We start from the raw sequence: 55,793 nt of genomic DNA, 5'->3' as shown, positions 1-55,793 counted from the left end.
GCAGTCGAATCTGTCCTCAGTGCCGCGGTGATAACGGGATTGTCGCGAGCAACAACAGCACTGTCGTCGCGAACAGCCCCGTTGCGAGGCCGTAACTCGTTGTCGCGGGCTGGAGTGCGCTCGCTGCCCCGCCGAATATACCAACCACCGCACCGATAACCGGCAGGACACAGCCAACACAGGTGAACAGCCCGACTGTCCCCGCAAGCGCGCCCCGAGAACCGGCCGCGACTGCACAGCCGACCGCATACGACAGCGTCGCGTAGCCGATAACCTCGAATGGCAGCAGGGTTCCGCCAACTGGGCCGACGCTGTACATCACAATCGGTCCCCAGCCCGGCGTCGCCTGCATAATCATGACCGTATTCGTCTCACCACCGAATCCAAACGGCGTTCCAATCGCGGCCAGCACGGCGAAATAGCCAACTGCGACTGCAACTCCAATCTTCGACTCCGACAGCGTCGGGCCGCGACGGACCAGCGTGGCAACCACATAGCAACTGAGGACAATCCAGACGACCGGATACAGCGTGTACCGGACAGACTGCACGACGGTGCCGGTCACGGCAACGTACGCGAAGATGGCCACAATGTTGGCGACCAGCGCCGCGAGCGCCAGCGTCGTCTCCGGACTCGCCAGTACCGAGACGGCTCGTGCCGCGCCGCGTCGTCTGGCTGTCCCCGACATCCTATGCTTTACTCGTGTTCGTCTGGTCGTCGTCTTCGTCGTTTGGCAGTGCGTACAGCCCGATTAGGAGGGCTCCCACAACGATGGCTGAGGCGGCGTAGTACAGCCGCGACGCAGGGTCGAATCCAACCATCGCGAGCACGGTCCGGAATTCGATGACCGCGACGACGGCAAAGGCGAGCAGGATGGTCAGTCCGGTAATACCCGGCCGTTTCATACGAGCACCTCCGCGCTCGCGACGAGCGAATTGTAGAGGATGGTGCCGTAGGTGCCGAAGAAGCCACCGCCATCGATGATCGCTGCCAGCGGCAGAACGTAGGTGAGCACGATGAGCGTGAGTGCAACGCCCGTCCAGAGCTTCAGGTTCGAGAGCACGTCAGGCGCGTGTTCCGGGCCGGACAGCGCTGGCGGAATCACGTCGGCTTCCGTCCGTTTCTCGCGGGTGCCGACAATCGAGCCGAGTCGGGTTCCCGACAGTAGCAGGTGGATGAAGAACAACACCAGCGACAGCGTCAGCAAGACGCCGCCGAGTGCAATCTGGAGCTTTAGTTCGCTGATCGCGCCGAAGGCCGTCTCGAAGGTCACCTGTTCGTAGGTCGGGTCGGCCGTTCGGCGGGGAATCCCTGCTAGCCCAGCGCGGTGCATCGCGTTGCCCATCAGCACCATGCCGAGGAACCACAGCAACACCTGCGCCATGCCGAGCCGTCGGCTGAAGATCTCTCGGCCGGTGATAATCGGCAGGAACCAGTAGGTTGCTGCCATAAAGGAGAGCGCAACGGCGGTGCCGACAGTCATGTGGAAGTGACCGACGACCCACAGCGTGTTGTGGATGAGGTAGTTGATGTTCATTCCGGCGTTGATCATTCCGGAGAAGCCGGCAGCGGCGAACATCAGCCCCGCAAGCGCCATGCCGGTGAAGGCGGGCTTGTTCCAGGGCAGCGCACGGAGCCAGCCGAGATAGCCCTCACCACCGCGCTGGCGAGCGCCGTGTTCCAGACTCGCCACGACGGTGAAGGCGGTCAGCAGGCTTGGCAACAGCAGGAACATCGTGTTCGTCATCGCGAGGAACTTGAATCCTTCTGCAATTCCGGGGTCGACGTACTGGTGGTGAATCCCGGTCGGGACCGACAGCACCAGAAAGAGCACGAAGACAATCCGTGCGAGGGTGTCACTGAACAGTCGGCCACCGCCGAGTTTCGGCAGGATGACGTACCACATCATGTACACTGGCATGAGCCAGAAGTAGACGACTGGGTGGCCGAAGAACCAGAACAGCGTCCGGGTGAGCAGCGAGTTCACGCCGCCGACCAGTCCAAGGGACCACGGGATAATGAAGAAAATCAGCGAGATAGCAACACCGGCACTCGCCAGATACCACATCAGCATCGTCGTCAGCACCATGAACGTCCGCAGCGGCGTCTTCTGGTCGGGGTTGTTGCGCTTCCAGGCGAACCACGAACGGAACCAGTCCACGCCGGCGAACCAGCTGCCGACGACGAAAAAGACCAGCCCGAAGTAGAACACGGGGTGGGCTTCGAGCGGCGCGTAGAACGTGTACAGCACCGTCGCCTGCAGGTTGCCAATCTCGACGGTGGAGAAACCACCGATGATTGCAATTGCGCCCATCGCCGAGCCAAGCACCATCAGCCCGTACCAGAATCTGGTGAACCAGATGTTCTCTGAACTGCGGTCGAGGCTATCGGTCACCGCCCACTGGAAGAAGCCGACGAGGAAGAAAATCGTAAAGAGCAGCGCCATCGCAACGCCGTGTAGCGTCAACACGGTGTAGTAGTCGGCATTCGTGACGAAGCCAGTGTAGTAGCCAGTGCGGTGTAGCGTCTGGATGAACCCCATCAATCCGCCGATGGCGAGCGCGATGAACGAACTCGTCAGTGCTGCTCGCACAATCAGGGCTTCGTCGGGATGTCTGTCAGCAAAGACCTCCATTATTGGTCACCTCCCCACTGGTCTTCGGGAACAACCCTGATTGTCCCGGCCATCTCCTCGTGGCCCGGACCACAGAATTCGTGACAGATGACGCCGAGGTCCGTTGGTTCGTCGTATTCGCCGAACTCGACGGTGATTTCTGACATCTGGCCGGGGATGACCATCGTGTTCACGTTCGTCCCGGCGATGCTGAATCCGTGCGTCACGTCCGTGGAACTGATGTAGAAAGTCACTTCACTGTTTTCAGGCACGCGAATCGGTTGACCAGTGCCGGGGAGATACGCGAACTGCAGTGCTTGCACTGCAACTGCGTACTCGCCGTCACCGGTCTGTGTCGCGTTTGGCTGCTGGTATTTCTCGAACTCTTCGCTGCTGGTGACGTTCTCCGGCGAGACCGTCCCGCCGTCGTCGGAAATCATCTCGACGCCAGCGCCGACTGTCCCGTAGGTAATCGTCCCGATGAACGCGACAATCAAAAGCAAGGACAGCCCAAACCAGAGTTTTTCGTAGTTGTGAATCTCCATACCTTACACCACCGTTGGGCCGTTTCCGAGGAACTCAACGAAGTACATGAACGCCCACATGAGGCTGATAATTACAAAATAAATCAATACGAGCACGAGTGTTCCGACCGGGTCGAACTCGTCATGTCCGATCTCTCGTTCGATCGGATCACCCTGTGCGTCTGTCGGTTGGTCAGTCGCCGAACTCATACTCCGCGCTTTTGCCCCCGTGTAAAATAAGGTTCGGGCCCTTCCAACAACCTGGGAATCAGGGGTACTTATATATTTGATTGCGATGTTATCAGCATTATATGGACTTCTCGCCACGACGTATCGCGATACTCGCACTGCTTGCGTACATTCCCGTTGGCGTCTACACACTGGCTGCAGGAGAGATGACGGTCCCGACAACCGCCATTGCTGTCGTGAATCTCGTCCTGATCTGTGGCTCAATTCTGCTTCTGTTTGGTCCGTCCCCCGGCCAGCCTGATACCCCCGCCACACACTGACCGATGGCAACCTGCTCGCTCTGTGACCTCCCTGCCGACCCGCCCGTAACCAGCGACGACGCCGACGGCGAGTTCTGTTGCCGTGGCTGTCTCGAAATCTCCCGTTCGCTCGGTGACGTTGACCCGGATAACATCGACAACTTGCCGGACCGGGAAGAACCGGACCACCCCGAGGACGCCGAGACGAGTTATCTGGCCGTCGACGGGATGCACTGCTCGACCTGCGAACTGTTTCTCGAAGACCTCGCCTGTCGCGAATCTGGCGTCTACGACGCCGAAGCCAGTTACGCCGCCGAAACGGTGAAACTCACCTACGACCCAGACGAGCGAACACAGTCGGAGTTGGCCGGGGCAGTCTCTGGCCTCGGCTACAGCGCACGGGCCCGCGACGAGACTGGCGATGGCGGGACAGACCTGGCGAGTCGCCTGCTCGTCGGCGGATTGTTCTCGATGATGGCGATGACGTGGTACGCCATCTTTCTCTATCCCACCTACTTTGGCTTCGACGCCATCGTGGACCTCGGAACCTTCGACGGCGCGTACGTCTACGGCCAACTCGCCGTCGTGACGGCGATTGTGCTGCTGTACACCGGTCGGCCGATGCTCCGGGGTGCCTACGTCAGCCTCCGAACCGGTCGGCCGAACGTCGACCTGCTGGTCTCTGTCGCCGCCGTTGCTGCCTACACGTACAGCACCGCGCAACTCGCACTCGGCGGGACCGACCTCTACTACGACGTGACCATCGTTGTCGTCATGGCCGTCACTATCGGCAACTACTACGAAACCCGAATCAAGCGCAAGACTGCCGGCCTGCTCTCAGACCTGACGGAACTTCGTGTCGAGGAAGCGACCCGAGAAGATGGCGAAACAGTTCCAGTCGAGGAGATTGCGCCCGGCGACCGCCTGCTGGTGCGACCGGGTGAACGCGTCCCTGTCGACGGCACCATCGCCGAGGGCACCGCCGCCGTCGACGAGGCGCTGGTGACCGGCGAATCTGTCCCGGAGACGAAAACGCCCGGCGACAGCGTCCGCGGCGGGACTGTCGTCACTGACGACCCGCTGGTTATCGAGGCCGACACCGACACCGAGAGCACGCTCGACCGACTGGTTGGGACGCTCTGGGATATTCAGGCCACCCGGCCGGGCGCACAGCGGATCGCCGACCGGATTGCGACTGTCTTCGTTCCGCTCGTCCTCGCGCTTGCGGTGGTCGCCGCAGCGGCCGGTGTCGTTCTCGGCGCCACAGTACAAGAAGCGATGCTCGTCGGCCTCACTGTGGTCATCGTCTCCTGTCCCTGTGCGCTCGGGCTGGCAACGCCCCTTGCGGTTGCGACCGGATTGCAGGCCGCGGCTGACCGAGGAATTGTTGTCGCAACGGCGGAGCTGTTCGAGCAGGCCCCAGACATCGAGACGGTTGTCTTCGACAAAACTGGAACACTGACCACCGGCGAGATGACTGTCACCTCCGTCAAGGGGAGCGCTTCCCGTGCAACGCTGCTCGAACGTGCTGGTGCTGTCGAGCGGTACTCAACACATCCAATCGCGGCGGCAATCACCGAGGCCGCGGACACCCCCGACACGACTGCCGAAGCTGTCTCCGAGCATACCCGTGGTGTCTCCGGAACCATCGCGGGCGAGGAAACGCTCGTTGGCCATCCTGACCTGTTTGCGGAACGGGGCTGGTCGGTCCCCACAGCAGTCTCCAGGAAGGCAGACACCATTCGTGACCGCGGTAACGTCGCAGTCGTTGTCGGCTGGTCGGGAGCGGCCCACGGCGTGATTGGTGTTGGTGACCGCCTCCGCGAAGAGACGCCAGCAGTGCTGGAGACGCTCGGCTCGGACCGGCGTATCGTCGTCCTCACTGGCGACGACCGGCCCGGCACAGATAGCCTCGCGTCCCACAACGCGGTCGACACCGTCTATACTGGCGTGCCACCGGATGGCAAAACCGAGACAGTTCGACGCCTCGCAGCCGAGGGTCCGGTCGCGATGGTCGGCGACGGAAGTAACGACGCACCTGCGCTGGCGGCGGCCGACGTGGGTATCGCTCTCGACGGTGGCACAGAACTGGCGACAGACGCCGCCGACGCGGTCATTCTCGACAACAAACTCACGAACGTCCCGGTGGTCTTCGAGACGGCAGCCCGAACGAATCGCCGGATCAAACAGAACATCGCGTGGGCGTTCTGTTACAACGGCGTCGCGATTCCGCTGGCCATCACCGGCGTGTTGAACCCGCTGCTGGCGGCCGTTGCGATGGCATCGAGCAGTCTGTTCGTCGTCGCCAACTCGGCCCGCGGGTACGGTGACGGAGAGCCAGACGCCGAGGAGACCGACCGACCAAGCGGACTGGTCGGTCAGCCTCACGGTGCCTGACCACGTGTTCCCGTCTGGGTCGGGTTGACGCGTTCACACACAAGGCGAACGCTTTTTGCTTGCCTCGGCAGATATACGCGTATTCAATGACACGCGAATCTGCTGATGGTGACCCGCCCCGAGGTCGAGATGTAGCCACAGACGGCGGCGTCGAAGACGTTGCACTCGACCCGTGGGGGTCGGCTGCCGTGTCCGATTACCGGAAACTCTTCGAGCAGTTTGGTATCGAGGAATTCGAGGAAATTCTCGGCGATGTCCCTGCACCACACTACCTGATGCGCCGCAGCGTCATCTTCGGCCACCGCGATTACCGCCGAGTGCTCGACGCGATGGCCAACGACGACCCCTTCGCGGTGCTGTCGGGATTCATGCCGACGGGCGACCCACACATCGGCCACAAACTCGTCTTCGACGAAATCATCTGGCACCAGCAGCAGGGCGGCGACGCGTACGGGCTGATTGCCGACCTTGAGGCTCACAGTGCGCGCGGTCTCTCTTGGAGTGAGATCGACGAACACGCCCGCAACTACATCCTCTCGCTACTGGCGCTTGGCTTCGACCCCGAGGAGGGGACGCTGTACCGCCAATCGACCAACCGCGAGGTACAGGACCTGGCCTTCGAACTCGGCATCGAGGCGAACTTCTCCGAACTCGAAGCTATCTACGACTTCGACGGTGAGACTGACGTGAGCCACATGCAGTCGGTCGTCACCCAGATGGCCGATATCCTCTACCCACAACTGGACGAACCGAAACCAACGGTTATCCCAGTTGGCCCGGACCAGGACCCGCACGTCCGCCTTGCCCGGGACCTGGCTGCTCGGGTCCGCTATTTCGGCGTCACCGAAGCGTACGCGAGTTTCGGACTCGACCCCGACGAGCGTCCGGTCCTCGCCGAGGCCTACGAGACGCTGACCGAGCGCCACCCCGACGACACGATTCGCTGCTCGGACGCCGGAACCTACCTCGAAAACCAGCGCGAGGCCGGCGCAACTGACGTGACGGCAACCACGCTCGATGGCCTGATTACGATGTGTAACGAGGCGGGCAAGGAGCCACTCCGGCCCCGGATTCGCTTCATTGACCGCAACGCCACCGAAGCGGCCTTCGAGGGTCTCATCGAGGCTATCGACGGCGAGAAGCGCGTGTACGACGAACACATCGACGCCTTCGAGCTCGACCACGAGGAGGCAGAAGCACTGGCCCGCGAGGTCGAACTCGAACACGATGGCTACGGCTTCCTGCCGCCGTCGTCTATCTATCACCGCTTCATGACCGGCCTGACCGGCGGCAAGATGTCCTCCTCGATTCCCGCCAGCCACATCAGTCTGCTCGATGACCCCGAGGACGGCTACGACAAGGTCAAATCCGCGACCACAGGTGGCCGCGAGACTGCCGAGGAACAGCGCGAACTCGGCGGCAAACCCGATGAGTGCCCGGTTTACGAACTGTATACCTACCTGCTGGCCGGCGACGACGACGAGTTCGCGGCCGAGGTGTACGAGGAGTGCGCCAACGGTGAGCGCCTCTGTGGTGGCTGCAAGGAACAGGCTGCCGAACTCATCGAGGACTTTCTCGAAGACCACCAAGAGAAACGCGAGGAGTGGGAAGAGAAACTCGACGAACTCGATATCTCCTTCGACACTGGCCGCTAACCCGCCACGCCCGCTCTGCTAGTCTGTTGACTGCTTGTCCATTTTTGGCCGTGATGGGTTGTTGTTTCTGAATTATTTGAACCAAAATTTGGCTGAGAACAATCGAAGGGAGCAAGATTTACACGAATAGACAGATGGGTACGTATATAGCTAGAGTATCCCACAATGATGTGCCTCTCCAGCCAAACCCACTGTGATTGTTTTTCCACCAGCGGTTCTAAACCAGACTTTGACAGTTTTCAGTCCGTTCGCACCCCAGAGCGACAGCCCTCACCCAGAGGTGACCGACCGTGACTGAATGGGTTCCGACGACCTGTATGCGCTGTGCAGTCGGGTGTGGCCATCTCCACCAGTCGCCGGATTTGGGCGTCGGTATCGATGTTGCCCGCGGCGACGTGAGCCACCCGGTCAACCGCGGGTTGGCCTGCTCGCGCGGGATCGAGGAGAGTCAGGACCCCGACGGCGACTGGTTAACCAAGCCGATGGTCCGTCGCGACGGTGAACTCGTCCGGACGACGTGGGACGTTGCGCTCAACACGGCCGCCGAGGCGTTGGGTGACGCCCACGAGTCAGACCCCGACGCCGTCGGTGTCCTCGGTAGTGGCCAGCAGACCAACGAAGCCGCCTACATGCTCGGCAAACTCGCCCGCGGCGGCTTCGGCACGCGGTATTACGACGCCAACACCACGCTGTGTATGTCGAGCGCCGTCACGGCCTACTACCAGGCCTTCGGCAGTGACGCCCCGCCGTGTTCCTACGACGACATCGAAGAGACCGAACGCCACGTCGTCTGGGGCGCGAACCCGGCAGTCGCCCACCCGGTGATGTTCCGCTGGCTCAAACAGGCTGGCGACGAAGACGGTGTCGAACTCATCACGGTCGACCCGGTGCGCTCCGAGACCGCAGAGAACTCCGACAGCCACGTCTCGCTGGCGCCGGGCAAGGACCTCGCACTGGCGCGGGCAGTGCTGGCTCGACTCGTCGAGACTGACCGCATCGACGAGCCATTTATCGAGCAAGCGACCGACGGCTTCGACGCACTGGTTGACTCACTCCCCGACGCTGACAGCGCCCGCGAGGAAGCCGAAGTCTCTGAAGCTGACCTCGAACTGCTCGCGAGTGCGTTCGAGATGGACGCGCTCGTCTACTGGGGCATGGGTATCAACCAGCACGTTCAGGGGACCGATACCGCCCGCGGGCTGATCGACCTCTGTCTGGCGACCGGCAACCTCGAACCCGGCAGCGGGCCGTTCTCGCTGACTGGACAGGCGAACTCGATGGGGACCCGCGTCTGCTCGTCGAAAGGGAGTTGGCCCGGCCATCGGCCCTTCCAGGACCCAGACGAGCGCTCGTTCATCGCCGACCAGTGGGGCGTTCCCGTCGAGCGACTCCCCGACGACACCGGCCCCGGCCCCGTGGGGATGTTCGAGGAAGTGGGTGAGGACATCGACGTGCTCTGGAATGTTGCCACAAACCCCGCCGCGGGGATGCCCGATGCCGACCCAGTGGTGGAGGCACTTGACGACGCCTTCGTTATTGCCCAGGATGCCTTCCACACGGAGACGACAGCACAGGCCGATGTGGTCCTCCCAGCGGCGACGTGGGGCGAATCTGAAGGGACGGCGATCAATATGGAGCGAACAGTCTCTCGCGTCCGGGCAGCGACCGACGCACCAAGCGGCGTTCGCTCGGACTTAGAGATAATCGCAACTCTCGGGCGGCGGCTGTTTCCCGACTTGATCGGGACTGCTCGGCCAGACCCGGCTGCTGTGTTCGAGGAGTTCACCGCACTCACAGCCGGGACGCCAGCTGATTGCTCGGGCATCACCTACGAGCGACTCGAAGACGACCTGGCTGTCAGGTGGCCAGCGCCGGATGAGGACAGTGGCGGTGGCTACCGCTATTACGAGGCTACTAACCCGAGCACGGCTGAGGACGGCACCGACAGCGCAGTCATCGACGGCGGCCAATCGTGGTCGTTCCCAACCGCGACGGGTAACGCACAGTTCTCGACCGCGACCCAGACTGACCTCCCGGAACCGACCGACGACGAGTACCCACTCACCCTGACGACTGCCCGCGAAGAGGACGGTTACAACACCGGTATTCGCTCGCGGTCTGTGCCGGAGACTGCCAACCCCGTCGCACGGATCAATCCGGAGACAGTCGCGGCTCACGAAGACATCGTTGCCGACGGCACCGTCGGTGTCGTCTCCCGGCGTGGCCGAGTGACAGTCGATATCGACCCAGACGAAGGTGTTCCTGATGGCATGGTCTGGCTTCCAATCCACCACCCTGCGACGAACCGCCTGACGCTCTCAGAAGTCGACCCACAGTCTGCCGAACCACATTTCAAACAGTGTGCAATCCGTCTCGGAGCGCCTGAAACCCCGAACTGAGTCCACTGTTTACCGCTCTCTATCGTGGCCGATTTTCTGAAACTGTCAGAATTGGACAGTACCGGCACTCTCCGAGGCGTCTGGCACGCGACTCTGACTGGGCTGACGTGGCTCCTTCTCTGTTTGGTGACCTTTTGTCCAGCAATTATTGGACGTTCAGGTGGTAATTGGCGTGATAATGAAACGCTGTATGTCCTTAAGGATTCTATATCTGACTTGATATTGTCCTTCTCCACAGCTTCAGACTCCAATATTGAAAGTTCGTAAACGAGAACAGTTTTATGAATGGATAGAAGCCATTCGGATGTAATGCAAACGATCGTATTCCAGAATGGCATAATACTGCTTGATTGTGGGTCGGAAATCGAAATATATGAACGTGGTCATTACGGTTACAACACCGAAACGGTGGTGAGCCAGTCATGATTCCGGGCAAGTGGAAGAACCTTATATTTGCGACGGTGATGTTTTTCCTCGGATTTACGATTTGGTTCTCGTTCGCTCCGTACACCGAGGGCATTGCCAGCGAGTTTGGGCTCTCAGTTGCAGAACTCGGTATCGTTGCGAGCGCGGCCATCATCGCAGTGCCACTCGGCCGAATCGTTATCGGGCCGCTGACCGACAAGTACGGCGCACCCACGACGGTTTTCTGGACAATGATGATTGTCGGCGGTGCAGCGGTCGTCTCGGCGTTCTCCCAGTCCTACGAGGTGTTCATCGCGGCCCGAATCGTCGCGTCGCTGGCCGGGATTACGTTCGTAATCGGCATCGCACACGTGTCGGAGTGGTTCGAGGAAGAAAATATCGGCCTGGCGGAGGGAATCTACGCTGGTGTTGGTAACGCTGGTGCTGGGCTGGGTTCGCTGTTGATCCTGCCGACGCTGTTCGGGGCGGGATACAGTGGGCCACTGTTCGATACGAACTGGCGGGCTGCGTTCTTCTACACGGGCGCGGCCGCAATCGTGACTGGCTTCCTCTATTATTTCTTTGCCGAAGCCGCCAAAAGCACCGAGAAACGCCAGGCGACCAAAGAGGGCGTCACGTTCAAGCAGTGGCTCTGGGTCGCGACCCGGTACGGCGCAGTCGTGCTCGCGGTCGCATACGTGATGACGTTTGGACTGGAACTGGCGATGAACGGCTGGCTCTCGACGTATTACCGCGAGGCGTTCGGTGAAGGGAGACTCCAGATTGCCGCGGCCTTCGCGGCGACGTTCTCGATTGCTGCGGGTCTGCTCCGACCATTCGGCGGTTACATGAGCGATGTGTTCAAACGCAACGAATGGGACGTCATCTCCCGGTTCGAGGGCCAATACCGCAACCAGTGGACGTTCATTGCGCTCACGTACGTCGTTATCTCGATGTTTGTGATGACGCTTGCCGGACTCTCCGGGAACATCCTGCTGGCTGTCGTCGCCGCCTTCGGCGTCGGTATGGGCTGTGCGTTCGCAGAGGGCGCAATCTTCGCGATGGTCCCGTCGATGTTCCCCGACGACTCCGGAAGTGTCGCCGGTATTGTCGGTGGGATTGGCTCCTCAGGAGGTATCTTCTACCCGCTGATTTTCTCCTCGGCGTTCCTGCCGAACCTCCATCTCGGCTACGCCGTTGCTGCGGTGACGATGATTCCGATTCTGCTGCTGTCAGCATGGGTCTTCCAGCCACACATCTCCGAGGTTGCGACGGAGAAGGGCTGGGTCGTTGCTGACGAGGAACCGTCCTCGACGCCGGTTGCGGCCGCCGACGACTAATCGCTCGGCACGAACCACGGGTCACTTATTTCTCCTCGTCGCACCTCTCCGTGTGAGACGTGACGTCGGGACGAGCCTGTATGCGGGGTTGTTGTTCGCGCTGCTCGGGACCATCGCGTGGGTGAGCGGCCAGCCGTTCATCTTCCCGAGTCTCGGACCCTCTGCATTCGTTCTCGCTTTCGAGCGCCAGGGCGAACGGACTGCCGCTGTTCGCATTGTGGGCAGCCACATCATCGGCGGAGTGGCGGGTTTTCTGGCGTGGACGCTGTTCGCGCCCGACGTCGCTATCACGGTTACACCGCCGGCATACTCACTCGATGGGCTCAGGCTGGCCGCCAGCGCAACGGCATCGGTTATGATGACCAGCGGAGCGATGATTGGCACTGACACAGTCCACGCGCCAGCCTGCGCAACGACGCTCATCGTCTCGCTTGGTCTGCTTTCGACGCCCGGCCAGGTCGGCGTCATCGTCGCCAGCGTTATCATTCTCGTCGAGTTCCACGCCGCGGTCCTGGCTGTGACCCGCCAGTTTGTCGGTGACGGTCACCCAGAAATTCGGCCGCCTGACCGGTGACAACGCAATCTTTCACTGGCTCGCGCGCGCTGCCGTGTTTAGTTTGACACTCGCTTACACTCGGCAATTTCAACACTCTGACAAAAAATTGGACGATAGTCGGATTTCACCCCTGAAAATTCGAGAGAGAATCCCCTAATATTCATTGGACACATCCTTATATCGGACAGTCGTCGTCTGAACTGGCCATAATGTCCAGTATTTAAAGAGTCAGTGTTTTATAGTTATGATACACGATAATCAGACGTGAATTACGGTCAGATGTGCAAACGAGTCGAGCTAAAATTGGACATCTACTGAGCAGGTGAGTATTTATGCCACACAAGAAAGAGCAGATCAAAGACGAACTGTACGGTGACGAGGTCAGAGCGAAAATTGAGGAGTTTGCCGAGCGTGGCTGGGACTCCATCCCCGAAGACGAACGCGACGAGTGGTTCTCTCGGTTCAAGTTCTGGGGGGTGTTCCACCAGCGCTCCGGTCAGGAGTCGTATTTTATGATGCGACTGACCAACTGTGGCGGCGTGTTGAAACCGGACCAACTCCGAGCAATCGGCGAAGTTGCCCGTGAGTACGCGACAGGTCCGGCAGAAAACCCTGAGTGGGGCAACGGCTGGATTGACCTCACGACACGGCAGTCAATCCAACTCCACTGGCTGAACCTCGAAGATATCCCAGAAATCTGGGAGAAACTCGAAGCCGTCGGCGTGAGTTCGCGCTCGGCAGGTGGAGACACGATGCGAAATATTTCGGGCTGTCCCGTCGCGGGCAAGGCCGAGGAGTTCGTCCAGTCCCGACCGATTCTCGACGAGATTCAGGAGACTATCCGTGAAGATAACGCCCTCGCCAACATGCCCCGAAAATTCAACATCTCGGTGTCGGGCTGCAAACAGGGTTGTGCGCAGGATTCGATCAACGACATTGGGCTCGAACCGGCCTACAAAGAGGAAGACGGCGACGTTCGCAAGGGGTTCAATGTCTGTGTCGGCGGCGGCCTCGGCGGCCGTGAACCCCGCAAGGCACGCTCGCTCGACCTGTTCATCCCACCGGAGAAAGCTGTCGAGACGGTCCGAGCCTTTGTCGAGTACTACCACGAACACGGCAACCGACAGAACCGCTCGAAAAACCGCGCTCGCTTCTTCGTCGACGAGCACGGGACCGAGACGATTCGCGACGACCTCGACGACCGCTTGGATTTCGAGTTCGAGCCAGCGGGCACGGACTTCCGCGACGAGTACACCTACAACGCTGGCAAATCCGCCGACGAGGGCCCACACGACCACGTTGGCGTCTACGAACAGCGTGATGGCCTCAATTACGTCGGGCTGAGCGTTCCGGTTGGTCGCCTGACTGCCAAGGAGACCATCGCACTCGCAAACCTCGCGAGTGAGTACGGCTCCGGTGAGGTTCGGTTGACTCGCCGCCAGAATCCCATCATCATGGACGTTCCCGACAACGACATTGCGCCGCTGCTCTCTGAGCCACTGCTCGAAGAGCACACCCCAGAGCCAAGTCCGTTCGTTCGCGGCGCACAGGCCTGTACGGGCACGGAGTTCTGTTCGCTCGCACTCACCGAAACGAAAGTTCGGATGGCTCGCACGCTGCGCTGGCTGCGGGCGAACACCGAACTCCCAGATGACGTGAGCCAACTCAAAATCCACTACTCGGGCTGTACGGCCGACTGTGGACAGGCGATGACTGCTGACATCGGACTGCAGGGAATGCGCGCCCGGAAAGACGGCGAGATGGTCGAAGCGCTTGACGTCGGTGTCGGCGGTGGCATCGGTGCCGACCCCTCCTTCATCGAGTGGGTCCACCAGCGCGTGCCTGCCGATGAGGTGCCGGTGCTCATCAAGCAAATCGTCGAAGCCTTCGCCGCCCACCGTGAGGAGGGCGAGAGCTTCCGGGAGTGGGTCGAAGGCTTCGGCACTGAGGCACTGACCGACCTCACAGAGCCAGCAGAGAGCGACTACGAGGACGCCTGTCTGACCGACGGCAAGCAGGCATGGTATCCATTCGAGAACGGCGATAGCCCGGCCCCGACCAACCCCGACGGCACGCCACTCTCGGCGGATGACTGACCATGAGTCACAGAGTGCTGGACGTAACGGCGTATACGACCTTCGATTACCTGCAGGGCGGTGCGTCGGGCATCGACTGGGACGAAGAGGGAGTTGTCGTCCTCGATGTCGAAAGCGACGAAGACGACGGCGTGGTGCGACTGTCGACAGAACTCGACCCAACGGACGTACAGCGACTCGACCAGCACGCCGACCACGTGGAGTTGTTCCCCGAGGAGGCACGCACGCTTGCCTCGACGCTACGGGAGGCAGCCGACCGTGCCGAGGAGGAGGACACCGATGAGTGACGCCGAAGCCGGAACGGTCTATCTCGTCGGCGCAGGACCGGGTGACCCCGACTTGCTGACCGTCCGCGCCCGCAAACTGCTCGACAGTGCCGATGTGGTGGCCCACGACTCGCTGGTCCACGACGACCTCATCGAGTCCATTCCGGAGTCGACCAGACAGGTTGATGTCGGCAAGCGACCCGGTCCGGACGGCGAGCGCACCACCCAAGCAGAAATTCACGACCTGCTCGTCGAGACGGCGAGGGAACCAGCCAGTGTTGTCCGCCTCAAGTGTGGCGACCCAACGGTATTCGCTCGCGGCGGGGAGGAAGCCGAAGCGCTCGATGAGGCCGGCGTCGACTGTGAAATTGTACCCGGCGTGACCAGCGCTATCGCCGCCCCGGGCGTGGCAGGCATTCCGGTTACCCACCGCGAACACGCCTCCGCGCTGACGGTCGTCGCCGGCCACGAAGACCCGAGCAAAGCCGAGAGCGCACTCGACTGGGACGCACTCGCCGCGACAGTCGCCGCCGGCGGGACGCTCTCGATTCTGATGGGCGTCGGACAACTACCCGACAACATGGCCGCCCTCGAAGCCGCCGGACTAGACCCCGAGACGCCGGTCGCGATGGTCGAACGAGCGACCTACGACGACGAGACGGTCGTGACGGGCACGGTCGCGACAATTGCCGAGCGCGCACAGCGGGCCGATATCGCCCCACCTGCGGTGACGTTGGTCGGTGACGTTGTCGAGGTTCGTGAGGCTGTCGACGACTGCCTTCGCTCGCTCCAGCGACAGACCGGCCGCGTCAGTTCCGCACGACTCCGGGGCGACTGAGTCTCAGCAATCGACTCTTTTATAGTCCGACGGGTCGTTAACCCGAGTGCACGATTCAACTGTGGCAGAAGGACTTTTAATCCCGCTCGTCGCGGGAATCATCGCAATTGGTGTTCTCGCGCAACTCGTCGCCGCGCGACTTCAGGTCCCCAGTATCATCTTCTTTCTCTTTGCAGGCGTCATCATCGGTCGACCGGGGCTGGGGCTGGTAACCAGCGAGAGTTTCGGCTCTGCGCTGCCGGCAATCGTCGGCATCGCCGTCGCCATCATCGTCTTCGAGGGTGCCTTCCACCTGGAGTTCGACCGCATCCGGGAGGCGCCCGGGGCAGCGCTCAGACTGGTTACGGTCGGCGCCGCAATCGCGTTTGTCGGCACGGCCGTCGCCGTCCGGTACTTCGTCGGGTTACCATGGGAACTGTCGTTCACCGTGGGCGCGCTGCTCGTCGCTACCGGTCCGACCGTCGTCACTCCCATCCTCGATGTCGTTCCGGTTCGTGACCGCGTCGCGGCCGTCCTCGAAACTGAAGGCATCGTCAACGACGTGACCGCCGCAATCACGGCGGTCGTTATTTTCGAGGCCTACAACCCGACGGCCTCCGGCGACGGAATCATCCAGGGCTTTGCGCTCCGTCTCGGTGAGGGATTGCTCGTTGGGGCGATTGTCGCTGGCATCCTCTACTATCTGCTGCGGTACGTCGACCTCTCACCCGGCGCAGCCCCCCGGAACGCACGGCTACTCGTTCTCGCCGGGGCGCTGGTTTCGTTTGCCGCCGCAAACGAGCTCGCGAGCGAGGCTGGCGTCGCAGCGGCCGCAACCGCGGGCATCATCCTCGGAAATCTGGATGTGCCGTACAAATCGGAGATTACCAACTTCAAGGGCGACATCACGCTGCTCGTGCTGTCGTTCGTCTTTATCGCGCTGGCAGCGCAGCTGCCGCCGCAGGCGATCCGTGAAGTCGGCCTCGGCGGCGTCGCCGTCGTCCTCGCCGTCGCGGTGGTCCTTCGGCCGCTTCTGGTGTTCATCTCGACGGTCGGTGACCGGTTCACCTTCCAGGAGCGACTGTTCGTCAGCGCCGTCGGGCCACGCGGAATCATCCCGGCGTCGGTCGCGACGCTGTTTGCAATCGAACTCCGGACCGCCGCGGAGGAACTTGGCAATCCGGCGCTGGCACACCAGGCCGACCTGCTGCTCGGAACGGTCTTTCTGGTTATTTTCGCCACCGCCATCGTCGAGGGCGGACTGGCGCGATACATCGCAGAATATCTGAACGTGATACCAATGAGAGTAATCATCGTCGGAGGCGGCCAGGTGGGCCAAGCGCTCGCCGAACGCCTCGAAGACCGCGGCGAAAACGTCGTGATAATCGAAGAAGACGAACAGGCACTCGAAGAGGTGCGAAACAAGGGCTACGCCGCCATCAGCGGTGACGGCACCGATACAGAGATATTACGTGAGGCGGGTGCCTCGAACGCGAAAATTGTCGTCGCTGCGACCGGTGACGACGACGTGAATCTGCTCGTCGCACAGCTCGCCAAGTCGAAATTTGACGCGGGGACCGTCATCGCACGGGCGAACAACTCCGACAACGTCGACGCCTTCGAGGAACTGGACGTGCGCACCATCTCCTCGGCGATGGCCGCGGCGTGGGCCATCGACAACCAGATCGAACGGCCGGCAATCGCCCACTGGATGACAGACATCGGCCGGGACGGCGACATTCAGGAAATCGAGGTGACCAACGACGAGTTGTTCGGCAAGACCATCCGCGAACTCGGCCCGATGCTCCCCGACGCCTGTCTGGTTGCCCTGCTCAGCAAAGGAGACCACGACTCTGCGGAAGTCCCGACCGCAGATACCGTCGTCGAGGAGGGTGACCACATCACACTGCTCGGTCGTCGGAAAGGTGTCCGCGACGGAATGAAGTTCATCGACCCCTGAGCGCCACCGATTCAACGCTCTGCGCTCACGGCGTCGAGCGAGTACAGACCAGCCACTCGACATCCTCGCCAACGAGCGCGAACTGCATTTTCTTGCGAACGCCGTGAGCGAGGCGGACGTCGAGTGCCAGATCTCGTGGTGCGAACTCGTGGCCGTCAGGCAACACTCGAACGAGATACTCGGAGTGACCCAGATCATCGACAGAAGACACGTCAGCGTAGGTCCGGAAGTCTGCGCCGAATTTGAATCCGGTCTTGGGGACGATTCCCTGCTCCCGGAGCAATTCGTAGACGCGAAGCCGGCGGTCGAATCGTTCGCCCTCGACGGAGCGCCCGCGCTCGACGATTGCCTCACGGCCGCCGTCGATTCCCGTGAGCACTCCCTCACCGGCAAGATAGGCGGCCTCGATCAGTGAGAGTTGCACAGCACTGCCAGGACCGTCCAGCGGTTGGCCGTAGAACGCGTGCTGGTACAGTGCCGTTGGCGGTTCGGCAACGAGAACGCGGTCGGCGAGCAAATCGCCGCTCGCTTCTGGCAGTTCGTGGTCGGTCGCGCCTTCGGGTGATGGCTCTCCCACCTGGAAGTAACTCACCTCACTCTCTTCGTCGACAACCGCCAAGACCCCTGTTTCCGGTCCCGCAGCGAGTTCTTGCAGCGTCTCGGCGGGCACGTCGGTCCGCTCGCTCCGGGCCTGAACGCGATATGCAATCTCGCCGTCCCACGGTCCTTTCCCCCGTGGGTAGACGACGAATCCGTCTTCCTCGACGGAGAGATAAAAGCCCCTGTCCCGGAGGTCTTTGTAGACGAAAAAGCCAACCTCGGGGACACTGTCCAGTCTGAGAAACGCCTCGAAGCCGAGTCGCTTCCCGTCCCGCTGGTCACGGACCGTGTCGACATCGCCGCGATAGAGGAGGTGCGCGGCTTCCACCGCAGCGAGTTCCAGGTCACCGTCCACTGGTCGACCGTAGCCCCGCGAGTCGTAGAACTGCTCGCGAGCACCCCGGCCGGCCTGCGCTCGGTCGCCGTCGAACTGGACATCCATAAGCGTCGATTTGCGGCCGCGGGCAAAGCGTCTGTGGTCTCAACTTCGACTGCTTGTGGGACGAACTGTTTCGACCGTTGTGTGACCAAGAATTGTCTGGTTGCACCGAGCCCAACCGACAGCCCAAAGATTCTGCCGTCCAACTAGCTGGCAGTGCGATTGCCTGCGCTCGCTGCGCTGCTGGCCCGGGCTGGAATCATCGACGAGCAGCGCTTCGACCGAACGCTCGACCTCTCGTGGCCGCGGATTGTCACCGGCTTCGCAATCATGTCCAAACAGACGGTCGACCTGGCGCTGGTCGGATGGGCCGTCGGCTCCGCCGCCGTCGCGGGACTGGCCTACGCGTACGCCTACTGGACCATCTCGAAGTACGTCGGCATCGGCGTCGCTGGCGGAACGGTCGCGCTCGTCTCACAGAACTACGGCGGCGACCGGACGGACCGCGCCTCGCTGGTCGTCAAACAGGGCGTCTGGATTGCTTTACTGATTGTCCTCCCGACAGTCGCCTGCTATCTGCTGTTCACTGACTCCTTGATTGGAGTCCTCGGCTCGGACCCCGGACCGATCGGCCACGGCAGCACCTATCTCGCCATCGTCGCGCCGGCACTCGCCTTCGAGTACCTGAATCTGTTGATGAGCCGAACCTACGCCGGCGTGAGCGATACGTTCACGCCGATGGTCGTCCGCGCTGGCGGCGGCCTGCTCAACATCATCCTGAGCGTTGGGTTCGTCCTCGCCGGACTGGGCGTCGCCGGTGTTGCGCTGGGCACACTCATCTCTACCGCGGCCGCAATGTTCGTCCTCGGCTGGGGTGTCCTCGGCCGGTCCTATCCCGTCCCTGGAATGCAGGCCTCCCCCGTGGTCTTCAGCCTCGGCGGGCCACAGTTTGACCGCGAACTCGGCGGCCAACTGCTCTCCGTCTCTGCGCCGCTGATTGCCCGCCAGACTGCCAAGATGGCCGTCGTCTTCCCGCTTTTGTGGATTGCCGGCACGTTTGGTGCAGTCGTCGTTGCAGCCTTCGAGGTGGGCCGACGCATCCGTGACCTGCTCGTGAGCTTTAGCTGGGGCTTCTCGACTGCATCGAGCACGCTCGTGGGTCAGGAACTCGGCGCTGGCGACGAACTGGAGGCCGGGGCCTACGGCGATTCTATCCTCAGACTCTCGTTTGTCGTCCACCTCGCTGCTGCCCTGCTTGTCATTCTGACCGCGCCGTGGCTCGCCAGGTTGTTCGTCTCCGGCCCTGAAAACCTCGCACAGACGGCCATCTTCATCCGAGTGAGTGCTGCCACCGCCGTCTTGCTGGGGGTCAACGGCGCGGCCGTCGGCGCGCTCCGCGGGGCTGGCGATACCCGCTGGCCGTTCGTGGCGACGCTGCTCGGACAGTACGGTGTGGCCTTGCCCGTTGCCGCGGCTGGCTTTCTCACTCCCCTCGGTGTGTTTGGCCTCTATGGCGCACTGCTGTTCGGGGCTGGCGTCCCGCTGGTCGTCAACCTCTGGCGGTACCGCAGCGGCAAGTGGAAGGCTGTTAGTCGGGAGTACCGTCCGACCAGTGGCTAGCCCAGCGTCGGATTCTTACTCGCGCGAGCCCTTGCATCCCTGTGCCAGCGATACTCTCCGACCGCGACCGACAGGAACTCGACGACGGTGACGACCGCGCGTTTTATGGCTCACCGCGGTTTGTCACGCACGCCGACGACGGCTTTCTCGACCGACTCACCGACCTGTACGCCGAGCTATCCGAACCGGGCGACCGCGTCTTCGACGCGATGAGTAGCTGGGTCTCGTTCCTGCCAGCGTACGACTACGAGCATGTCGTCGGCCACGGACTCAACGAGGAGGAACTCGCCGCCAACGACCGACTGGACGAGTACTTTGTCCAGAATTTCAACCACGACCAGTCGCTCCCTCTGGCGACTGACAAATTCGACGTGCTCTGCTGTGCGCTATCGGTCCAGTACCTCCAGTATCCAGCCGACGCGTTCGAGGAATTTGGCCGTGTGCTCGCACCCGACGGAACGGCGGTCGTGAGCTTCACGAACCGAATGTTTCCGACGAAGGCAATCCGAGGCTGGCGACAGCGCTCGATGGACGAGCGCGCAACACTGGTCGAGCAGTACTTCGAGGCTGGCGGCTTCGCCGAGACGACCCGAGTCACCGACCAGCCGGACACCGACCCGTTCTATACGGTTGTCGGCTCCCGTTCCGAGTGAGTTTTTGGGTTCCCAGCCCGAATACACTGTATGAAGAAATCTCTCGACGAGCACGCCGAACGATTCTCAGACTCCGCCGCTGATTACGACGAGCAACAGTACTCACCGGAGTACCGCGCTGCGGCCGACCTAGTCGTTGCTCACGCTGACCCTGCGGCTGCGGACACTGTCCTCGATTTGGGAACCGGAACGGGAGCTATCGCCTTCGGCGTCGCCGACGACGCTGGCCGCGTCATCGGTCGTGACATCAGCGACGGAATGCTCGAACAAGCCCGCAAAAAGGCCGCAGACCGTGGTATTGACACCGTTGAATTCGGTGCGGGCCGGTTCCGTGAGCCTGCTGTCGACGCCGACATCGATATCGTCACCTCGAACTTCGCGATGCACCACCTCGGAGACGAAGAGAAACGCGAAGCAATCAGCGTCATTGCTGCCCTCGAACCACGGCGAATCGTCCTCGGCGACGTGATGTTCTTCGGAGGGCCAAACCCTGACGAACCGTTCTACAGTCCCGAAGTCGACGACCCGGCGACGGTGGGTGTCCTCGCCGACGCGTTCACCGACGAGGGATACGCGCTGACTGCCGTCGAGATGGTCGCCGAGCAGGTTGGCGTCCTCGTCGCCGAGCGCTAATCGATGAGCACTCGGTCGGTGAGCCAACACTTCTGTAACGCTTCGTTGGCACCCTTGTACCGCGAAAGCCCGAACAGGTAGGTGACGGTTCGCCCGGTGGGTCCGGTGAGCGTCACTCGCTGGTGTGCCTGGTTGCCATCCCGTTCGAGTGGGCCGGCAACGGCTTCGCCGTGGTCGATCATTGGCGCGTACTGCGGGCCGTTGACCATCCGGGTGAACCGATCCAGTGGCCCAGTCTGGCGGCGGTTGTTCGGCGACGCGAAGTTGTACGCGGTCTTGATGCCAGCATTCTCGACTGGGTCGTCGTTGTCGGCAAGCGCTGCCAACTGGAGGTCGACCACCTCTTCTGGCGTGTAATCCGGGTCCGGTGTCGGGTGGTTCGGGACTGGATACTCTGACACACTCTGTGATAGGGAACACAGCACCCTAAATGATGGCCGCGGTCGTAGACAGACTGAAACCACCGGCCGCAGATGGCGCTGTCGTTGGCACGCTCGACTGATGTCGACTGTGTTTCGCGTCGAGAAGCACTGTCTGCGGATTTTTACCCACGTCGAGAGTACGAACTACTATGAGTTCGACAACGACCGGGTCTCCGGGCAACTCGCCGACCACTGACTGGTTCCGGTCGGCCGCAGAAGTCCAAACGTACAAGAATATTCTCTATCTGCTCACCGCCTTTCCGCTGGGACTGCTTTACTTCACGCTCACTGTCATCGGTGTGTCGCTGGGTGCCGGTCTGGCAGTGCTCGGCGTCGGAATCGTGATTCTCTTTGCCACTGTCGTTGGCGTTCGGACGATGGCTGTCTTCGAGCGTGCGCTCGCCAACACACTGCTCGACACTGATATCGACACCCCTGATGACATCGACGCCGGCAATGGATTACTCGAGACTGCGAAAGCGTACCTGCTCGCGGAATCGACACTGCGTGCATTTGGATATGTCTTTGCCAAATTTGGCCTCGGAATCGCCTCGTTCATCGCACTGGTCACGCTTCTCGGAACTGGACTCGAACTCCTCCTGTTGCCTGTCTTCCCCGAAGGCGCGCTCAACGTGCAGGTGTTCGGCCTCAGGCCCGCACAACTCTTCCAAACGAGTACGCAGCGCCTGCTTGCCGTTGCGCTCGGTACTGTCCTCCTCGTGGTGAGCGCCCCGGTGCTGAATGCCCTCGCCCGAGTGAATGCCGCGGTTATCTCTGGGATGCTCGGCGCTGAGTAGAACGAGTCCAACAACGCTTCGTAGTGAGAGAGTACCCGGAAAATCGAATTCAGCTGTTCAGCGCAGTGCGTGTGATGGGTGCGTGGTCTCACTTCAGTCGTTCACGACTCTGAGGTTCTCGCGCTGCTTGAACCTCGCTGCTCACGGCTTCGCCGTTCGCTATAACGTGGTCTCCCTTCAGTCGACCACGCCGCTCACAATTCCGAGGACTCCCTACGGTCGTCCTCGCTGCTCGCGGCAGGGCCGCTCGCTATAACGAGGCGTTCGCGTTGCTTACGCCTCGCTGCTCGCGGCAGGGCCGCTCGCTGTAACGTGAGCTCCTTTCAGTCGCTCACGCTTACATCATGCCGCCCATACCGCCGCCCATGCCGCCGCCCATACCGCCCATGCCACCAGGTCCTTCGTCGTCGTCGCCGGCAGTGGAGAGGTCGCCCGCAGAGATAATATCGTCAATCTTGAGCACGAGGTTCGCTGCCTCGCTGGCTGAGGAGAGTCCCTGCTTTTTCACGTTGGCTGTCTCGACGACGCCAGACTCGAAGGTATCCTCGACATCGCCGCTGAAGACGTTCAGGCCGGCACGTTCCTGACCATCCTGGTGGGCTGCGCGCAGGTCGACCAGCGTGTCGATGCTGTCCAGCCCGGCGTTCTCGGCGAGCACGCGCGGGATAATTTCGAGCGCGTCAGCGAAGGCTTCGATTGCGAGCTGTTCGCGACCGCTGACACTGTCGGAGTACTCGTTCAGTCGGCGAGCGAGTTCGACTTCGGGCGCCCCGCCACCGGGCAGGGCCTGGCCCGTACCGGCTGCGTTCCCGACCATATCGAGTGCGTCCTGCACACCGCGCTCGATCTCGTCGACGACGTGTTCGGTCGACCCGCGAAGCAGCAGCGTGACGCCGTGAATCTCGTCGCCGGTTCCCTCGACGTAGAACAGCTCTTCGTCCTCGTCCCAGCTGATGTCGCCGCTGCCGAGGTGCTCCTCGGTGGCGGTGCCAAGGTCGGAGACGATGTCTGCACCGAGAACCTCTCGGAGGAACTCCATGTCCGAGCGTTTGACTCGGCGGAGCGCGAGAATGCCCTCCTTGGCGAGGTAGTGCTGAACCATGTCGTCGATGCCCTTCTGGCAGAAAACGACGTCAGCACCAATCTCGGAAATCTTGTCGACCATTCCGCGAAGCTGTTTTTCTTCCTGGTCGAGGAAATCCTGAATCTGGTTCGGGTCGGTGACGCTGACCTGCGTGTCAGCCTCGGCTTCGTCGAGTTCGAGTGCCTCGTCGACGATGAGCGCTTTCGCGTCGGTGAGGTTCGACGGCATGTCCTCGTGGACTGGGTCCTTGTCGATAACGGCGCCGTTGAGTAGTTCGGAATCACCGGCGGAGCGACCGGTCTGGGTCTCGATTTTCAGGAAGGCAAGGTCGACAATCGTCGAGCCATCGTCGGCTTCGACGGTGACTGCCTGTGCGGCGTCGACGACCAGCTGTGCGAGGTGCTCTTTGTGCTGTTCGGCACCCTTACCGGTCATCGATGTCTCGGCAATCTGGCGCAGCACGTCGGTGTCTTCGCTGTCGATCTCGACGGCGATATCGTCGAGTTCCTCACGGGCCTTCTCGGCAGCCATGTTGAATCCCTGAATAATCGCTGTCGGGTGAATGTCCTGCTCGAGAAGTTCCTCTGCGTTCTTGAGGAGTTCGCCCGCGATAGAGACGGCGGTGGTCGTTCCGTCGCCGGCCTCACTCTCCTGTGTCTCGGCAACTTCGACAATCATCTCTGCCGTCGGGTTGTCGATGTCCATCTCTTCGAGGATGGTTACACCGTCGTTCGTGACGACGATGTCCCCCAGCGATGTCACGAGCATCTTGTCCATCCCCTTCGGTCCAAGTGTCGAGCGCACCGACTCGGCGACAGCACGCGCCGCCGAGATATTGTGCTCTTGGGCGCTCTCGTCTTTCATCCGCTGTGCATCCTCACCCAAAACGATCATCGGTTGGCCCTGCATCTGCTGCTGACTCATATCAAGAGAAAGTTTGCATACGGTTCTATATAAATGTGTGTGTTTGCGACCAGCGCGCGGCTCCCGCGGCCACCGCCACACGGCCGAACGTACCCCCGAGGGCGGTGGTTTCTCCCGTATTTTATGTGGGTCCGTGTCACGGGTTGCGGAGACACACCGTGGTTTTTATACTAATTCGTGTCAGGAGAGCAGAAAACAAGATGTATGCGGTTGAGGGGCAACCGGAGACATATGCCCGACGCTGTAGAACTCGCGTTCGACGAGCAGTCTCTATTGCCCGTCGTCGCCCAAGACGCCGACTCCGGCGAGGTGCTCATGCTCGCCCACGCCTCTGAGGAAGCACTCGCGGAGACGCGCGACACTGGTATTGCACACTACTACTCACGGAGTCGAGAGGAACTCTGGAAGAAAGGCGGGACCAGCGGCCATCTCCAGCACATCGAAGAGGTCCGCGTCGACTGCGATGGCGACGCCCTGCTGTATCTCGTCGAACAGGAGGGTGGGGCCTGTCACACCGGCTACGAATCGTGTTTCCACCGCACAGTCGACGGCGAGGTAGTTGGCGAGAAAGTATTTGACCCAGACGATGTCTACGAGTGACTCTCAACACGACCTGATTGCCGCGCTCGAACGCCGTGAAGAGGAACTCGACCGGGCGCAGGACCGCGTCGAGGAGTACGGCGAAGACGAACTCACGACACTCGCCGAGGCCTACCAGGCGTTTTACGAGGTTCTCGACATCTACCAGGACCAGGTGACCGGCGACGACGGCGACATCCAGACTATTGTCGAGTTCCAGGGGGAAGTTGACCGGGTGATGGGGAAGGTTTCTGAGGACATGCTCCACGCCGACATCTTCGAGGAGTGTGACGAGTACCTTCGCCAGAAGTGGTTCAGCGACGCTGACTTCGAGCACGTCTACGACCTGCTCGACCCGGCTGCGACGCTTGTTGAGCGACTCGACGAGCGCGACGAGGCCCTCGAAGCCTACCGGGAGGCCAGACGAGACGTTCGAACTCGACTGCAGGAGTGCGAGACAGAAATCGACGACCTCGAACGCCTCGCTGACCTCTCAGAAGCAGACCTCGACGCGCCAATCGAACGCCTCGAAGAGCCAATCAGCGAGTATAACGACGCTGTCGAGGAAGCCTTCCGGGAGTTCAAGCGCTCGGCTTCAGCCCGGGAAGTCGTCACTTTCCTCGACCAGATGGAGCAGTACCCACTCGTCGAGTTCATGTCGCCGCCCCCGGATGTTGTCGAGTATATCGAGTCGAATCCCCCAGGTAACGAACCGATTGCGACAATTCTCGACTACGCCGATTACTCCCGCTCGAAACTGGAGCACTACGTCGACGAGCCGAACAAACTCAAACACGCTATCGAAGGGCATCGAGCGTATCTGGAGACGCTCGATGGCGGGCCGCTGAAAGTCAGCTGGCCGCCGCCAACGGCCGAACAGCTGCGCTACCGCTGTCAGGAACTCACTGCCGCCGTCAATCGTATCGACGCCGATGTGGTTGAACTGCTGCGGACGGTGCAGGCGCTGCCACGTGAGACTGAGTACGAGCGCCTCCAGCGGAGTGCGGTTGTCCGACAGGAACTCAGCGCGGACGAACGCGAACAGTTGCAGTCTCGGCCAATCGAAGAAGACCTTGCCGAACTGCGCGAGGAACGCGAGCGCCTCAGTGCGGCACTCGAAAACTACGCCGACCGGTGATTACAGCGAGTCCGACGATTTCAGCGGTTCGTCGAGCATTTCTTCGGCCATCTCTTCGAGTGCGTACCGTTGGACCTTCTCGGTCGCGCTCCGTGGCAGTTCGTCGACGAAGAAGACCCGCCGTGGGTGCGCATACGTAGCGAGGTGGTCCAGCGTAAACTTCCGTAGTTCCTCCTCGGTCACATCTGCACCCTCCTCGAGGACGACGAAGGCCACTGGTGCCTGCCCTTTGACCTCGTGGGGCGCGCCAGCAACGCCGGCCTCGGCCACGTCCGGGTGTTCGTACAGCGCTGATTCGACCTCAGCAGGGTAGATGTTCTCCCCACCGGCGATAATCATGTCGTCGGCTCGGTCGACAATCCAGATGTAGCCGTCCTCGTCGATGCGGGCAACGTCCTCGGTGTAGAACCAGCCCTCGTCGTCTTTGACCGCGTTCGTCTTCTCGGGCCTGTTGTAGTAGCCCTCGAAGACCTGCGGTCCGCGGATGGCGAGTTCGCCTGTGGTCGCCTCCTCGTCGTCGAAGTCGATATCCTCGTTCGGAACCGGATTCACGTCGTCTTCCTCGATAATCGTCTCGCGGGTGTCAGGGTCGACAACTTTGAGGTCGACGCCGGGCAGCGACGGCCCCACACACCCGGCCTCTTTCCGGACGCCTTTGACCGGTTCGACCGACCCGGCCGGCGAGGTCTCAGTCATCCCCCAGCCTTCGACCATCGGAACGTCCCACTTGCGCTGAATTGTCTGGCGAGTGTCTTCCGGCAACGGTGCGGCCGCACAGACGACATAATCCAGCGAGGACAGGTCGTAGTCCTCCGGGTTCTCACGGTAGACGCGGAACATCTGGGTGTACAGCGCCGGGACGCCAGCGAACGTCGTCGCGTCGTTGGCGTCGATAGCCGACAGCAGTGCCTCGGGTTCAGGCTGTGGCTGGAGGTTGAGTTCTGCGCCCGTCATCACGAACGTGCTCATCAGCGCATTCAGCGCGTAGATGTGGAACATCGGCAGGACGAGCACGAGTGTATCGTCAGGGTCGATTCCCAGCCCGCTTTTGCCGTAGCTCTCCTGTGTCGACAGCAGATTCCGGTGTGAGAGCATCACGCCCTTCGGCCGGCCCGTCGTCCCGCTGGTGTACGGTTGGGCGGCAATATCGCCAAAGTCGCGGTCGACAATATCGAACTCCTCGTCGGCGTCCTCCATCACGTGCGAGTAGTTGACAATTCCCTTCTCCTCGTCGCTCATTCCCGGCATAATCAGCGTCTCGATGTCGGCTGCTTCTGCGAGATTCTGGACCTGCTCGGCGACGTACGGTGAGCCAACGAGGACGTCGATACCGGCGTCATCGACGACGTAGGTCAGTGTTTCGGGGTCCATCCGCAGGTTCAGCGGTGTGGCGACCCCGCCGGCTTTGATTGTCGCGAAGTAACTGATTGGGAACCGCGGTGTGTTCGGAATAAACAGCCCGACTCGGTCACCAGGTTCGACGCCGTGGTCGACCAGCACGTTCGCAAACTTGTTCGAGTCTTCTTCGAGTTCCTCGAAAGTCGTCTCCTGGCCCATGAACGTGAGCGCTGTCTTGTCGCTGTACCGGTCCGCTGCCATCCGTGGCACCATCCCCATATGCTCGAGTCGCTCTCCCTTGTGGTATTCCATCGTCTGCCCACACATACCGAGCAATGTGGTATAAAACTTGAGGCACCGGCGGCGTCCGGTTGTTCGTTCGCGAAAGGCCTTAGCCCGCCCTGTCCTAACGGCTGATATGGCGAAAGAACCGTGTGATGGGTGTGGGCAACCACTCAAAATCGGGGGCGGAATCGCGAACATCTGGACGCTCGAAACCACGCCCACAGAGGGAATGACAATCGAACTCGCCGACGGAACCGAACATTTTCTCTGCTATGACTGCATGGACGCCCTGCCTGATGACCGAGAAGTGACCGCAGACGATGTCGAACAACTCGGCGATTAGGCCCGTTCGAGTGTGATCTTGAACTCGGCACCGCCGTATTCGCTGTCTTCGACCGTGATCTCACCGCCGTAGGACTCGACCAACGTGCGAGCAAGGCCGAGACCGAATCCGGTTCCGTCGCTGTCGGGCCCTTTCTGTCCCATCTCGAAAATCTCGTCGCGAATCTCTTCGGCGATTCCTTTCCCGTCGTCAGCCATCCCGATGACGACCGTCCCGGGCGTTGGTTCTTCTGCGAACACACGAACGGTCACCGGGTCGTCGTTGTGGACGGCGGCGTTCGAGAGGATGTTCGTCAGCACTGAGTCGATCAGGTCGCCGGCGTACACCTCGTACTCGAAGGCCGCGGAGTCGTACTCCACGGTGAGGGCCTCGAATTTCGTGTCGACGTCCTCGACAACCTCGGTGAGAATTGGCTCGATGTCACGGGCCTCGGGCTGGCCTTCCTCCTCTTTGAGCATCTTGACGGTATCACCGACGTTGTCGATGAGTTCGGCGGCGCTGCGGGCCGTCCGATGGATCTTTTCGGCGTACTCGCCGGCCTGGTCGTCCTCGTCAACCATCGAGACGACGGCGTCGGAAAAACCGGTGATAACCTGCAGGTCGTTGCCCAGGTCGTGGCGCAGTAGCCGGTCGTAGACCTCGACCATCTCCTTGCGTTTTGCCAGGTCGTTGCGGGCGCGTTCGAGTCGCTCGCGCGAGCGAATGTTGACGATTGCTGTCGCGACGTGTTCGGCGAGGTAATCCACTGGCTGGACGTGGTACTCTTCGACCCGGTCCAGCCCACTCCAGTGCAACAACAGGATTGCCCCCGAATCGCCGACCTCATCGGAGTACACCGTCGGTGCGGCGATTGTGACGCCGCTGTGGTCGAGGTCGTACTCTGCCGGGTCGACGATAGTCACGTTCTCGTCGTAGGCAATTTCGACGCCCGGTTCGGCGCAGACAGTAACGGTGTTCGATTCGTAGGCGGACCGGGTGAGTTCACCGGGGTCGTCCCCGATAGCCACTCCCGAGCGCATACTCCCAAGTACACGGAGGTCGTTTTCGCGACGAATCTCCACGACAGTCGGTGAGGGATGGCCGTCGATGAAATGCGGCGCTGCCTCCAGTGTCATGTTGGCGACCTCCTCGACCGATTCGAGATGGTAGATCTCCCGGCTGTACTTGACGATTCTGCCGGCCGTCTTGACTGTTCTCTCTCGTGGCGACCGGTCGTCAGATTGTTGGTCAGATGCCATTATCGCTTGCGTGCCCCACTCCTGATTTGAACTCGCGGTGTACACAAAAAATGGTTTCGACGATTTCACTCCGTGATTATTCCAGCCGGTATCGGAGCAACGCCGCGATGCCCCCGAGATTCTTCAGTTGCTGGCCGGGGTCGAACTCACTCGAAAAAACGGTCACGTCGCCACCTTTCTGCTCGGTCGTCTCGATGACGTGGTCAACGTCAATCTCCCAGTCGCCCTCACCAGCCCGCTGTTCGCGCAGGTCGCTGTCGACAACGAGCAACTGTTCGATTGCGCCAAAATCCGCGGCCTGTGCCACTGCGTCTGGCCCGTACGCCGCCTTCGTCCCATCGGCGATTCGGTCCATCAACTCGTCGATGTACTCTGATTCTTCAGCAATTCGCGTCTCTTTCTGTACATCCTCGACGGCACCGCGTTTCAGCACCTCGTGAACGCCCCGGTCGCCGACGCTTGACGTGTCGACAGTCGTGATTCGGTCGGTCAAATCTTGGGTGTTCTCTTCGATGTACGCCAGCGCGTCCTGTTTCGTGAATCCGGGACCAGCGAGGATGATTGCCTCGACATCTTGTCGTTCGAGGAGGTCTGTCAGTTCGGAAAACAACTCTGAGCGGGGCTGTGCGTACTCGCCTTTGCCCGTCGTTGCGGTGATGGAGGCTACCTCTTCGGCGCCGTACTGGGCCACAGTGTGGACGTGGGCCTGCCCTTCTTCGACGGTGGCGATGGCGATGTCGGGGTTGTCCGTTGCCTCGACAGCTTCTTCAATTCGGTTGCGCTGGTCCGGTTTCCAGCGCTTGGTCACGTCGAGTTCCGTGTGCTCCTCGACGTTGAGTGTGTGGTGGTGGCCGAGCTGGTCCTCTCGGGAACAGTCGACGATTTCCCCGCCGACCCGCAGGCGGTTGGCGAAGCGAGCGAACTCGACAGTTTCGACGGTGATAGCTGCCCAGATATGCTCGCGCTCGCCGCCTTTGTCCCGCAGTTGGTCGTCGTTTCGCTGAATCCGGCGGGTGGTATCGCCCGAGACGGTGTCACCCGGTTCGATGACGTGAGAGAGATGCCAGAGGTCGTCGAGACTCTCGGGGACGAGTGTCAGCCGCTCCAGCCCGCCCTCGACCTGCTCGGAGTCGGCAATGCGCATAGTCGACCTTGGGCCGGCGTCCGATAAGTGGCTGGTGATTGTGCCGCCGAGCCGTGGTGTTGAAATCGAGACACGCCCTCACTCTGCTCATGGACGAGGCTATTGCCCACCTTCGTGCGGACGAGACTCTGGGGCCATGCATCGATGAACACGGCCCGCTATCGCTAGACGCTGCCGAGAATACGTTCGAGCGACTCGTTGTCTCGCTGCTGCGCCAGCAGGTGTCAACCGACGCCGCCGCGGCGATTCGCGAGCGCCTGTTTGACGCAGTCGAGGTCACGCCCGAGGGGGTTCTCGATGCCGACCCCGAAACGCTCCGTGACGCCGGCCTTTCCGAGGCGAAAACCGAGTACGTCCGTGGCGTCGCCGAGGCATATCAGCGCGAGGGATACGACCACTTGTACTTCGAGGGGATGACCGACGAAGCAGTGCTGGACGAACTCACTGCGATTCGTGGTGTCGGTCCGTGGACTGGCAAGATGTTTCTGATGTTCGCCTTGGGTCGGCCCGACGTCTTTCCTGTCGAGGACCTTGGGATTCGCCGCGGGATGGAACACGTCTTCGAGGAAGACCTGACCCGTGGTGAGATGTGCGACTACGCTGGCGAGTGGGCACCCTATCGCTCGTATGCGTCGCTGTATCTCTGGCGGGCCTACGAGGGATGAAGAATACCCCAACCCGCGCTACCCGAGCAAAAAGCCGAGCAATCCCAGCCCAACCGCCATGAGAACTGTCCTGCCGAGTGTAATGTCGTGAACTTCGGAGAGCCCAACCGCTTGGACGACCCCTACCCAGAGGACCCTGATGAATCCAACAATCAACAGAACGCCTGTCTGTTGATTGGCTGTCTGCCTGATAAACTCGGACGCAGTGTTTGGATCAGAAGGGACCCGTCCGACCACGAGGATGAACCCGCCAAGAACCAGCGGCATCAACGCGATACTGACCATACTCGCCTCGCCGACGACTGCGAGCGTGTGCCCGAAGCCACGCTCCGCGCCCGCGAACCACATGAACGCGTGAAATATCGCGCCGGCCAGCACCCAGCCAAAAAAGACCGCGGCGAACAGGGCGGGAAAGATCCCGCTGATCGCTGACCCGACGGCTTCACGTTCGGCCGCAGAGAGGTCGATCTGTGCGAAGGTACGCTTGAGAAACCACCATACTATGACGCTCGTGAGTACGGCTTCGAGCGTTAGGACTCCGGCAGCAATCTTGAGTGACGGCCGGTTCTCTCGGCGAAAATAGCCGTAGGGGTCGAGGATTGGCGTCCGCGGGGACATGGTAACAACTGATTACCACTATTGTATAAAAATGTTGGTTCTATTAATTGAACAGCCAAACTGGAAATTGAAAAGATACATCTGTATCGTCTGGTACATCGGTACTACTCAAATACGACCAACACAGAGTGACCAAACCTTGATACCCGGCGGCGAGAAAGAGGGGGCGTTGGCACGACGAGCATGAGCAGATACGAGACGTTCATCGAGGACGGCACCATCCACGTTGGGAGCCCGGATGGCCCGATTGCGGTCGGCGGACTCGACACCGCAATCGAGGTTGTCGGGGGGCCGTCGTGGACTATCACCTACTCTGAAGAACTCAAAGCGCGCCATCCCGACCTGAACACCTCTGACGAGGGGCTGACTGTCGACGTGACGGACATGATCAACGGAATGACCCACTCTGAGCAGTTCGTCGAGACGCTGTCTGCACAACCTGCCGAGGCCAGCGACGACGATATCTCGCCCCGTCTCGGCCTCTTTGTCGGGAAACTGCTGGAAAATCTCGACAGTGGCGTCGCCTGACTGTTCTGTCCCGACGAGCGCAGCGCACAGGAGTACCGAGACCAGATTCTCTCGACCATCTAGGAGCAGTACCGGCACAACACTCTTGCGGGCGTCGCCGCATCGTTTGAGTATGACTGGAGACAACACCTCCGTCTCCGTATCGCTCCCGAGTACCCTCGCAGACCGACTCGATACGCTCGTCGCCGCGGGGCTCTTCGAGTCGCGTGCCGAGGCGCTGCAGTACGGCGCACGGCTGGTGGTCCGCGAGGAAGCCAACCGCACGGACAGCCCACTCGACCCTGTCGAGGATAGCCCGCCCGGACGGTCCGGCGGCAGTCGTAGCGCACGGGAGTGACGACCAGTCGATTCTTGTCGCTGTAGCCAAACCTGTGGTATGGATACTGCTGTTGTCTGGTTTCGTGACGACCTCCGTGTCAGCGACAACCCAGTGCTCGCCGACGCGGTTGACCACGCCGACACGGTCGTTCCCGTCTACGTGTTCGACCCGCGACGGCGAGCAGAATCGGAATACGGCCCCACGAAACTCGGACCACACCGTGCACGGTTTCGCCGCAAGAGCCTGCAGGACCTTCGGAAGTCGCTCCGTGAGCGCGGCGGCGACCTGCTACTCCGCGAGGGCCGCGTCGACGCTGTCGTTCCAGAACTGGCCGCGGATGTCGACGCTGACGCTGTTTTCGCCCAGACCAAACCCGCGACTGAGGAGGTAGAACGTGAACACGCCGTTCGGGCTGCTTTACCCGAAGACACGACCCTCGAACGACGCTGGACGCACACGCTCTATCACATCAACGACCTGCCGACGCCGTACGACCAGATGAACGATACGTTCACGCCGTGGCGCAAGTCAGTCGAAGGCTCCGCGACGGTCCGCGACCCGGTTTCTGCTCCGGACTCTGTCCCGACGGTTGACCTCGATTCGGGCACAATTCCACCGCTCGAAGAACTGGCTGTCCCAGGCGTCGACTCCGACGACCGCGCTGTTCTTCCGTTCGAGGGCGGCGAGACCGCAGGCAAGGAGCGACTGGAGTCGTACTTCTGGAGCGGCGACCACCTCCGCGAGTACAAAGAGACGCGCAACGGACTCCTCGGCGCGGATTATTCCTCGAAGTTCTCGGCGTATCTCGCCGCAGGCTGTCTCTCGCCGCGGTGGATTCACAGCGAGGTTCGGCGCTACGAGGACGAGCGCGTCTCGAATGAAGACACGTACTGGCTCCTGTTTGAACTCGCGTGGCGCGACTATTTCCAGTTCCAGTTCGTCAAACACGGTGCTGACTTTTTCACACCGGGCGGCATTCGCGGCGTCGACAAGGAGTGGAAACAGGACCGCGAGCAGTTCCAGCGGTGGGCCGACGGCGAGACGGGACTGCCGTTCGTCGACGCGAATATGCGCGAACTCAACCGGACGGGGTACATGTCGAACCGTGGACGCCAGAACGTTGCGTCCTTCCTCGTCGACGCGCTCGAAATCGACTGGCGGTGGGGTGGGGCCTACTTCGAGCAGCAACTCGTCGATTACGACGTGGCCTCGAACTGGGGGAACTGGGCCTATCAGGCCGGCGTCGGTAACGACTCTCGGGACAATCACTTCAACGTGCTCTCACAGGCCGAGCGCTACGACGACGACGCCGAGTACGTTCGGACGTGGCTGCCCGAACTGGCCGACCTGCCCCCTGAGTACGCCCACCGACCGTGGGGACTAAACGACGCTGAACAGGCCGAGTACGGCGTCGAACTCGGCATCGACTATCCGCGGCCGATGATCGATTTCGAGCAGCGCTACACTGAACTCGGCCGCCACTAGAAGCTGAACTCTCGGGAGAGTAGCGTGCCGATGTAGCCGCCGATTGCGCCCCCGCCGACGGTGTAGACGCCAACACTCACGACGATCAGAATCGCAATCGTACTGAACAGCGACGGCGCGCCGCTAAAGGCCACGAACGCGAGAATCAGGTACAACAGTAGTACGAAGGGCGCGAACGCGACCAGTCCGGTGATGGCTCCCGCCACGGCTCCATCGCTCTCCTCGCCACCCCGGAGGTAGCCGGCGGCGATACCGCCCAGTACTGTCGAAAATGGAATGAACGAGAACAGCAGGCTGACGGCGACGCCGGCGAACACACTCACCACGAGGCTCCCGCGCTGTTGGTCTGCTGGCGTGAACTCGTTTGCAGCAGTCATACTGACACTTCTCTCACGGGGGTGGAAAATGGTTCTGAACGCGGGGTTCCGGTTCAATCCTCGTTTTCGTGTACCCAAGCTATAACAGCTAGCGTACACGACCAGTATCCGACTTCGATGGATCGTGACCGCCTGACTGCGAAGCTCCGCCCGGCTCTCGAACTGGCCAAACAACAGGTTCGTCGCCGAGGTACGGTTGACAGCCGGTCGCTCGCCGCGTTTCGCATGGGGCTGGCACTCGTCGTGTTGATCGACCTGTTCGACCGTGCTGGCGACCTTACACTGTTTTATACGAACGAGGGTATCTACCCACTGGAGGCATTCGAGGCGACGTACACCTACTACAACAGCTACTCACTGCACGCGCTCTCAGGCTCACCGACGTTCATTACGTTCCTGTTTGTCGTTGCCGGCCTCGTCGCGTTCGCGATGCTGATTGGCTACCACTCGCGACTCGCGGCCGCGCTGACCTTCCTGTTGCTGTACTCGCTGCAGGCCCGAAACCCAGCAGTACTCAACGGCGGTGATCTGCTCTTTCGAGTCCTGCTCTTTCTGTCGGTGCTCGTCCCGCTGGGTGAACGCTGGTCTATCGACGCTCTACGCCGCGGCAGTGCCCGACTGGAGGTCACGTCTATTGGGACTGTTGTCGTCCTCCTCCAGCCAGTTGTCGTCTTCACGGCGAACGCGATTCTCAAACACGAGGGCGAACTGTGGTACGCCGGCGACGCGCTCGAACTGGCGCTGCAAAACGACGCGATGCGTCGCGGCCTCGGCAATATCATCGTCGACTATCCGACGCTGCTGACGCTGCTCAACTACGGCTGGGTCGTCTTGCTGGCTGGCTCTGCGCTATTTCTGCTCTCGACGACTGGCCGCCTCCGCGCGCTTGCCGCGCTTGCGTACCTCTCCGCATTCGTTGGCATGTTCTCCGCGATGGCAGTCGGCATGTTCCCGATGATTCTGATGAGCGCGCTCATGCCGTACATCACCGCGCCGGTCTGGGACCGACTCGGTGCTGTTGTCCCCGATAGTTGGAAAGAACGACTCCCCGACCGCAGCGCACTGGGGCCACTCGCTGGCCCGCCCGTCGAGCAGCGTCTCCTCGCCGCACTCGAAGACCGTGGCTACGACACGCTCCGGGCGTATCCCAGCGCACTCCTGACTGTCTCCGGCTATATCGTACTCGTCTGGATGCTCCTGTTCGCCGCCAGCGACGTAACTGGTCGTGACCTTCCGGACGAACTCGACAGCCCACATCTCGACCAGCAGGACTGGGGGCTGTACGCGCCGGACCCCTCTGACGTCTACAGTTGGTACGTCACCGAGGTCCAGTTCGCCGACAGCAAGTCTGTCGAACTCCGGACAGGTGAGTCTGTCAATTTCGACCGCCCGCCCGACGCGAGCGCAGCCTACGAGAATTTCCGCCACCGCAAGTTCATGCGACTCGTCCGGAGTTCAGCGTACAATGGGACGAGTCCGACTGTCATCGAGGCCTACGGCGAGTGGGCCTGCGAGCGCGCTCGCACCGTCCACGGTGACGGCGTCGAGCAGATTGTCCTCCATCAGATCACACAACCAACGACAATTAGCGGCGGGAATACCGACTCGACCGAGCAGATACTCTATACCCACTCCTGCAAGACTACAGGTCAGTGACGCGTGCAAGCACGTCCGACAGCGGTGGGCTCTCGAAGGCGTCGGTACCGGTGTACTCGTTTGTTCCGGCACAGTAGAGGTCTCGGGCTAGCTGAATCACTTCCTCGTCGAGCGGTTCTGGCTGGCGCTTACAGAGGTTTTTCCAATCGGCAACACCCTGTTCGTCGGCGCGGCGTTTCGCCTCGCCCACAGCCTCGACCCACTCGGGTTGGGTGCGTTTGTGGTACTGCCGGATGACCTCCTTCGAGATTTGCTGGCCGTCTCGTGAGAAGCGGTTCTCGTCGAAGGTGCCGACGACGTCCGCGACGCGAATCTCGCCGTCGACGTACAGACACTCGATTTTGCCGTCCTGGTGGTCGAGTCCCGCTGTCTCGGCCTGTTCGGTGACAATCTGGTTCACCTCGCGAGCGACTGACTCCAGGTTCTCGATTGCGGCAGGTCCCGCAATATCGGCTGCCGCGCTCCGGTCGAGATACCGGTCCTGTTTCTCGTATTTCGTCGAGAACTCGACCACTGGCTCGGGCAGGTCGACGGGGTCATCCGGCCACTCGTCCATCGAAAGGCCGTGGTCGGCGGGGTCGGAGCGACTCCGTAGCGAGGAACCAACCGGGACACGGTTCCGAAACACAATTTCTAGCGGGATGAGATAGTGGTCCTCGACCGACTCGTAGTATGCGTCGTAATCGTAGCTCCCGTCCTCGAAGGGCAGGTCAGGCACCATCGTCAAGTCGATTGCCATCTCCCGCGGTGCGTCACCGCGGTCCAGCGCCGTCTCCAACTCGACAACTTCGCTTTCGGAGACGACGCCGCGGTAGTGTGTTCCAACTCCTTCAGATTCGAGCAGCTCGAAGTTGAACGCACCCATTGTACAGAGCGAGGCTCCCTTGTCCGGAATCTGGTCGGGCATCTTCCCCCAGTCGAATACCGAGTAATCGTCGGTAAACTCGAAAACACCCTGGCCGAGCTCCGTGCCGGTCGCGGCCGTCTCGACCCGGAAGTTCTTGACACTCGTCATTGGGCGTGCGTACTCGGGCGGTGGTTAAGATAGTTGCACTTCGAACCGACACCAGCCCGCTTTTATAGGGTCGCCTGTCAAGATTCCACAGATGCTTGACCTGGTCGTGTCGGTCGCTGTCGTCGTCCTCGCCACCGTTGCCATCTGGCTCGGCAGCGACTGGCTCGAAGACGCGAGTGCCCAACTGGCAACCTACTACCACCTTCCGCCGGTCGTGCAAGGCGGTATCATCGCTGCTGCGGGGTCGAGCTTTCCCGAACTCGCGAGTGTGGTCTTTGCCGCGCTCGCGGGCTCGTTTGGACTTGGCGTCGGCGCAGTTGTCGGCTCGGCGATTTTCAATATTCTCGTCATCCCGGCGCTTGCCGTGCTGGTCGCCGACAGAGACATGGAGTCCACACGGACGCTCGTCCACAAGGAGACGCTGTTCTACATGCTCTCGGTTGTCGTGTTGTTTCTCATCTTCGCGCTGGCGCTCATTTACAATCCGGGCGAAGCCACCGCGACTGCACGGTTGACTCGACCGCTGGCCGCCGTGCCGCTGGTCGTCTACGTGCTCTATCTCTTTTTGCAGTGGCAGGACACCGTCGATTACAACGAGACGCCCGACACGAGCAGTATCAACGTGCTCAAGCAGTGGGGCTGGCTGCTTGCCGGATTACTCGTCATTCTCGTGGCTGTCGAACGACTCGTCGAAGCAGTGATTCACATCGGCGAGACAGCGGGCACCTCAGATTTCCTCTGGGGCGTGACCATCGTCGCCGCAGCAACCAGCCTTCCTGACATGCTCGTTAGTATTCAGGCCGCCGGCAAGGAAGACGACGTTGCCAGCATCGCGAACGTCGTCGGCTCGAACATCTTCGACCTGCTGGTTGTCATTCCCACTGGCATTCTCTTGCTTGGAGCCGCGACAATCGACTTCGGTATCGCAGCGCCGATGATGGCCTGTCTGGCGATTGCGACGACGCTGTTGTTCGTGACGCTGCGGACTGGCCTCTTGCTGACTAGCCGCGAGGCCTACCTGTTACTCGGTGGCTATATCCTGTTTGTCGTCTGGGTGTTCGCCGAGGCAATATCGGTGATTAGCGTCCTGCCGAACTGAGTCACAGGGAGGACCGGCGGAACCGCGACCACCAGCCAGTACGCCGAGACAGCCAGCCGACCCAGCAACCAGCCCCGCCGTTACGCTCAGTTCAGCGCTCAACTCTCGGCCTGCTCCGGGACGGCGGGGGTTGACTCGCTGGCGCTCGTCGTGGGCAGCGTCACGGTTACGGTCGTCCCGCGGGGTGTGTTCTCCGAGATGGCAAGTTTCCCGCCCAGTCGCGTCACGCCCCAGTGAACTGCCCAGAGGCCCAGCCCGCTTCCGTGTTGGAGTTGGTCCTCGCCAGCGTCGAGGACTGCTCGCTCGTGGTCCGGCACGCCCGGGCCGTTGTCCGAGACAGCGAGTGTCACCGACCCGTTGCCGGTGCGCTCTGCCGAAACGATTGCGTACGGCTGGTCGGCGTCGTTGTGCTCGGCCGCGTTTTCGAGCAGTTCTCGCAGAATCGTCTCGATAACCTGCTTGCTAGCCGCGACTGTCGTATCCGCTGGCACCGCCGTCGTAACCTCGACGGCTGGATACGACGAGCCGATTGTCTCGGTGACTCGCTGGACGATGGGGTCGAGTTCGACTTCTTTATCGGCCTGGGTCGCCGCCATCATCTGGTCGATATCGCGGGCGCTCTCGGCGACGCCGACGAGGTCACGCGTCGTATCGATAATTTCCTCGGCAGAGTCTGCACCCCCGTCCCCGTCGCTGATCAGTTGTGCTCGACCGATGATGCTCGTCGCGTCGTTGCGCAGGTTGTGTCGCAGGACTCGGTTGAGCACTTCAAGTCGCTGTTCGCGATTCTGCTTTTTCGTCACGTCTCGTAGGACGTAGACCGTCCCGCGGTCGATGTCTCGGTTATCAGTCACCGCCGAGCGCGTGACAGCAAACTGCCGGGCACCGTCTGCCGTCTCGATTGTGACTGGCGTCTCACCAGACAGCGCCGAGGGCGAGTGCCCAACCACCGTCGATAGTTTCTGCCCGACCGACGCCTGCGGAGTGGTCTCGAAACGGTCGCAAGCGACAGCATTCAATCGGAGAACTGTCCCCTCGTTGTTGGTGATAATCACAGTATCGTCCATCGAATCCAGCGCGTGATTTGGACCGATATTCCCCGCTGCCGGCGAGGAGTCGAACAGCCCGAGCGGACCGATGGCGAGCCCAGCCACCGCGAGGCTTGTCACGTACCCACCGGCGAGGGCACCGATTGCCGCGTCCGGACCGAAGGCGGCACCGAGTTCTGGCACGACGAAGTTCCCGAGCCACGGCCACCCGCCGCCGAACGCCAGCGCGACAGCCAGTCGCGCGTCGAGATGTTCGTACCGTCCGGCGTTGACGGCGACGATACCGACGGCGACGACGACCAGCGACGCGGTGTAGTACCGGCCGAAGCGAGTGAGTCGTGTCGCCACGTCGTACACCAGCGGGGGGAACCCGGCGAGCGCACCCACTGGCGCGGCTGTTCCGGACGTCTGTGCGGTGGTCCCGAGGATGATCAGTCCGCCGCCGAGGCCCCCGGCCACGAGCGGGGCGACGACCCCAGCCAGCCGTGGGCGTGAGTCGACAAAGGTAATTCCGTAGTAGCGACAGCTCACCGCGAGCAATGCTGCCGGAATTGCGAGGTTTGTTCCCAGCCAGATCATCTTGTTTGCCGTTCCGGCGCCGGCAGTCACACCCAGACACAGCGCTGTGGTGCTGAGTAATCCGAGCAAGACGAGAAACGGTCGGCCGACCGGTCCAGTGTCCCTCCGGGAGACACGAATTCCAACGGCCGCCAGCCCGACACTGGCCCCAATCAACAGCACTCGACCGACGGTGACTGCCGAGACCGTCCCAAGTGCCTCGCCGGCACTCATCTGTCTGCCCTCCGCGCAGTCCACGCACATGTACTGGCGACACCGACCCTTCGTGACATATGCTGACCGAGACACTGGCGTATAAAGTAGATTTTTCAAACTGCAACTCAACTCCGTCTAGAATTCGGTGCCGTTGCCCGAACCCGGGCAGATTTATGTGGTCCGACACTCACCCCCTACAAGATGGAGAAGGCGCTGTGGTACCTGATTGCCGGGACGAGGGGTGGTGAAAACCGCGCCCGGATTATCCGCCTTCTTCAAGAGAAGCCGCGCAACGCGAATCAACTCGCCGACAACCTCGATATCGGCTACAACAGCGTTCGCCACCACCTCGACATGCTCGAAGAGCACGATGTTGTCGAACCGGGGGGCAACGACTACGGCGAACTGTACTTCCTGACCGACCAGTTCACGCACCACACCGACGAATTCGAATCCATCACGGAGCATCTCGAATGAACACACTCGCAATCGCTGCTGGGCTGTCCGTGCTCACTGTCGCGGCGTTGCTCGTCGTCAGCGTAATCTGGCTCCAGAGTTATCGGGCGGTCAAGACACCACTCGCGCTGGGGCTGCTCGCATTCTGTCTCGTTTTGCTCGTCGAGAATCTCATCTCGCTGTATTTCTACTTCTTCACGATGGAGATGTTGTTCGTCGACGACCCGACAATCGGTGTGCTGGTGGTGGCGATGCGCGCACTACAGTTCATTGCCGTCGCGGCGTTCACCTACGTGAGCCTCGACTAAGTTCAGGAATGTTCGCCGCCGGGTGCACCCCGGATAGACTGAAGAATCCGTCCCGATGGGAACAGCGTCACGACTGTCAGGAAGGCAATCGCCACGAACTGCATCGCCCGGAGGCCAACGACAGCGTACATCGCCGTTGTCCCACCTGCGTATATCATCTCTGTCGAGAGATACGCCACGATTGCGACAAGATTCTCGACGGCCAACACGCCCGCAAACAGTAGCAGGCCGAGCAAGAGATTTGTCCGGAAGGTTCGGTAATTCCGCAGCCAGACGGCTCCCAGTGCCGTCAGCAAGAGCAGATTGACGGCTGCCAGCCCGACGGCCGAACTCATCCAGAAGTCCATACGTTACCTCCGCTTTCGAGTTACTTCCTGATAACGCTGTCTCACCCGGGAGAGACTGGTAGCTTTATTCGGGCGCGAGCCCAACCTTCGGGTATGCAGGTACTTCTTGTCGGCGGCAGCGGATTCATCGGCACTGCGCTCAGCGCGACACTCCTCGAACGAGGTCACGACGTGACGGTCCTGTCCCGGAGTCCGGACAACGAACCCATCCCAGACGGCGTCGAGACGGCGATGGGCGACGTGACCGCCTACGACTCTCTCGAACCGGCCTTCGAGGGCAAGGACGTGGTCTACAATCTGGTCGCACTCTCGCCGCTGTTCGAGCCAAAAGGCGGCAACGAGATGCACGACCGCTTGCACCGCGGCGGGACCGAGAACTGCCTGCGCGCGGCCGAAAAACACGGTGTCGACCATTTCGTTCAGTTGAGCGCGCTCGGTGCCGACCCTGACGGGCCGACACACTACATCCGCGCCAAAGGGCAGGCCGAAAAGTTGGTCCGCGACTCGGAGCTGGACTGGACCATTATCCGGCCCTCGGTCGTCTTCGGTGACGGCGGTGAGTTTCTCTCCTTTACGCGAAAGCTCACACCGCCGGGAGTCGCGCCGCTGCCCGGCGGCGGCAAGACGAAATTCCAGCCCATTCACGTCGATGACCTCGTTGGGATGCTTGCGGATAGCATCGACTCTGACGACCATGTCGGCGAGACGTACGAGATTGGCGGCCCAGAACAACTCGAACTCGCCGAGGTCGCGAAACGCATCCGGCGGTCAGAGGGTAAGTCGGTCAAAATCGTCTCTGTGCCGATGTCGCTGGCCGGAATCGGGCTGAACGTTGCCGGTGCAATTCCCGGCTTCCCGATGGGGCCGGACCAGTATCGCTCGTTGAAATTCGACAACACTACTTCGGAAAATGATATATCAGCCTTCGGGGTCGAATCCGCGGAGCTGACCACGCTCTCGTCGTATCTCGGTGTACACTGACGCGCCGTTCGCTGTCCGGCTGCTGTCCGTGAATTATTTCCGAGAATTCGAACTGGCCACAAGGTTGATGTACGTGCGCTGGCCGTTCTACCGAGCGATAGCTCGGGGAAAACACTTATGTGTGCGATGGTATAGTTTCGCCTAAAGCCAGACATGAAATTAGCGATGATCGGTTTCGGACAGGCGGGTGGGAAAATCGTCGACAAATTTATCGAGTACGACGAGCTCACGGGCAGCAACATCGTCCGCTCTGCAATCGCGGTTAACACCGCGAAGGCGGACCTGATGGGCCTCGAACACATCCCCGAGGACAACCGAGTCCTGATCGGACAGGCTCGGGTGAAAGGCCACGGCGTGGGTGCAGACAACGAACTCGGCGCGGAAATCGCCGAAGAGGATATCGACGAGGTGCAGGGTGCGATCGACAACATCCCTGTTCACGAGATCGACGCCTTCCTCGTCGTCGCCGGACTCGGCGGCGGGACTGGCTCCGGCGGTTCGCCGGTGCTGGCGAAACACCTCAAACGGATCTACACCGAGCCAGTCTACGGGCTCGGCGTCCTCCCGGGCAGCGACGAGGGTGGTATCTACACGCTCAACGCAGCCCGCTCCTTCCAGACGTTCGTCCGTGAGGTGGACAACCTGCTGGTCTTCGACAACGACGCCTGGCGAAAGACCGGCGAGTCGGTCGAGGGCGGCTACGAAGAGATTAACGACGAGATTGTTCGCCGCTTTGGCGTGCTGTTCGGGGCCGGCGAAGTTGGCTCCGGCGACAACGTCGCCGAGAGCGTCGTCGACTCCTCGGAGATTATCAACACACTCTCCGGCGGTGGCGTCTCGACGGTCGGCTACGACGCCGAAGGTGTCGAAACGACCGGTTCTGGGGGGCTTCTCTCGCGATTCAAGGGTGACGAGGACAACATCGAGTCGGCAAACACCACCAACCGGATCACCTCGCTGGTCCGGAAGGCGGCGCTTGGCCGACTGACACTGCCCTGTGAGATCGAAGGCGCAGAGCGTGCCCTCCTCGTGGTCTCTGGCCCGCCGAAACACCTCAACCGGAAAGGAATCGAACGCGGCCGCAAGTGGCTCGAAGACCAGACCGGTAGTATGGAAGTTCGTGGCGGTGACTACCCGATCGACGAACCCAACGTCGCCGCCGCGGTGCTCCTGTCCGGTGTGCACAACGTGCCACGTATCAAGGAGCTCCAGCAGATCGCGATCGAAGCCCAAGAAAATATCGACGAAATCCAGGACGAGAGCGAAGAGAATTTAGAGGCCCTTGTCGAAGATGATGAAGATGAACTGGACCCACTCTTCTAAGGTCATCGTTTTAGCGGTATTGCTCACCGTCTCACTCGGGACGGCCGGGACAGCAGCAGCCTTCTCGTTCGACGACAGCGGCGTCAGCGACGAGATGGAAGTCGGCCAACAGCAGACGGCAACTGTCGTTATGGAGGAGCCGTTTGCGGAGCGGAACCCAGGTTGGACGCTCGTCGTCGACTCTGAGTTCGATAACGCTGGCATCACGATCACCGCCACGACAGTGTCGGGCGAGCAGATCCAGAACAGCGGCCAGGGCAGTGCCGAACTCACGCTCGACAGAGAGGGCATCAACGAAGTCGAGATCGAGGCCAGCGGCTCGGTGCCGGAGATCGAACAGTACAGCTACGAGAACCCAGAACAGGAGGAATTTGTGGCTGTCCGAGTCAACGATAGCGCAAGTGGCGTCATCGAGACGTGGGACGTGAAGCGCTACACCGAGCAGAGCCGAGAGGCCCGCAACAAGCTCGACGAGGCTTCTGAGGTTGCCGGCGAGGACAGCAATTCCCTCTCATCTGCCCGAACGCTGTACAACAGCGGCGAATTCGAGGAGTCCATCACTGAATCCGAATCGGTCATTAACGACGCCGAGAGCAGCGAACAGACTCAGACGCTGCTGTTCGTCGGCGCAGGTGTCGTTGTCCTGCTGCTGCTCGCTGGCGGTGGCTACTACGTCTACAGCCAGCGCTCACGGAACACAAACAAACTCCAGTAGGCGATGGACGTCTTCGTCCCGTTCGACCCGCGCGACCCAAACACCCGCCTTTCCTCGGTTTTTTCACCCGACCAGCGCCGCGAGTTCGCTGCGGCGATGCTCTCTGACGTGCTGGCCGCGGTTCGAGCCGCCGGACAGCAGCCAACGGTGCTCAGCACTGCCGACGTTGACCGGTCCTGTCGGGTTGTCGTCGACGAACGTCCCCTTACCGAGGCCGTCAACGCCGTTCTCGAATCGACGACGCCCGCCGCGGTGGTGATGGCTGACCTGCCGCTGGTGACCGGGGAGACCGTCGAGCGCCTGCTCGGGGGCGACGGTGACGTCGTCCTCGCGCCGGGACTGGGTGGCGGCACGAACGCGCTCTGTACTCGTCATCCAGAGTTTCGCGTGGATTATCACGACGGCTCCTACCAGAAACACCGCAACCGCGCGGCCGAGTGTGGTGCGTCCGTCCAGACACTCGACTCGTTTCGGTTTGCCGTCGATATCGACCGACGCGCGGACCTCGCCGAGGTGTTGCTTCACGGCAACGGTGCGGCTGCAGACTGGCTGCGTGACGCCGGCTTCGAGGTCGAGACGAGCGACGGCCGATGCACCGTTGTTCGACAGTGAGCGCGGCTGACACCTGTCTGACGCGGCAAGAAAGCTTTTAGTGTGGAAGGCCGTAGCACGGCGTGCACGGGCCGACCCGTGCACGGGTACGTGTCTCGCGCCGCGCACCCACAATCGTGCCAGGCTCCACCGCTCTTGGCGCAGTGGTCAGCCCTACTCCCATGGCTGACCCATTTTCGTGACCTCTTTGAGCGTCTAGTCGCTACTGACTGCCGTGAGCGTCGACGCTGTTGACATTCAACGCGGAGCAATTGACGACCTCGTAGCCGTCCGACCGGCCGATGTCGACCCTGCCGAGCACCTTTCGTTTGCCCGGAACGTCTTCATCCCGCTGACGACTGCCTGCCGGTACACCTGCACCTACTGCACGTACTTCGACCCACCGGGCGAAGCGTCGCTGCTGTCGCCCAGAGAAATCCGAGAAATCGTCCGCGAGGGTGCTGACGCTGGCTGTACGGAGGCACTCTTTACGTTCGGCGACGACCCCGACGACCGCTACACACAGATTTACGACCAACTCGCCGAGTACGGTCACGAGACGATTCACAGCTATCTCGCCGAGGCCTGTGAGATTGCACTGGATGAGGGACTGCTCCCGCACGCGAACCCCGGCGACCAGACCCGCGAACAGATGCAGAACGTTGCGGACCTGAACGCGAGCATGGGCGTGATGCTCGAAACGACCGCCGACGTGGCTGCCCACAGCGGGCCACGGGTGAAAACGCCAGAGCAGCGCGTCGGGACTATCGAGACGGCGGGCGAACTCGGCGTCCCGTTCACGACCGGCATTCTGGTCGGTATCGGCGAGGACTGGCGTGACCGCGCCGAGAGTCTGCTCGTCATCCGCAAACTCCACGAGCAATACGACCACATTCAGGAGGTCATCGTCCAGCCAGTTGTCGAAAACGAGCGCTGGCGCGGCGGTGAACCCGACCTCGAAACGCTCCGCCGAACCGTTGCGATGGCTCGCAGCGCACTCCCGGCGGAGGTGTCGCTGCAGGTCCCGCCGAATCTCGCCCCGGCGGGAGAGGTTGTCGACTGTGGGATTGACGACCTTGGCGGCGTCTCTCCAGTCACCGACGACCACATCAATCCTGCGTACAAGTGGCCAGCACTCGACCATCTCGAAACTATTGCTGAAGAGGCAGGGGTGCCACTGCACGAACGACTCCCGGTCTACGAGCGGTATCTTCCTGCTGACCTTCGTCACGAGTTCGCGGGCGTTCCAGCGAGTGACCCAGTCCACGGCGAGACGTGGCTCTCGGAGCGACTCTACGACGAACTTACTGCCGACACTGCCGCAGGCCACCGGTATCGAGCGGTTATCACCGACAGTTAGGGGAGACCGCCCCGGAGCTGCTCGACATCGTCGCCGTCGTGACCGACGAATAGCTCGGCGTCGTGTCGTCGTTCGAGGTCTTGTAGCCAGTTGAGACTGTCGAGCCAGTGCTGGCGACTCCAGAGCAGTCCCGCGCCGAGGGGCTGTTCGTCGTGGTAGTTTGCTCGCGCGTACGCCTGGTCGCCGGTGAAAATCACTGTCCCGTAGCCATCGAGGTCGATTTTCGTGCCCATCAGTCCGGGTGAGTGTCCCGGCAGGTGGAGAAACTCAACATCCTCGAAGTAACTCGAGCGCTGGCGTGTCACGATTTCCCAGTTGAGGTCGTGGTCGAAGTCGTCTGCAACGTAGGCCATACTCCCTGCGTCGCTTTTGGCGCTGAGATAGGCATACTTGAGTTCTTTCTCGTGGACGAACACCGGAACGTCCGTGCCCGCGAACTGCTGGAGGCTCCCGGCATGGTCGAGATGGAGGTGTGTCTGGAAGACGTAGTCGATATCGTCGAGTCTGTATCCGACATCGTCGAGGGCGGTTTCGAGGTCACGCTCGTCGGCGTCGTAGTGCTCGAAGGCGGCGTACAGCTCTGCCGGCCAGTGGCCGTTGGCTGCCTCGGGATGAGAGCCGGTGTCCCAGAGTATCGTCCCCTCAGGGTGGTCGATAACGAGATTGTAGACCGGCCCCTCGACCATCATCGTCTCGGGGTCGGGGTCTGCGGCTGACCCCATGTTGAACCCCTCCATGAGGTGGTTCACATCTGTCCTGATTGTCCCGCGGTCCACCAACGAAACGGTAGCGTTGACCATGTTCTGCCTTCGCAAGGGCTGCTGTTATACTTTGGTCTCTCCCCCGCCACCCGGTTTTTTGCCACCCCCCGGAGTAGCAGGTAGTATGAGACAAAAACATACGGGGGGTCACGATGCGCGGTGAGCGACTCGATGCGTATCACTTCTACGAAAATACCTACGACGGATACGACGACTTGCTGGCGGACTTCGAGTGGGACGTGCCAGAGCAATTCAACATGGCGTGGTACGTCTGTGACCGCTGGGCCGACGACAAGGGCCGGGTGGCGCTGTTTGCCGAAGAGGCCGACAGCGGACGCGAGACCTACACATTCTGGCAGTTACAGAACGCAACCAACCGCCTCGCAAACTACCTGCGTGAACAGGGTGTCACGCGGGGTGACCGGGTTGGGGTGAATCTCCCACAGCGGGCCGAAACAGTCATCGCTCACGTCGCGTGCTGGAAACTTGGTGCCGTCTCGGTTCCGCTGTCGACACTCTTCGGGCCTGACGCTATCGAATACCGACTCTCGGACTCCGACGCAGTTGCCGCCATCGTCGACGAGTCGAACATCGAGGAGTTCCGCGAGGCACGCGACGGGCTATCGCTGAACGCTGTGCTCACCGTCGGCGATGTCGACTCAGCAACAAACGAGCAGGACTTCTGGGAGACGACCCAGAACTACTCCCGAGACTTCGAGCTGGTCGAAACCGACAGCGAAGACGACGCTATCATCATCTACACGTCGGGAACCACCGGCGACCCGAAAGGCGTCCGCCACGCACACCGGATGTTGCTTGGCCACCTACCGCTGTTTCTCACCACCTTCGGGAACATGGAGATGCACGACGACGACGTGTTCTGGACGCCGGCGGAGTGGGCGTGGGTCGCCTCGCTGTTCGATGTCGTCTTCCCAGGACTGTACTACGGGAAACCGATTGTTGCCTACAACGGCGGCCAGTTCGACCCCGACACTGCCTTCCGAATCATCGAGGAGTACGGCGTCTCGAACTTCTTCGGGCCGCCGACGGCGTTGCGGATGATGATGCAAACCGACCCGAGTTATCGTGTCGACACCCTGCGCACTATCGCGGGCGGCGGCGAATCGCTGGGGCAGGATATCGTCGAGTGGGCCGAAGAGACGTTCGGTGGCGCGGCCGTCCACGAAGGTTACGGCCAGACTGAAGCGAATATGCTCATCGGCGATTGTACCGCTTTGCTGGAGTTCCGTGAAGAGATGATGGGTCGCGCTGGTCCCGGCCACGAGATCGCGATTGTCGACCCAGACACCGCCGAAGCGACTGTCGACGCCGGCGACACTGGCGAGATTGCGGTCCGCTACGAAGATAACCCAGTCTGCTTCAAGGAGTACTGGAACAAACCGGAGAAGACTGCAGGCAAGGTCCAAAACGGCTGGTTGCTCACCGAAGACCTGGGCTGGATGGACGAGGACGGATACGTTGCCTTCGAGAGCAGAAAAGACGACGTGATCATCAGCGCGGGCTACCGCATCGGTCCGGTCGAAATCGAGGAGTCGCTGGCCGACCACGACGCTGTGGCGGACGTAGCCGTGATTGGTGTTCCCGACGACGAGCGCGGCGAAGTGCCCAAAGCCTTCGTCGTAACGCACGTGGCCAACCCAGACGACGAACTTCGGGACACGCTCCGTCAGCACGTCCGGGACCGTCTTGCACAGTACGAGTATCCGCGCGAAATCGAGTTCGCCGAGGACTTACCCAAAACGTCGACTGGGAAGGTTCGGCGGGCGTCACTGCGGGAGCGAGAAGGGCTAACGTGAGGGTGCGTTACTGAATTCTCATCGAGATTGGCTTCACCGGTGCTCGTCGACCCACTCACAGAATGCCTCAAACTCTGTCGCTCCAGCGTCGTCGGCAATATCGTGCAGCGTGCCGATACTGACCGAATCGTGAGCCGGAACGGTCACAATCCGTGGCTCGGTGTCCTCGTGGTCTTCCGGCGGGTCCCACCGTAGAATGAGATGGTCTCCTGTCGTGCGGACGTGCCGAAATCCGCCAACGTTCACCAGCACTTTGTATACGTCTTCGCCAGAGAAATCTCGCGTTACCATCGCTACTGCAGTTCGTCGGGCAGTTCGTCGCTCTGTGTTCGGGCTGTCTCGGGGTCGACGCCGAGGTCACGAATCTCCTCGTCGGTCGGGTTGTGCCCGCCGTCGCCGTCGACCGCCTCGACGACAGAATCGAGATTGTCGAGCGCGGCGGCCCGAGTGTCGCCCTGCGCTGTGATGCCGACACGAAGGTCACGAGCGGTCCATCGTCCATCTGGATTCTTCACTAACCGTATCTCTCTGTCTGGTTCGTCGCCCTCGCTCGGGTCTGCCCGCGCCATACCGTCTCTTGCGTATCAAGTCACAAAACACTTCTGAGAAATTGAGGCGAACCGACCACTTATCGCTCGACCAGCGGCGTTCCGTCTGCGCGCGGGCCGAGTTTCGGTCCGACTGACGAGTCGTCGGGGTCGACGCGGCGACGCTGTCGGTAATCCGTCGAGCGCTCGACTGGAACCCGTCCGATGGCGGTAATCATCTCGACGTACTCCGCGAACGAGCGCGCCTCGCCGAACGAGCCACCGGCGCGTTTCGTAATCTCCTCGGAGAGAATCGTCCCCATGAAGTCGTCTGCGCCACAAGAGAGCATCTTCAGCCCCTGTTCGTCGCCGTATTTCACCCACGACGACTGGATGTGGTCGATATTGTCGAGATAGAGCCGCGAGACGGCAATCATGAGTTCGTCTTCGTCAGTCGTTGCGCCGCCGTCGACCATCCCGCGCTCGGCCAGCGGCGTGTTTGCGTGAACGAACGACAGTGGAACAAACTCGGTGATTGCCTCTGTCCGGTCCTGCAGCGCTCGAATTCGGTCGAGGTGCTCGATACGATGCGCCTCGTTTTCGACGTGGCCGTACATGATTGTCGCCGTCGTATCGAGTCCAACGGTAGCAGCGGCTTCCATCGCCTCGACCCACTCGCCACTGTCGATTTTACCCGGGCAGATCACGTCTCGGACCTCATCGACGAGAATCTCTGCCGCAGTCCCGGGCACGCTGTCGAGTCCGGCCGCCTGCAGTCGCTCGTACACTTCTTCGTAGGCCCACTCGGCCCCGCGCTGGGCGTGATAGGCTTCTTCGGGCGTTATCGAGTGGATGTGCACGTCACCGACGCTCATCGCTTCGATCTGTTCGCAGTAGGTGCCGGGATTAGTCTCGTAACGCTCCGGTGCTTTGTAGTTCAGGTCGCCACGGTCGCTGGCTTCGAGCGTCTCGCGGTGTTCGGCGTCGAGCGCGAACGCTGGGTGCAGACCGCTGACCGATGTCACTTCGTAGATACCCGTCTCTAGCGCCGCTTCGACAATCTCGCGGGACTGTTCTGGTGTCTTGGTAAAGCCCGGATGCTCGTCGTCGTTTTCTGTGAGAAACTGGTCGGAGCGGTCCTTGAAGTTACAGAACAGACAGCCAGTGTTGCAGGCGGTGGTGACGTTGTTGTTGAGGTTGGCAACGAAGGTCACTTCTTCGCCGACAACTTCGGCGCGGCGGCGGTCTGCAGCCTCCAGCACGAGTTCTTTCCGTCGTGGGTCGATCCCCGGCGTGTCCGTTCCTGTCGTCAACAGTTCGACGCCGTCGTCGACTGATAACCGCGTCCCGTCCCGTGCCTTCTCGAGCGCGTTCTCGAACGACTGGTCAGTTTCCGGCCGGTGGTCGAACTCGAAGCGACCACGCGGCACGTTGCTTGGACGGGAAGCGTCTGCCATTGTCTCTAAAGGCACTCTGTAGCGATAAAAGCGGAGTGGTCCGGGTCGGTCTTGCCGCGCTCAGTGACGTCAGCCGTCGGCCTCTTCCAGCGCGAGGTCTGGGCTCGTCCAGATCACGAACTGGTCGTCATCCTCGCGGTCGATGACGCCGTTGATATACTGTTCTTCGACCGGCGGGTCGTTGACCTCGCTGTCAGTGATTGGTGAGACCTGGCGCACGTCGTCGACAACCCAGCCGATGTGGCCCTGGTCCTCGAAGGCTTCGGCGTCGAAAACGACGATCAACTGGTCGGCGTCGGTGGTATCTTTGCCTAGTGTCACCTTCGGGTTGAGGATTGTCGTGATCTGTCCGCGCAGGTCGACTACACCCTGCACGAACTCGGGTGTGTTCGGAACCCGTGTGATCGTCTCCTCTTTGACAATCTCCTCGATATACTCGATGTCGAGACAGTAGTACTCGTCATCCAGCCTGAATTCGAGGACACGCGTCTCTTCTTCCTGGGTCTCGGATTCCTCGGACTCGGCCCCCGGTGCGGCTGGCATCTCCTCCTCGTCTTCGGGTGCGACAGTCTCGACATCTTCTCCGTCTTCAGTCTCATCGAGGGCGTCTTCGAGGGTGTCGGTATCTGGGAGCGGCGCTGTAACGCTCTCCTCGTCCTCGCTCGCTACGTCCTCGACTGTTGTCTCATCGGCTGCGTCGTCTGTCTCTGTCATCTCTGTCTCACCGTCTGGTTCGGACTCTGCAGTCGATTGGTCGTCGTCCGACACGGCGTCTGCACCCTTCACGTCCTCTTCTTGTGCTGTCGACTCCATCTCTTCCAGCTCGTCGTCGACCGACAGCTCGTCGTCGTCGAGTTCTAACTCCTCGTCTACCTCTTCATCGTCTGCTTCGGCCGCGGCGGATTCGACGAGGTCTTCCATCGTCTGTTTCTCGCTGTCTCCATCCGATGCTGTCGACTCATCTTCGGCGTCGGCTGCCTTGTCGTCGGCAGCGTCGGATTCTGGTTGGGCTGCCGGCTCACCGCCATCGGCGTTCTCGTCGTCGCTATCTCCCTCACGGCTCCCTTCGCGCATCTCTCGGATGCGTTTCGCGCGGTCCATCCGTTCATCATCATTACTCATGTTGTCACCTCGGTGTAGCCAAACTGTTTGTCGAACTCTGCTGCGATTTCCAGGAACACTTTCTCCATATCGACAGACTGCTCGTAGGCGAAAATTGACGTGCCCGCAGAGAAGGCCCGCTGCAGGGCAACTCGTTTGCGCACCTCCCAGACCGGGTGGCCCGCGAACACTTCGTTGAGCCAGTCGAGCATCATCAGGTCTTCGTTGGTCTGCTCGACGCGGTTCGCGACCACGCCCACCGTGTTGACCGTCATTCCAACAAGGTCTTCCAGGGCGGCAATCTGGTCAATCAGCAGTTCGATGGCTCGCTCGGAGGTTGCCTCGGTCAGCGCCGGCACCACCACGTTTCCGGTCGCGTAGATACTCGTCTCGGTCAATCGACCGTAGAATGGGGGTGAGTCGACGATGATGTAGTCGTACTCTTTTTCGAGTTCATCGAAAGCTGCCGACAACGATTCGAGTGCGTGGTCTGTCTCGATTCCACTCGGGTCGACGTTGATTGCCAGCGAGGATAGTGCATCGATGCCTGCCGGGTCGTCGAGTTGGGCCAGCAGGTGGGCAATGGTCAACTCCTGTTCGGCGTGGAGCAAGTCGAGATTCGATGGGACGACATCCATCTCCTCGTGCTCGACAATCAGGTCGTTGATGCGGTGTCGCTGCTCGTGGTCAGTGAGCACGTCAAATAGCGAGGGTGGGCCGCGGTCGTAAGCCTCGACCAGTCCCAACCCCTCGGTGGCGTTGCCCTGCGGGTCGCAGTCGACGAACAACACGTCGCGGCCGCGTTCGTTGAGCGCACCCGCGATGTTGATCGCGATTGTCGTCTTGCCAGTCCCGCCTTTCGCGTTCGTCACACAGACCCGACTTGGGCCAGTATCCTCGCCTGTCATCTGCTCGTACTCGGTGCGAAGTGGCCCCCGCTAATAAAAATACGTCTCCCATTATCACGAAGAACAAAGCGGCTACAGTCGAATATCTCCGCGTAGCGGCTGTCAGACGCCTGTCTAACGGGACGCCAACATTTAAGATATAGTAGCAGAAAATTACGAGCAATATGAGCATGAATCCGAGCGACTACGACCTCGACGAACTCCGGAAGATGGCCAGTGAGCGCGAGGAGAACCCGGCCAGCGATAACGGCAGCGGCGAGGACCTCGGACTGGGGTCGGTCCGTGGCGAAAGCGGGTCTACGAGCCCTGATTCGTTCAGAGCAGGACTGTACCGCGAACTACTCCCGCTTGAAGCTGGCGGTGACGCCGAGAAACCGTATCTCGAAGCACTGCCCGAGGACAACAACGGCGAACGACTCATCTTCGAGTGGCTGGAGTTTCTCCTGTTGCACGCCGGCCATCAGGGAACCCGTGAAGCGCTGTCGTACTACGAATCCGTCGGCTGGATTACCGAAAACTGCGAGTCACAGCTGAAAGATTACATGCTCGGACTGGACGAGCAGGCGACCAACGACCCGACTGACCTCGACGTGGACGACCACCTGCTCAGTCTGGTCTACATCGCTAAACTCGCCGCGATGAACTGACCGCGCTCACTCCACCAGCTCGGATTCAATTCCTTCTCGCTCGAGGATTTCTTCGACGTAGTCCGCCTGTAGAGATTGTCCGTCAGTGAGGTCCATCTCCGCGCGCTCTCGGTCGAAGGCGACTTCGCCACGGTGCATAACGGTCACCCGGTCCAGTGACTCTGCGAACTCGCTGATTCGGTGTGTCGAAATGAACACCGAGTTTCCCTCTTCGACGTACCAGTCCAGAAATTCGAGCAACCGGGCCGTCGACACGTCGTCGAGTGCCCCGAGCGGTTCGTCCAGCAGGACAATCTCCGGTCGCTTGATGAACGCGAGCGCGAGGTCGAGTTTCCGACCGAACCCACCCGAAAGCTCACCGGCCCTCCTGTCGAGTGCGCGGTCCAGTCGCAACTCCTCGATGACCCGCCGGTTCCACTCCCAGTCAGTCGCGTCCACGATACCGGCAAAGACCGAGATGTTCTGTCGGACCGTCAAGCTCGGATAGAAGTTCGGTTGCTGGAACCCACAGCCGATGACTGCGTCAGGGATGGTGACGGTCCCGGAAGTGGGCTGTGTCAACCCGAGCACGAGTCGCATCAGCGTCGACTTCCCGGAGCCGTTTGGGCCGAGCAGACAGTGGTACTGGCCGCCGCCAATCTGGAGCGAGAGGTCATCGACGGCCACGACAGAGTCGTACTCTCGTGTCACGCCGTCGAGTTCGATATATCCGGTCATCAGCTCGTCCTCCGGTAGTAGATAATCGAGCCTTCCAGCGCAACGGCGGCGACGACCAGACAGCCAGCCAACGCCGCGAGCCAGTCGGCGAACGTACCGAGTGAACTCCCTTTCAACATCAGACTGCGCGTGATGACCCCAGCGTAGTACGTCGGCAACACCTGGGCGATTGTTGTCCGGAGTGGGGAAAAGAAGCCAAGCGGGAAGGCCAGCGCTGACAGCGCCACGACACCGAGCATCGCCGTGACGTTGACGAACAACCCCACGCCAGAAAACCGCGAGAGTATCATTACCGTTGCGCTCACCATCGAGACCAACAGGAAGGTACCGAGCAAGACGAGAACTGCGCCCGGCGCGAGCGTGGCGACGGCGTAGCCGTAGTATATCGCCGCGGCGTGGAACACGAGGATAGGGACGAGTATCAGCCCGGTAAAGAACAGGAGCTTTGCAGCGACGACAGCCTCCAGTGATGTCTCAACCCGCAAGCGGTCTAACACTGCTGACTCGTTTTTCAGATTGTAGGGGACGTAGCTGAACGCAAAGAAGATGACCAGCGTCAGCAGGAAGGTTGGGTACAGATACTCCGGCAGCGTCTTCTCTTCACCCAGCACTGTTCGCTCGGCGGTCACGTCGGCGTCGAAGAGACTGTCCATCTCTGAGCCGAGGACGTTTTCGAGGATACCCGATGGAGAGAGGAAGGGCACGACAGCGCCGTCGACGATGAGCCGAAACTCTACTTCGGTTGTCGGGTCGTCGAGGTCCGGTGGCACCTCGACGACGGCGTACACTGACTCGCGTTCGAGCATCGCCGTTCCTTCATCGACGCTTTCGACCCGAGTCGGGTCGGTAAATGTCGCAATCGCTCCTTCGACAATATCGAGATGTTCAGAATCCACGGAGTCGTCGGCCGGTGCCACCGCAACAGGAACATCCCGTGGGAGCACATCCTGAAAGACGACGCTCGTCCCGGCGAAAAATCCAGGCAACAACACCAGCAGAAAGACCAACACGAGCGCGTTGCGCAAACTCCAGTGAAACTCCTTTTCGAGCAGTGAGCGCAGCGACATTCACAATCCACTCCGTCGGATGCCGCCACTAGCGCTCATCCGACACGTCGTCGCCGACTCGACCATGGCTGGTATAGCTGTGACCAGCACTATGAAAGTTGCCATGGCTCCGGCGGCAGTAATCCAGAGAGAAACCCTTTTGCGTGAATCGGCAAAGATACACGTATGGACTGGCCACACGACCCTGACGGTGACGAAGGGAGCGAGGGCCGCCGGAAATACGGCCACGCCGTCCTCGCGAAGAAAGTTGACGAGGGCGAAGACTTCCCGTTTACCGCCGGCGAATACGTCGAACAGTACGGCGACCACCCTGTGCGGGTCGACTACGAGCGCGTCGTCAGCGTCGAAGAAATCTTTACCAATATCGACGACGACGAAGAGTTCGCCGACTTCCCCGAGTTCCACAAAGCCGTCGGCACGGCAATGCGCGA

General features: G+C 61.1%; 57 protein-coding genes (1 of these 57 cut by a window edge). 33 read left to right on the top strand and 24 right to left on the bottom strand.

Translation table 11 applies throughout. The annotated features are described in order from the left end of the window. Positions 1-16: 16 nt before the first annotated feature. The 5 genes from ACMGFM_RS08360 to ACMGFM_RS08340 are packed head-to-tail and all read right to left on the bottom strand — an operon-like array spanning position 17 to position 3,348. Complete coding sequence (locus ACMGFM_RS08360) at positions 17-688, bottom strand: DUF7546 family protein (protein ID WP_436902001.1); 672 nt, start codon at positions 686-688, stop codon at positions 17-19. 1 nt (position 689) lies between these two features. Then, on the bottom strand, positions 690-905 hold the full coding sequence (locus ACMGFM_RS08355; protein WP_436902000.1) for a hypothetical protein: 216 nt from the start codon (positions 903-905) through the stop codon (positions 690-692). Further along, on the bottom strand, positions 902-2,635 hold the full coding sequence (locus ACMGFM_RS08350) for a b(o/a)3-type cytochrome-c oxidase subunit 1 (protein ID WP_436901999.1): 1,734 nt from the start codon (positions 2,633-2,635) through the stop codon (positions 902-904). The genes ACMGFM_RS08355 and ACMGFM_RS08350 overlap by 4 nt, the downstream gene beginning before the upstream one ends. Beyond that, positions 2,635-3,159 (bottom strand): cupredoxin domain-containing protein, encoded by a 525-nt coding sequence (locus ACMGFM_RS08345; protein ID WP_436901998.1) that lies wholly within the window; start codon positions 3,157-3,159, stop codon positions 2,635-2,637. The genes ACMGFM_RS08350 and ACMGFM_RS08345 overlap by 1 nt, the downstream gene beginning before the upstream one ends. Before the next feature lie 3 nt (positions 3,160-3,162). Beyond that, a complete protein-coding gene (locus tag ACMGFM_RS08340; protein ID WP_299277507.1) occupies positions 3,163-3,348 on the bottom strand; it encodes a cytochrome oxidase in 186 nt (61 codons plus the stop codon). A 101-nt stretch (positions 3,349-3,449) separates the two neighbouring features. On the opposite strand from ACMGFM_RS08340, the gene ACMGFM_RS08335 reads away from it, so the two are divergent. The 10 genes from ACMGFM_RS08335 to ACMGFM_RS08290 all read left to right on the top strand — a co-directional run bounded on the left by ACMGFM_RS08335 (position 3,450) and on the right by ACMGFM_RS08290 (position 17,517). Continuing rightward, the gene (locus tag ACMGFM_RS08335; RefSeq protein WP_436901997.1) at positions 3,450-3,647 is read left to right on the top strand and encodes a DUF8131 family protein; all 198 of its coding nucleotides are present in this window, start codon (positions 3,450-3,452) and stop codon (positions 3,645-3,647) included. Positions 3,648-3,650: 3 nt separating this feature from the next. Beyond that, positions 3,651-6,023, top strand: coding sequence for a heavy metal translocating P-type ATPase (locus ACMGFM_RS08330; protein ID WP_436901996.1), 2,373 nt, complete (start codon positions 3,651-3,653; stop codon positions 6,021-6,023). Between the two features lie 86 nt (positions 6,024-6,109). Next, positions 6,110-7,678 carry a tryptophan--tRNA ligase gene (locus ACMGFM_RS08325; protein ID WP_436901995.1) on the top strand — a complete coding sequence of 523 codons (1,569 nt, stop codon included), beginning with the start codon at positions 6,110-6,112 and terminating at the stop codon, positions 7,676-7,678. Between the two features lie 290 nt (positions 7,679-7,968). After that, the gene (gene nasA / locus ACMGFM_RS08320; protein ID WP_495849254.1) at positions 7,969-10,077 is read left to right on the top strand and encodes an assimilatory nitrate reductase NasA; all 2,109 of its coding nucleotides are present in this window, start codon (positions 7,969-7,971) and stop codon (positions 10,075-10,077) included. Positions 10,078-10,499: 422 nt separating this feature from the next. Continuing rightward, positions 10,500-11,822 (top strand): MFS transporter, encoded by a 1,323-nt coding sequence (locus ACMGFM_RS08315; protein WP_436901993.1) that lies wholly within the window; start codon positions 10,500-10,502, stop codon positions 11,820-11,822. A 52-nt stretch (positions 11,823-11,874) separates the two neighbouring features. Then, the gene (locus tag ACMGFM_RS08310) at positions 11,875-12,396 is read left to right on the top strand and encodes an HPP family protein (RefSeq protein WP_436901992.1); all 522 of its coding nucleotides are present in this window, start codon (positions 11,875-11,877) and stop codon (positions 12,394-12,396) included. A 314-nt stretch (positions 12,397-12,710) separates the two neighbouring features. Further along, complete coding sequence (locus ACMGFM_RS08305; RefSeq protein WP_436901991.1) at positions 12,711-14,474, top strand: nitrite/sulfite reductase; 1,764 nt, start codon at positions 12,711-12,713, stop codon at positions 14,472-14,474. A 2-nt stretch (positions 14,475-14,476) separates the two neighbouring features. After that, the gene (locus ACMGFM_RS08300; protein WP_436901990.1) at positions 14,477-14,761 is read left to right on the top strand and encodes a DUF6360 family protein; all 285 of its coding nucleotides are present in this window, start codon (positions 14,477-14,479) and stop codon (positions 14,759-14,761) included. Then, the gene (cobA, locus tag ACMGFM_RS08295; RefSeq protein WP_436901989.1) at positions 14,754-15,578 is read left to right on the top strand and encodes a uroporphyrinogen-III C-methyltransferase; all 825 of its coding nucleotides are present in this window, start codon (positions 14,754-14,756) and stop codon (positions 15,576-15,578) included. Before ACMGFM_RS08300 ends, cobA begins: the two co-directional genes overlap by 8 nt. 61 nt (positions 15,579-15,639) lie before the next feature. After that, positions 15,640-17,517, top strand: coding sequence for a cation:proton antiporter domain-containing protein (locus ACMGFM_RS08290; RefSeq protein ID WP_436901988.1), 1,878 nt, complete (start codon positions 15,640-15,642; stop codon positions 17,515-17,517). Positions 17,518-17,542: 25 nt separating this feature from the next. On the opposite strand, the gene endA is transcribed toward ACMGFM_RS08290, so the two are convergent. Beyond that, entirely contained in the window at positions 17,543-18,559 is a 1,017-nt protein-coding gene (gene endA / locus ACMGFM_RS08285; protein WP_436901987.1) for a tRNA-intron lyase, read from the bottom strand. Between the two features lie 153 nt (positions 18,560-18,712). Between endA and ACMGFM_RS08280 the strand changes: the two genes are divergently transcribed. The 3 genes from ACMGFM_RS08280 to ACMGFM_RS08270 are packed head-to-tail and all read left to right on the top strand — an operon-like array spanning position 18,713 to position 21,402. Further along, positions 18,713-20,116, top strand: coding sequence for an MATE family efflux transporter (locus ACMGFM_RS08280; RefSeq protein WP_436901986.1), 1,404 nt, complete (start codon positions 18,713-18,715; stop codon positions 20,114-20,116). Positions 20,117-20,157: 41 nt separating this feature from the next. Further along, entirely contained in the window at positions 20,158-20,769 is a 612-nt protein-coding gene (locus ACMGFM_RS08275) for a class I SAM-dependent methyltransferase (RefSeq protein ID WP_436901985.1), read from the top strand. Between the two features lie 30 nt (positions 20,770-20,799). Next, positions 20,800-21,402 (top strand): class I SAM-dependent methyltransferase, encoded by a 603-nt coding sequence (locus ACMGFM_RS08270; protein ID WP_436901984.1) that lies wholly within the window; start codon positions 20,800-20,802, stop codon positions 21,400-21,402. Here ACMGFM_RS08270 and ACMGFM_RS08265 read toward each other — a convergent pair. Next, positions 21,399-21,803, bottom strand: a complete 405-nt coding sequence (locus ACMGFM_RS08265; protein WP_436901983.1) for a DUF4864 domain-containing protein — start codon at positions 21,801-21,803, stop codon at positions 21,399-21,401. The two genes, ACMGFM_RS08270 and ACMGFM_RS08265, sit on opposite strands and share 4 nt — an antisense overlap. A 170-nt stretch (positions 21,804-21,973) precedes the next feature. Here ACMGFM_RS08265 and ACMGFM_RS08260 point away from each other — a divergent pair, with 170 nt between their 5' ends. After that, positions 21,974-22,621: a sensor domain-containing protein gene (locus ACMGFM_RS08260; RefSeq protein ID WP_436901982.1), complete on the top strand. Its 648-nt coding sequence runs from the start codon at positions 21,974-21,976 to the stop codon at positions 22,619-22,621. Between the two features lie 337 nt (positions 22,622-22,958). On the opposite strand, the gene thsB is transcribed toward ACMGFM_RS08260, so the two are convergent. Then, the gene (gene thsB, locus ACMGFM_RS08255) at positions 22,959-24,629 is read right to left on the bottom strand and encodes a thermosome subunit beta (protein ID WP_436901981.1); all 1,671 of its coding nucleotides are present in this window, start codon (positions 24,627-24,629) and stop codon (positions 22,959-22,961) included. A 231-nt stretch (positions 24,630-24,860) separates the two neighbouring features. Here thsB and hisI point away from each other — a divergent pair, with 231 nt between their 5' ends. Then, entirely contained in the window at positions 24,861-25,229 is a 369-nt protein-coding gene (gene hisI / locus ACMGFM_RS08250) for a phosphoribosyl-AMP cyclohydrolase (protein ID WP_436901980.1), read from the top strand. Continuing rightward, a complete protein-coding gene (locus tag ACMGFM_RS08245) occupies positions 25,216-26,346 on the top strand; it encodes a DUF7118 family protein (protein WP_436901979.1) in 1,131 nt (376 codons plus the stop codon). The genes hisI and ACMGFM_RS08245 overlap by 14 nt, the downstream gene beginning before the upstream one ends. Here ACMGFM_RS08245 and ACMGFM_RS08240 read toward each other — a convergent pair whose 3' ends face one another. After that, positions 26,347-27,996: an AMP-binding protein gene (locus tag ACMGFM_RS08240; RefSeq protein WP_436901978.1), complete on the bottom strand. Its 1,650-nt coding sequence runs from the start codon at positions 27,994-27,996 to the stop codon at positions 26,347-26,349. Positions 27,997-28,102: 106 nt separating this feature from the next. Here ACMGFM_RS08240 and ACMGFM_RS08235 point away from each other — a divergent pair, with 106 nt between their 5' ends. Beyond that, positions 28,103-28,312 (top strand): DUF7561 family protein, encoded by a 210-nt coding sequence (locus ACMGFM_RS08235; RefSeq protein WP_436901977.1) that lies wholly within the window; start codon positions 28,103-28,105, stop codon positions 28,310-28,312. On the opposite strand, the gene ACMGFM_RS08230 is transcribed toward ACMGFM_RS08235, so the two are convergent. Together ACMGFM_RS08230 and ACMGFM_RS08225 are read right to left on the bottom strand one after the other, a co-directional pair. Beyond that, positions 28,309-29,550: a sensor histidine kinase gene (locus tag ACMGFM_RS08230; RefSeq protein WP_436901976.1), complete on the bottom strand. Its 1,242-nt coding sequence runs from the start codon at positions 29,548-29,550 to the stop codon at positions 28,309-28,311. The two genes, ACMGFM_RS08235 and ACMGFM_RS08230, sit on opposite strands and share 4 nt — an antisense overlap. Before the next feature lie 76 nt (positions 29,551-29,626). Next, positions 29,627-30,694 carry an mRNA surveillance protein pelota gene (locus tag ACMGFM_RS08225; protein WP_436901975.1) on the bottom strand — a complete coding sequence of 356 codons (1,068 nt, stop codon included), beginning with the start codon at positions 30,692-30,694 and terminating at the stop codon, positions 29,627-29,629. Positions 30,695-30,783: 89 nt separating this feature from the next. Here ACMGFM_RS08225 and ACMGFM_RS08220 point away from each other — a divergent pair, with 89 nt between their 5' ends. Then, positions 30,784-31,359, top strand: coding sequence for a DNA-3-methyladenine glycosylase family protein (locus ACMGFM_RS08220; RefSeq protein WP_436901974.1), 576 nt, complete (start codon positions 30,784-30,786; stop codon positions 31,357-31,359). 18 nt (positions 31,360-31,377) lie between these two features. Here the strand turns inward: ACMGFM_RS08220 and ACMGFM_RS08215 are convergent, their stop codons facing one another. Further along, complete coding sequence (locus ACMGFM_RS08215) at positions 31,378-31,977, bottom strand: YIP1 family protein (protein ID WP_436901973.1); 600 nt, start codon at positions 31,975-31,977, stop codon at positions 31,378-31,380. Between the two features lie 183 nt (positions 31,978-32,160). On the opposite strand from ACMGFM_RS08215, the gene ACMGFM_RS08210 reads away from it, so the two are divergent. The 3 genes from ACMGFM_RS08210 to ACMGFM_RS08200 all read left to right on the top strand — a co-directional run bounded on the left by ACMGFM_RS08210 (position 32,161) and on the right by ACMGFM_RS08200 (position 34,309). Then, on the top strand, positions 32,161-32,505 hold the full coding sequence (locus ACMGFM_RS08210; protein WP_436901972.1) for a hypothetical protein: 345 nt from the start codon (positions 32,161-32,163) through the stop codon (positions 32,503-32,505). 112 nt (positions 32,506-32,617) lie between these two features. Next, the gene (locus ACMGFM_RS08205) at positions 32,618-32,842 is read left to right on the top strand and encodes a ribbon-helix-helix domain-containing protein (RefSeq protein WP_436901971.1); all 225 of its coding nucleotides are present in this window, start codon (positions 32,618-32,620) and stop codon (positions 32,840-32,842) included. 39 nt (positions 32,843-32,881) lie between these two features. Continuing rightward, a complete protein-coding gene (locus ACMGFM_RS08200) occupies positions 32,882-34,309 on the top strand; it encodes a DASH family cryptochrome (protein ID WP_436901970.1) in 1,428 nt (475 codons plus the stop codon). On the opposite strand, the gene ACMGFM_RS08195 is transcribed toward ACMGFM_RS08200, so the two are convergent. After that, positions 34,306-34,686 (bottom strand): DUF5518 domain-containing protein, encoded by a 381-nt coding sequence (locus tag ACMGFM_RS08195; protein ID WP_436901969.1) that lies wholly within the window; start codon positions 34,684-34,686, stop codon positions 34,306-34,308. The two genes, ACMGFM_RS08200 and ACMGFM_RS08195, sit on opposite strands and share 4 nt — an antisense overlap. A 117-nt stretch (positions 34,687-34,803) precedes the next feature. Here ACMGFM_RS08195 and ACMGFM_RS08190 point away from each other — a divergent pair, with 117 nt between their 5' ends. Further along, positions 34,804-36,342, top strand: a complete 1,539-nt coding sequence (locus tag ACMGFM_RS08190) for an HTTM domain-containing protein (protein WP_436901968.1) — start codon at positions 34,804-34,806, stop codon at positions 36,340-36,342. Here ACMGFM_RS08190 and ACMGFM_RS08185 read toward each other — a convergent pair. After that, entirely contained in the window at positions 36,329-37,357 is a 1,029-nt protein-coding gene (locus tag ACMGFM_RS08185; protein WP_436901967.1) for a phosphoribosylaminoimidazolesuccinocarboxamide synthase, read from the bottom strand. The genes ACMGFM_RS08190 and ACMGFM_RS08185 overlap by 14 nt on opposite strands. Before the next feature lie 91 nt (positions 37,358-37,448). Between ACMGFM_RS08185 and ACMGFM_RS08180 the strand changes: the two genes are divergently transcribed. Beyond that, positions 37,449-38,456, top strand: a complete 1,008-nt coding sequence (locus ACMGFM_RS08180; RefSeq protein ID WP_436901966.1) for a sodium:calcium antiporter — start codon at positions 37,449-37,451, stop codon at positions 38,454-38,456. A 98-nt stretch (positions 38,457-38,554) separates the two neighbouring features. Here ACMGFM_RS08180 and ACMGFM_RS08175 read toward each other — a convergent pair whose 3' ends face one another. Beyond that, positions 38,555-40,297 (bottom strand): sensor histidine kinase, encoded by a 1,743-nt coding sequence (locus ACMGFM_RS08175; protein ID WP_436901965.1) that lies wholly within the window; start codon positions 40,295-40,297, stop codon positions 38,555-38,557. A 183-nt stretch (positions 40,298-40,480) separates the two neighbouring features. On the opposite strand from ACMGFM_RS08175, the gene ACMGFM_RS08170 reads away from it, so the two are divergent. Beyond that, positions 40,481-40,756, top strand: a complete 276-nt coding sequence (locus ACMGFM_RS08170; protein ID WP_436901964.1) for an ArsR/SmtB family transcription factor — start codon at positions 40,481-40,483, stop codon at positions 40,754-40,756. Beyond that, on the top strand, positions 40,753-41,043 hold the full coding sequence (locus tag ACMGFM_RS08165; RefSeq protein WP_436901963.1) for a DUF8036 family membrane protein: 291 nt from the start codon (positions 40,753-40,755) through the stop codon (positions 41,041-41,043). The genes ACMGFM_RS08170 and ACMGFM_RS08165 overlap by 4 nt, the downstream gene beginning before the upstream one ends. Positions 41,044-41,045: 2 nt before the next feature. Here the strand turns inward: ACMGFM_RS08165 and ACMGFM_RS08160 are convergent, their stop codons facing one another. After that, positions 41,046-41,390 carry a DUF8036 family membrane protein gene (locus tag ACMGFM_RS08160; protein WP_436901962.1) on the bottom strand — a complete coding sequence of 115 codons (345 nt, stop codon included), beginning with the start codon at positions 41,388-41,390 and terminating at the stop codon, positions 41,046-41,048. 93 nt (positions 41,391-41,483) lie between these two features. On the opposite strand from ACMGFM_RS08160, the gene ACMGFM_RS08155 reads away from it, so the two are divergent. The 5 genes from ACMGFM_RS08155 (at position 41,484) to cofG (ending at position 46,360) form a co-directional block, all read left to right on the top strand. Continuing rightward, complete coding sequence (locus tag ACMGFM_RS08155; RefSeq protein ID WP_436901961.1) at positions 41,484-42,371, top strand: complex I NDUFA9 subunit family protein; 888 nt, start codon at positions 41,484-41,486, stop codon at positions 42,369-42,371. Positions 42,372-42,524: 153 nt separating this feature from the next. Further along, a complete protein-coding gene (locus ACMGFM_RS08150; RefSeq protein WP_436901960.1) occupies positions 42,525-43,694 on the top strand; it encodes a tubulin/FtsZ family protein in 1,170 nt (389 codons plus the stop codon). Further along, positions 43,672-44,409 carry a hypothetical protein gene (locus tag ACMGFM_RS08145; RefSeq protein WP_436901959.1) on the top strand — a complete coding sequence of 246 codons (738 nt, stop codon included), beginning with the start codon at positions 43,672-43,674 and terminating at the stop codon, positions 44,407-44,409. The genes ACMGFM_RS08150 and ACMGFM_RS08145 overlap by 23 nt, the downstream gene beginning before the upstream one ends. 3 nt (positions 44,410-44,412) lie before the next feature. After that, complete coding sequence (gene cofC, locus ACMGFM_RS08140; RefSeq protein WP_436901958.1) at positions 44,413-45,021, top strand: 2-phospho-L-lactate guanylyltransferase; 609 nt, start codon at positions 44,413-44,415, stop codon at positions 45,019-45,021. Between the two features lie 214 nt (positions 45,022-45,235). Continuing rightward, complete coding sequence (gene cofG / locus ACMGFM_RS08135) at positions 45,236-46,360, top strand: 7,8-didemethyl-8-hydroxy-5-deazariboflavin synthase subunit CofG (protein WP_436901957.1); 1,125 nt, start codon at positions 45,236-45,238, stop codon at positions 46,358-46,360. Here the strand turns inward: cofG and ACMGFM_RS08130 are convergent. Next, a complete protein-coding gene (locus ACMGFM_RS08130) occupies positions 46,357-47,160 on the bottom strand; it encodes an N-acyl homoserine lactonase family protein (protein WP_436901956.1) in 804 nt (267 codons plus the stop codon). The genes cofG and ACMGFM_RS08130 overlap by 4 nt on opposite strands. 113 nt (positions 47,161-47,273) lie before the next feature. On the opposite strand from ACMGFM_RS08130, the gene ACMGFM_RS08125 reads away from it, so the two are divergent. Then, positions 47,274-48,938, top strand: a complete 1,665-nt coding sequence (locus ACMGFM_RS08125; RefSeq protein ID WP_436901955.1) for an acetate--CoA ligase — start codon at positions 47,274-47,276, stop codon at positions 48,936-48,938. Between the two features lie 33 nt (positions 48,939-48,971). Here the strand turns inward: ACMGFM_RS08125 and ACMGFM_RS08120 are convergent, their stop codons facing one another. The 5 genes from ACMGFM_RS08120 to ACMGFM_RS08100 all read right to left on the bottom strand — a co-directional run bounded on the left by ACMGFM_RS08120 (position 48,972) and on the right by ACMGFM_RS08100 (position 52,931). Then, positions 48,972-49,229 (bottom strand): type II toxin-antitoxin system HicA family toxin, encoded by a 258-nt coding sequence (locus ACMGFM_RS08120; RefSeq protein ID WP_436901954.1) that lies wholly within the window; start codon positions 49,227-49,229, stop codon positions 48,972-48,974. 2 nt (positions 49,230-49,231) lie between these two features. After that, positions 49,232-49,507, bottom strand: coding sequence for a type II toxin-antitoxin system HicB family antitoxin (locus ACMGFM_RS08115; RefSeq protein ID WP_436901953.1), 276 nt, complete (start codon positions 49,505-49,507; stop codon positions 49,232-49,234). A gap of 59 nt (positions 49,508-49,566) precedes the next feature. Then, positions 49,567-50,922, bottom strand: coding sequence for a 7,8-didemethyl-8-hydroxy-5-deazariboflavin synthase subunit CofH (gene cofH, locus ACMGFM_RS08110; protein ID WP_436901952.1), 1,356 nt, complete (start codon positions 50,920-50,922; stop codon positions 49,567-49,569). Between the two features lie 69 nt (positions 50,923-50,991). Then, the gene (locus ACMGFM_RS08105; protein ID WP_436901951.1) at positions 50,992-52,044 is read right to left on the bottom strand and encodes a chemotaxis protein CheW; all 1,053 of its coding nucleotides are present in this window, start codon (positions 52,042-52,044) and stop codon (positions 50,992-50,994) included. After that, a complete protein-coding gene (locus ACMGFM_RS08100) occupies positions 52,041-52,931 on the bottom strand; it encodes a ParA family protein (protein WP_436901950.1) in 891 nt (296 codons plus the stop codon). The genes ACMGFM_RS08105 and ACMGFM_RS08100 overlap by 4 nt, the downstream gene beginning before the upstream one ends. Positions 52,932-53,095: 164 nt before the next feature. On the opposite strand from ACMGFM_RS08100, the gene ACMGFM_RS08095 reads away from it, so the two are divergent. After that, on the top strand, positions 53,096-53,578 hold the full coding sequence (locus tag ACMGFM_RS08095) for a FlaD/FlaE family flagellar protein (protein ID WP_436901949.1): 483 nt from the start codon (positions 53,096-53,098) through the stop codon (positions 53,576-53,578). A 6-nt stretch (positions 53,579-53,584) separates the two neighbouring features. On the opposite strand, the gene ACMGFM_RS08090 is transcribed toward ACMGFM_RS08095, so the two are convergent. Both ACMGFM_RS08090 and ACMGFM_RS08085 read right to left on the bottom strand, forming a co-directional pair. Then, a complete protein-coding gene (locus tag ACMGFM_RS08090) occupies positions 53,585-54,295 on the bottom strand; it encodes an ABC transporter ATP-binding protein (RefSeq protein WP_436901948.1) in 711 nt (236 codons plus the stop codon). Continuing rightward, positions 54,295-55,362 (bottom strand): ABC transporter permease, encoded by a 1,068-nt coding sequence (locus ACMGFM_RS08085; RefSeq protein WP_436901947.1) that lies wholly within the window; start codon positions 55,360-55,362, stop codon positions 54,295-54,297. The genes ACMGFM_RS08090 and ACMGFM_RS08085 overlap by 1 nt, the downstream gene beginning before the upstream one ends. A gap of 165 nt (positions 55,363-55,527) precedes the next feature. Between ACMGFM_RS08085 and ACMGFM_RS08080 the strand changes: the two genes are divergently transcribed. Then, a protein-coding gene (locus ACMGFM_RS08080; RefSeq protein ID WP_436901946.1) for a DUF5785 family protein crosses the window boundary here: on the top strand, positions 55,528-55,793 show its 5' portion. 37 nt of this gene lie beyond the right edge of the window; 266 of the gene's 303 nt are visible here — the first part of the coding sequence; the start codon lies at positions 55,528-55,530; its stop codon lies beyond the right edge, outside the window.

The sequence above is a fragment of the Halovenus halobia genome (genome assembly GCF_051414135.1).
In the GTDB taxonomy this organism is placed as follows: domain Archaea; phylum Halobacteriota; class Halobacteria; order Halobacteriales; family Haloarculaceae; genus Halovenus; species Halovenus halobia.
Note: the sequence above shows the minus strand (reverse complement) of the source record. Positions and strands in the feature narration are given on the sequence as shown.

Coding starts and splice junctions, on each gene's coding strand:
- ACMGFM_RS08360 (WP_436902001.1), bottom strand. CDS start 688: ATGTCGGGGACAGCCAGACGACGCGGCGCGGCACGAGCCGTCTCGGTA.
- ACMGFM_RS08355 (WP_436902000.1), bottom strand. CDS start 905: ATGAAACGGCCGGGTATTACCGGACTGACCATCCTGCTCGCCTTTGCC.
- ACMGFM_RS08350 (WP_436901999.1), bottom strand. CDS start 2,635: ATGGAGGTCTTTGCTGACAGACATCCCGACGAAGCCCTGATTGTGCGA.
- ACMGFM_RS08345 (WP_436901998.1), bottom strand. CDS start 3,159: ATGGAGATTCACAACTACGAAAAACTCTGGTTTGGGCTGTCCTTGCTT.
- ACMGFM_RS08340 (WP_299277507.1), bottom strand. CDS start 3,348: ATGAGTTCGGCGACTGACCAACCGACAGACGCACAGGGTGATCCGATC.
- ACMGFM_RS08335 (WP_436901997.1), top strand. CDS start 3,450: ATGGACTTCTCGCCACGACGTATCGCGATACTCGCACTGCTTGCGTAC.
- ACMGFM_RS08330 (WP_436901996.1), top strand. CDS start 3,651: ATGGCAACCTGCTCGCTCTGTGACCTCCCTGCCGACCCGCCCGTAACC.
- ACMGFM_RS08325 (WP_436901995.1), top strand. CDS start 6,110: ATGACACGCGAATCTGCTGATGGTGACCCGCCCCGAGGTCGAGATGTA.
- ACMGFM_RS08315 (WP_436901993.1), top strand. CDS start 10,500: ATGATTCCGGGCAAGTGGAAGAACCTTATATTTGCGACGGTGATGTTT.
- ACMGFM_RS08305 (WP_436901991.1), top strand. CDS start 12,711: ATGCCACACAAGAAAGAGCAGATCAAAGACGAACTGTACGGTGACGAG.
- ACMGFM_RS08300 (WP_436901990.1), top strand. CDS start 14,477: ATGAGTCACAGAGTGCTGGACGTAACGGCGTATACGACCTTCGATTAC.
- cobA (WP_436901989.1), top strand. CDS start 14,754: ATGAGTGACGCCGAAGCCGGAACGGTCTATCTCGTCGGCGCAGGACCG.
- endA (WP_436901987.1), bottom strand. CDS start 18,559: ATGGATGTCCAGTTCGACGGCGACCGAGCGCAGGCCGGCCGGGGTGCT.
- ACMGFM_RS08270 (WP_436901984.1), top strand. CDS start 20,800: ATGAAGAAATCTCTCGACGAGCACGCCGAACGATTCTCAGACTCCGCC.
- ACMGFM_RS08260 (WP_436901982.1), top strand. CDS start 21,974: ATGAGTTCGACAACGACCGGGTCTCCGGGCAACTCGCCGACCACTGAC.
- thsB (WP_436901981.1), bottom strand. CDS start 24,629: ATGAGTCAGCAGCAGATGCAGGGCCAACCGATGATCGTTTTGGGTGAG.
- hisI (WP_436901980.1), top strand. CDS start 24,861: ATGCCCGACGCTGTAGAACTCGCGTTCGACGAGCAGTCTCTATTGCCC.
- ACMGFM_RS08245 (WP_436901979.1), top strand. CDS start 25,216: ATGTCTACGAGTGACTCTCAACACGACCTGATTGCCGCGCTCGAACGC.
- ACMGFM_RS08240 (WP_436901978.1), bottom strand. CDS start 27,996: ATGGAATACCACAAGGGAGAGCGACTCGAGCATATGGGGATGGTGCCA.
- ACMGFM_RS08235 (WP_436901977.1), top strand. CDS start 28,103: ATGGCGAAAGAACCGTGTGATGGGTGTGGGCAACCACTCAAAATCGGG.
- ACMGFM_RS08230 (WP_436901976.1), bottom strand. CDS start 29,550: ATGGCATCTGACCAACAATCTGACGACCGGTCGCCACGAGAGAGAACA.
- ACMGFM_RS08225 (WP_436901975.1), bottom strand. CDS start 30,694: ATGCGCATTGCCGACTCCGAGCAGGTCGAGGGCGGGCTGGAGCGGCTG.
- ACMGFM_RS08220 (WP_436901974.1), top strand. CDS start 30,784: ATGGACGAGGCTATTGCCCACCTTCGTGCGGACGAGACTCTGGGGCCA.
- ACMGFM_RS08215 (WP_436901973.1), bottom strand. CDS start 31,977: ATGTCCCCGCGGACGCCAATCCTCGACCCCTACGGCTATTTTCGCCGA.
- ACMGFM_RS08210 (WP_436901972.1), top strand. CDS start 32,161: ATGAGCAGATACGAGACGTTCATCGAGGACGGCACCATCCACGTTGGG.
- ACMGFM_RS08205 (WP_436901971.1), top strand. CDS start 32,618: ATGACTGGAGACAACACCTCCGTCTCCGTATCGCTCCCGAGTACCCTC.
- ACMGFM_RS08200 (WP_436901970.1), top strand. CDS start 32,882: ATGGATACTGCTGTTGTCTGGTTTCGTGACGACCTCCGTGTCAGCGAC.
- ACMGFM_RS08195 (WP_436901969.1), bottom strand. CDS start 34,686: ATGACTGCTGCAAACGAGTTCACGCCAGCAGACCAACAGCGCGGGAGC.
- ACMGFM_RS08190 (WP_436901968.1), top strand. CDS start 34,804: ATGGATCGTGACCGCCTGACTGCGAAGCTCCGCCCGGCTCTCGAACTG.
- ACMGFM_RS08185 (WP_436901967.1), bottom strand. CDS start 37,357: ATGACGAGTGTCAAGAACTTCCGGGTCGAGACGGCCGCGACCGGCACG.
- ACMGFM_RS08180 (WP_436901966.1), top strand. CDS start 37,449: ATGCTTGACCTGGTCGTGTCGGTCGCTGTCGTCGTCCTCGCCACCGTT.
- ACMGFM_RS08175 (WP_436901965.1), bottom strand. CDS start 40,297: ATGAGTGCCGGCGAGGCACTTGGGACGGTCTCGGCAGTCACCGTCGGT.
- ACMGFM_RS08170 (WP_436901964.1), top strand. CDS start 40,481: ATGGAGAAGGCGCTGTGGTACCTGATTGCCGGGACGAGGGGTGGTGAA.
- ACMGFM_RS08165 (WP_436901963.1), top strand. CDS start 40,753: ATGAACACACTCGCAATCGCTGCTGGGCTGTCCGTGCTCACTGTCGCG.
- ACMGFM_RS08160 (WP_436901962.1), bottom strand. CDS start 41,390: ATGGACTTCTGGATGAGTTCGGCCGTCGGGCTGGCAGCCGTCAATCTG.
- ACMGFM_RS08155 (WP_436901961.1), top strand. CDS start 41,484: ATGCAGGTACTTCTTGTCGGCGGCAGCGGATTCATCGGCACTGCGCTC.
- ACMGFM_RS08150 (WP_436901960.1), top strand. CDS start 42,525: ATGAAATTAGCGATGATCGGTTTCGGACAGGCGGGTGGGAAAATCGTC.
- ACMGFM_RS08145 (WP_436901959.1), top strand. CDS start 43,672: ATGAACTGGACCCACTCTTCTAAGGTCATCGTTTTAGCGGTATTGCTC.
- cofC (WP_436901958.1), top strand. CDS start 44,413: ATGGACGTCTTCGTCCCGTTCGACCCGCGCGACCCAAACACCCGCCTT.
- ACMGFM_RS08130 (WP_436901956.1), bottom strand. CDS start 47,160: ATGGTCAACGCTACCGTTTCGTTGGTGGACCGCGGGACAATCAGGACA.
- ACMGFM_RS08125 (WP_436901955.1), top strand. CDS start 47,274: ATGCGCGGTGAGCGACTCGATGCGTATCACTTCTACGAAAATACCTAC.
- ACMGFM_RS08120 (WP_436901954.1), bottom strand. CDS start 49,229: ATGGTAACGCGAGATTTCTCTGGCGAAGACGTATACAAAGTGCTGGTG.
- ACMGFM_RS08115 (WP_436901953.1), bottom strand. CDS start 49,507: ATGGCGCGGGCAGACCCGAGCGAGGGCGACGAACCAGACAGAGAGATA.
- cofH (WP_436901952.1), bottom strand. CDS start 50,922: ATGGCAGACGCTTCCCGTCCAAGCAACGTGCCGCGTGGTCGCTTCGAG.
- ACMGFM_RS08105 (WP_436901951.1), bottom strand. CDS start 52,044: ATGAGTAATGATGATGAACGGATGGACCGCGCGAAACGCATCCGAGAG.
- ACMGFM_RS08100 (WP_436901950.1), bottom strand. CDS start 52,931: ATGACAGGCGAGGATACTGGCCCAAGTCGGGTCTGTGTGACGAACGCG.
- ACMGFM_RS08095 (WP_436901949.1), top strand. CDS start 53,096: ATGAGCATGAATCCGAGCGACTACGACCTCGACGAACTCCGGAAGATG.
- ACMGFM_RS08090 (WP_436901948.1), bottom strand. CDS start 54,295: ATGACCGGATATATCGAACTCGACGGCGTGACACGAGAGTACGACTCT.
- ACMGFM_RS08085 (WP_436901947.1), bottom strand. CDS start 55,362: ATGTCGCTGCGCTCACTGCTCGAAAAGGAGTTTCACTGGAGTTTGCGC.